The 57,671-nt window shown below is 59.6% G+C and carries 45 protein-coding genes and 5 pseudogenes (2 of these 50 cut by a window edge); 27 read left to right on the forward strand and 23 right to left on the reverse strand.

The window, feature by feature from the left end:
- A protein-coding gene (locus FJ423_RS15630; RefSeq protein WP_064993323.1) for a CapA family protein crosses the window boundary here: on the reverse strand, window positions 1-218 show its 5' end (the start). It extends 1,054 nt beyond the left edge of the window; only the first 218 of its 1,272 coding nucleotides appear in the window; the start codon lies at window positions 216-218; its stop codon lies beyond the left edge, outside the window.
- 489 nt (window positions 219-707) lie between these two features.
- Between FJ423_RS15630 and FJ423_RS15635 the strand changes: the two genes are divergently transcribed.
- The 3 genes from FJ423_RS15635 to FJ423_RS15645 all read left to right on the forward strand — a co-directional run bounded on the left by FJ423_RS15635 (window position 708) and on the right by FJ423_RS15645 (window position 2,791).
- Window positions 708-1,673: a LysR family transcriptional regulator gene (locus FJ423_RS15635; RefSeq protein WP_064993322.1), complete on the forward strand. Its 966-nt coding sequence runs from the start codon at window positions 708-710 to the stop codon at window positions 1,671-1,673.
- Window positions 1,674-1,878: 205 nt separating this feature from the next.
- On the forward strand, window positions 1,879-2,223 hold the full coding sequence (locus FJ423_RS15640; RefSeq protein WP_064993321.1) for a hypothetical protein: 345 nt from the start codon (window positions 1,879-1,881) through the stop codon (window positions 2,221-2,223).
- 1 nt (window position 2,224) lies between these two features.
- On the forward strand, window positions 2,225-2,791 hold the full coding sequence (locus FJ423_RS15645; RefSeq protein ID WP_064993320.1) for a DNA-binding protein: 567 nt from the start codon (window positions 2,225-2,227) through the stop codon (window positions 2,789-2,791).
- A 518-nt stretch (window positions 2,792-3,309) separates the two neighbouring features.
- Here FJ423_RS15645 and FJ423_RS34165 read toward each other — a convergent pair.
- Window positions 3,310-4,107 carry a 2Fe-2S iron-sulfur cluster-binding protein gene (locus FJ423_RS34165; RefSeq protein ID WP_140725118.1) on the reverse strand — a complete coding sequence of 266 codons (798 nt, stop codon included), beginning with the start codon at window positions 4,105-4,107 and terminating at the stop codon, window positions 3,310-3,312.
- A gap of 2,118 nt (window positions 4,108-6,225) precedes the next feature.
- Here FJ423_RS34165 and FJ423_RS15655 point away from each other — a divergent pair.
- From FJ423_RS15655 to FJ423_RS34180, 7 genes and pseudogenes are all read left to right on the forward strand, one after another.
- Window positions 6,226-6,543, forward strand: coding sequence for a hypothetical protein (locus FJ423_RS15655; protein WP_064993319.1), 318 nt, complete (start codon window positions 6,226-6,228; stop codon window positions 6,541-6,543).
- Between the two features lie 73 nt (window positions 6,544-6,616).
- Window positions 6,617-7,483, forward strand: a complete 867-nt coding sequence (locus FJ423_RS15660) for a hypothetical protein (RefSeq protein WP_064993318.1) — start codon at window positions 6,617-6,619, stop codon at window positions 7,481-7,483.
- A gap of 233 nt (window positions 7,484-7,716) precedes the next feature.
- Entirely contained in the window at window positions 7,717-9,462 is a 1,746-nt protein-coding gene (gene virD4 / locus FJ423_RS15665; RefSeq protein ID WP_064993317.1) for a type IV secretion system ATPase VirD4, read from the forward strand.
- 105 nt (window positions 9,463-9,567) lie between these two features.
- On the forward strand, window positions 9,568-12,744 hold the full coding sequence (locus FJ423_RS15670) for a Ulp1 family isopeptidase (RefSeq protein ID WP_224655958.1): 3,177 nt from the start codon (window positions 9,568-9,570) through the stop codon (window positions 12,742-12,744).
- Between the two features lie 258 nt (window positions 12,745-13,002).
- Entirely contained in the window at window positions 13,003-13,716 is a 714-nt protein-coding gene (locus FJ423_RS34170; protein ID WP_224655957.1) for an IS66 family transposase zinc-finger binding domain-containing protein, read from the forward strand.
- Window positions 13,607-14,389: a transposase gene (locus FJ423_RS34175; RefSeq protein WP_224655956.1), complete on the forward strand. Its 783-nt coding sequence runs from the start codon at window positions 13,607-13,609 to the stop codon at window positions 14,387-14,389. The genes FJ423_RS34170 and FJ423_RS34175 overlap by 110 nt, the downstream gene beginning before the upstream one ends.
- 30 nt (window positions 14,390-14,419) lie before the next feature.
- Window positions 14,420-14,689, forward strand: a pseudogene (locus FJ423_RS34180) (transposase); the annotation flags it as partial.
- Between the two features lie 102 nt (window positions 14,690-14,791).
- Here the strand turns inward: FJ423_RS34180 and FJ423_RS15685 are convergent.
- Window positions 14,792-15,517 (reverse strand): response regulator, encoded by a 726-nt coding sequence (locus FJ423_RS15685; RefSeq protein WP_013533346.1) that lies wholly within the window; start codon window positions 15,515-15,517, stop codon window positions 14,792-14,794.
- A gap of 1,222 nt (window positions 15,518-16,739) precedes the next feature.
- Between FJ423_RS15685 and FJ423_RS15695 the strand changes: the two genes are divergently transcribed.
- From FJ423_RS15695 to virB11, 11 genes are read left to right on the forward strand one after another with little or no spacing between them, the layout of a single operon-like run.
- Window positions 16,740-17,513, forward strand: coding sequence for a type IV secretion system lytic transglycosylase VirB1 (locus tag FJ423_RS15695; protein ID WP_064993315.1), 774 nt, complete (start codon window positions 16,740-16,742; stop codon window positions 17,511-17,513).
- Between the two features lie 14 nt (window positions 17,514-17,527).
- Window positions 17,528-17,893 carry a pilin major subunit VirB2 gene (gene virB2 / locus FJ423_RS15700; protein WP_013533343.1) on the forward strand — a complete coding sequence of 122 codons (366 nt, stop codon included), beginning with the start codon at window positions 17,528-17,530 and terminating at the stop codon, window positions 17,891-17,893.
- Window positions 17,893-18,219, forward strand: coding sequence for a type IV secretion system protein VirB3 (locus tag FJ423_RS15705; RefSeq protein WP_013533342.1), 327 nt, complete (start codon window positions 17,893-17,895; stop codon window positions 18,217-18,219). Before virB2 ends, FJ423_RS15705 begins: the two co-directional genes overlap by 1 nt.
- Window positions 18,219-20,588 (forward strand): VirB4 family type IV secretion/conjugal transfer ATPase, encoded by a 2,370-nt coding sequence (locus FJ423_RS15710; RefSeq protein ID WP_064993314.1) that lies wholly within the window; start codon window positions 18,219-18,221, stop codon window positions 20,586-20,588. The genes FJ423_RS15705 and FJ423_RS15710 overlap by 1 nt, the downstream gene beginning before the upstream one ends.
- A gap of 13 nt (window positions 20,589-20,601) precedes the next feature.
- On the forward strand, window positions 20,602-21,285 hold the full coding sequence (locus FJ423_RS15715; RefSeq protein WP_064993313.1) for a type IV secretion system protein VirB5: 684 nt from the start codon (window positions 20,602-20,604) through the stop codon (window positions 21,283-21,285).
- 58 nt (window positions 21,286-21,343) lie between these two features.
- Window positions 21,344-22,231 carry a type IV secretion system protein gene (locus tag FJ423_RS15720; RefSeq protein ID WP_064993312.1) on the forward strand — a complete coding sequence of 296 codons (888 nt, stop codon included), beginning with the start codon at window positions 21,344-21,346 and terminating at the stop codon, window positions 22,229-22,231.
- Window positions 22,232-22,253: 22 nt separating this feature from the next.
- A complete protein-coding gene (locus FJ423_RS15725; protein WP_013533338.1) occupies window positions 22,254-22,412 on the forward strand; it encodes a type IV secretion system lipoprotein VirB7 in 159 nt (52 codons plus the stop codon).
- Window positions 22,409-23,122, forward strand: a complete 714-nt coding sequence (locus FJ423_RS15730; protein ID WP_013533337.1) for a type IV secretion system protein VirB8 — start codon at window positions 22,409-22,411, stop codon at window positions 23,120-23,122. The genes FJ423_RS15725 and FJ423_RS15730 overlap by 4 nt, the downstream gene beginning before the upstream one ends.
- On the forward strand, window positions 23,119-24,000 hold the full coding sequence (locus FJ423_RS15735) for a TrbG/VirB9 family P-type conjugative transfer protein (protein ID WP_064993311.1): 882 nt from the start codon (window positions 23,119-23,121) through the stop codon (window positions 23,998-24,000). The genes FJ423_RS15730 and FJ423_RS15735 overlap by 4 nt, the downstream gene beginning before the upstream one ends.
- Window positions 23,997-25,139: a type IV secretion system protein VirB10 gene (virB10, locus tag FJ423_RS15740; RefSeq protein WP_064993310.1), complete on the forward strand. Its 1,143-nt coding sequence runs from the start codon at window positions 23,997-23,999 to the stop codon at window positions 25,137-25,139. Before FJ423_RS15735 ends, virB10 begins: the two co-directional genes overlap by 4 nt.
- Window positions 25,123-26,163, forward strand: a complete 1,041-nt coding sequence (virB11, locus tag FJ423_RS15745) for a P-type DNA transfer ATPase VirB11 (RefSeq protein ID WP_013533334.1) — start codon at window positions 25,123-25,125, stop codon at window positions 26,161-26,163. The genes virB10 and virB11 overlap by 17 nt, the downstream gene beginning before the upstream one ends.
- A gap of 118 nt (window positions 26,164-26,281) precedes the next feature.
- Here the strand turns inward: virB11 and FJ423_RS15750 are convergent, their stop codons facing one another.
- The 3 genes and pseudogenes from FJ423_RS15750 to FJ423_RS15760 all read right to left on the reverse strand — a co-directional run.
- Window positions 26,282-28,717, reverse strand: a complete 2,436-nt coding sequence (locus FJ423_RS15750; protein ID WP_064993308.1) for an ATP-binding protein — start codon at window positions 28,715-28,717, stop codon at window positions 26,282-26,284.
- A 167-nt stretch (window positions 28,718-28,884) separates the two neighbouring features.
- A complete protein-coding gene (locus FJ423_RS15755) occupies window positions 28,885-29,637 on the reverse strand; it encodes a carbonic anhydrase (protein ID WP_064993307.1) in 753 nt (250 codons plus the stop codon).
- Window positions 29,638-30,610: 973 nt separating this feature from the next.
- A pseudogene (locus tag FJ423_RS15760) lies at window positions 30,611-31,316 on the reverse strand (porin); the annotation flags it as partial.
- Between FJ423_RS15760 and FJ423_RS34185 the strand changes: the two are divergent.
- A complete protein-coding gene (locus tag FJ423_RS34185; RefSeq protein ID WP_064993306.1) occupies window positions 31,231-31,716 on the forward strand; it encodes a hypothetical protein in 486 nt (161 codons plus the stop codon). The pseudogene FJ423_RS15760 and the gene FJ423_RS34185 sit on opposite strands and share 86 nt — an antisense overlap.
- 29 nt (window positions 31,717-31,745) lie before the next feature.
- Here FJ423_RS34185 and FJ423_RS15770 read toward each other — a convergent pair whose 3' ends face one another.
- Window positions 31,746-32,345 (reverse strand): type IV toxin-antitoxin system AbiEi family antitoxin domain-containing protein, encoded by a 600-nt coding sequence (locus tag FJ423_RS15770; protein ID WP_084015684.1) that lies wholly within the window; start codon window positions 32,343-32,345, stop codon window positions 31,746-31,748.
- A gap of 104 nt (window positions 32,346-32,449) precedes the next feature.
- On the opposite strand from FJ423_RS15770, the gene FJ423_RS15775 reads away from it, so the two are divergent.
- Entirely contained in the window at window positions 32,450-36,508 is a 4,059-nt protein-coding gene (locus FJ423_RS15775) for a helix-turn-helix transcriptional regulator (protein WP_064993355.1), read from the forward strand.
- Between the two features lie 171 nt (window positions 36,509-36,679).
- Here the strand turns inward: FJ423_RS15775 and FJ423_RS15780 are convergent, their stop codons facing one another.
- The 10 genes from FJ423_RS15780 to FJ423_RS15830 form a co-directional block, all read right to left on the reverse strand.
- Window positions 36,680-38,326, reverse strand: coding sequence for an MFS transporter (locus FJ423_RS15780; RefSeq protein ID WP_064993354.1), 1,647 nt, complete (start codon window positions 38,324-38,326; stop codon window positions 36,680-36,682).
- A gap of 340 nt (window positions 38,327-38,666) precedes the next feature.
- Window positions 38,667-39,650 carry a beta-ketoacyl-ACP synthase III gene (locus FJ423_RS15790; protein WP_064993303.1) on the reverse strand — a complete coding sequence of 328 codons (984 nt, stop codon included), beginning with the start codon at window positions 39,648-39,650 and terminating at the stop codon, window positions 38,667-38,669.
- Window positions 39,647-40,912, reverse strand: a complete 1,266-nt coding sequence (locus tag FJ423_RS15795) for an adenosylmethionine--8-amino-7-oxononanoate transaminase (protein ID WP_064993302.1) — start codon at window positions 40,910-40,912, stop codon at window positions 39,647-39,649. The genes FJ423_RS15790 and FJ423_RS15795 overlap by 4 nt, the downstream gene beginning before the upstream one ends.
- Complete coding sequence (bioD, locus tag FJ423_RS15800) at window positions 40,912-41,547, reverse strand: dethiobiotin synthase (RefSeq protein WP_064993301.1); 636 nt, start codon at window positions 41,545-41,547, stop codon at window positions 40,912-40,914. The genes FJ423_RS15795 and bioD overlap by 1 nt, the downstream gene beginning before the upstream one ends.
- A complete protein-coding gene (locus tag FJ423_RS15805) occupies window positions 41,544-42,686 on the reverse strand; it encodes an 8-amino-7-oxononanoate synthase (RefSeq protein ID WP_064993300.1) in 1,143 nt (380 codons plus the stop codon). Before FJ423_RS15805 ends, bioD begins: the two co-directional genes overlap by 4 nt.
- Window positions 42,683-43,693 carry a biotin synthase BioB gene (bioB, locus tag FJ423_RS15810; RefSeq protein WP_064993299.1) on the reverse strand — a complete coding sequence of 337 codons (1,011 nt, stop codon included), beginning with the start codon at window positions 43,691-43,693 and terminating at the stop codon, window positions 42,683-42,685. Before bioB ends, FJ423_RS15805 begins: the two co-directional genes overlap by 4 nt.
- Before the next feature lie 190 nt (window positions 43,694-43,883).
- Window positions 43,884-44,762, reverse strand: a complete 879-nt coding sequence (nadC, locus tag FJ423_RS15815) for a carboxylating nicotinate-nucleotide diphosphorylase (protein WP_064993298.1) — start codon at window positions 44,760-44,762, stop codon at window positions 43,884-43,886.
- Window positions 44,759-46,306 carry an L-aspartate oxidase gene (locus FJ423_RS15820; protein WP_064993297.1) on the reverse strand — a complete coding sequence of 516 codons (1,548 nt, stop codon included), beginning with the start codon at window positions 46,304-46,306 and terminating at the stop codon, window positions 44,759-44,761. The genes nadC and FJ423_RS15820 overlap by 4 nt, the downstream gene beginning before the upstream one ends.
- The gene (gene nadA / locus FJ423_RS15825; RefSeq protein WP_064993296.1) at window positions 46,303-47,277 is read right to left on the reverse strand and encodes a quinolinate synthase NadA; all 975 of its coding nucleotides are present in this window, start codon (window positions 47,275-47,277) and stop codon (window positions 46,303-46,305) included. Before nadA ends, FJ423_RS15820 begins: the two co-directional genes overlap by 4 nt.
- A 64-nt stretch (window positions 47,278-47,341) precedes the next feature.
- Complete coding sequence (locus tag FJ423_RS15830; RefSeq protein WP_064993295.1) at window positions 47,342-48,304, reverse strand: hypothetical protein; 963 nt, start codon at window positions 48,302-48,304, stop codon at window positions 47,342-47,344.
- Between the two features lie 173 nt (window positions 48,305-48,477).
- On the opposite strand from FJ423_RS15830, the gene panB reads away from it, so the two are divergent.
- The 4 genes from panB to FJ423_RS15850 all read left to right on the forward strand — a co-directional run bounded on the left by panB (window position 48,478) and on the right by FJ423_RS15850 (window position 51,789).
- Window positions 48,478-49,314, forward strand: a complete 837-nt coding sequence (gene panB, locus FJ423_RS15835) for a 3-methyl-2-oxobutanoate hydroxymethyltransferase (RefSeq protein ID WP_064993294.1) — start codon at window positions 48,478-48,480, stop codon at window positions 49,312-49,314.
- Window positions 49,311-50,174 (forward strand): pantoate--beta-alanine ligase, encoded by an 864-nt coding sequence (gene panC / locus FJ423_RS15840; protein WP_064993293.1) that lies wholly within the window; start codon window positions 49,311-49,313, stop codon window positions 50,172-50,174. The genes panB and panC overlap by 4 nt, the downstream gene beginning before the upstream one ends.
- Before the next feature lie 159 nt (window positions 50,175-50,333).
- Window positions 50,334-51,059, forward strand: coding sequence for a LuxR family transcriptional regulator (locus tag FJ423_RS15845; protein ID WP_064993292.1), 726 nt, complete (start codon window positions 50,334-50,336; stop codon window positions 51,057-51,059).
- A 94-nt stretch (window positions 51,060-51,153) separates the two neighbouring features.
- Entirely contained in the window at window positions 51,154-51,789 is a 636-nt protein-coding gene (locus FJ423_RS15850) for an acyl-homoserine-lactone synthase (RefSeq protein WP_064993291.1), read from the forward strand.
- Between the two features lie 557 nt (window positions 51,790-52,346).
- On the opposite strand, the gene FJ423_RS34190 is transcribed toward FJ423_RS15850, so the two are convergent.
- From FJ423_RS34190 to FJ423_RS15885, 6 genes and pseudogenes are all read right to left on the reverse strand, one after another.
- A complete protein-coding gene (locus FJ423_RS34190) occupies window positions 52,347-53,570 on the reverse strand; it encodes a hypothetical protein (protein WP_224655955.1) in 1,224 nt (407 codons plus the stop codon).
- Window positions 53,571-54,227: 657 nt separating this feature from the next.
- Window positions 54,228-55,037, reverse strand: coding sequence for a galactosyl transferase (locus FJ423_RS15865; RefSeq protein WP_064993289.1), 810 nt, complete (start codon window positions 55,035-55,037; stop codon window positions 54,228-54,230).
- Window positions 55,034-56,046: pseudogene (locus tag FJ423_RS15870) on the reverse strand (polysaccharide pyruvyl transferase family protein). Before FJ423_RS15870 ends, FJ423_RS15865 begins: the two are co-directional and overlap by 4 nt.
- A gap of 32 nt (window positions 56,047-56,078) precedes the next feature.
- Window positions 56,079-56,501, reverse strand: a complete 423-nt coding sequence (locus FJ423_RS15875) for a hypothetical protein (protein ID WP_224713362.1) — start codon at window positions 56,499-56,501, stop codon at window positions 56,079-56,081.
- A gap of 405 nt (window positions 56,502-56,906) precedes the next feature.
- Window positions 56,907-57,088, reverse strand: a pseudogene (locus tag FJ423_RS15880) (polysaccharide pyruvyl transferase family protein); the annotation flags it as partial.
- Window positions 57,085-57,671 (reverse strand): annotated as a pseudogene (locus FJ423_RS15885) (glycosyltransferase family A protein) (it continues 379 nt past the right edge of the window). The pseudogenes FJ423_RS15885 and FJ423_RS15880, both read right to left, overlap by 4 nt.

A 57,671-nucleotide genomic window follows, 5' to 3' on the forward strand; every position in this document is an offset into this window, starting at 1 on the left:
AAATTATCCAACACGACAGGTGGAGAGCACTGGAAATAGGTGCCTTTCATCGGCCACCCACCATGCCGGCCGAGAATCGTGGTTTCTAAATTCGTGAATGAGGCATCGGCTTGCCGGATCAGTTCTTTGATCGTGGCGAAGCCGTCGTCCGATACATGCCGAATATCGTGGTAGATGAGGGACTGTCCGGTGAGGGCGAGGGTGAACGGCGAAGGCATGATTGAGTATCAACCCCTGTATGGGCAAATGTCATTAGCGGCCACTTTTTGTGGCAACCGATCGACTGCGGAGAAAGTGTTGGCTAGTTCCTTGATCCGGTAAGGATCGGCCGTGCGGATTTACGACAAGCGCGGGTAGTTGGTTGCGGGTGCGCAACGTCCGAGCTGGGGTCGGAACAGTTCCTGCCAGAGGCACGGAAATACGAATGCCGCATATGTGCTTTTCTAACGTTATAGTCCGCAATTTTTAGAGCTGTGTCCCCTGTGTTCGATTGTGAACTATCCGCTCTGCCAGGGGATGGGTGTTGCTGCATGCGTCATGTCAGCGTTCTCTCTGATGCGTCTGATCCACTGGTTTTGTTACGCCAGACGATGGGGAGAATCGGGAAAATGGTCAATTTATTAAGTTTTTGTGACACCCTATTAATTTTACTGATATAGCGGCCAAACGGAGCTCTGGCCCTGCGGCCACCAATTCGGACAAAGGCAATGGAAGAGATTTCCGGCCGAAACAGCAAGGCTGGGTTCAGGTCCGCTCAGATTTTTCGGGAGATCATGAGGACCGGTTCTACGAGGCGGGCCGCCCGAGAACTCGGGATTACCCAGTCGGCCGTAAGCCAGCATCTCAAGTTGTTTGAAGAAGCTGTTGGTGAGAAGCTTTTTGCGCGAGATCCCCGCGGCCTTGTTCCAACCACGCGCGCCATCGAAATTTACAACCGCATAGACAGATACTTTGAGACCCTCGGCCACATCGAGAGGGAAATCACCGATTCTTTCAGCGCCAAGCGAAACCTCCTGACGATTGCCGCACCGCATATATTCTCGTTGAGACTCATCCCCAAAATAATTCTTGCGCTAAATAATCTAGATTCGACTCTAGAATTTCATTATAGGGCCCAGCGATACGACGAGATAGCACAAAGCGTTGTGACGGGAGAGGCCGATATCGGGATTTCCCGACTGCCGTTAGATGAACGCTTCTTTGAGTGGAAGATAGTCGCCGAAAGCAAGAGTGTCTGCGTGTTGCAACCCGACCATCGCCTTGCTGAAAAGGACATCATAACTGTTGACGACCTCTCAGGGGAGCCCCTTATCGTTCTAGAGAGAGAATACACTTCTAACAAATTGGGCCTATTGACATACGGGCGGAGAGAACTTCCTTTATTGCCGAAGGTTCATTCGGACACAATAGGCTTGGATGCTTCCTTTGTCGCATATGGTATAGGTATTGCAATAGATAATGAATTTGTTGCACAGCAATATCAAATGTTTGATGTGAAAATCGTTCCTTTTGAGCCGTCAGCGAGATACGACTACGTGGTATTTTGGCGCCGCGGCAGCGATAATATTTCGCAAACGTCGCCAATTGTGGATACTTTCGTGGAGGTGATCCACCGTGAACAATCGTTCGGGCGTGAGGGGCCCAAAGCGGCTTTCCACCCCCATAGCATCTAATGCCGGAAAAATTGTACCTGAGTGGCTGTTTCGGTCGATTGCAGCGGTGACATCCCTACTTCGTGACATCCCTCCTTTTGGAGAGCTTCAGCACGCAATTCCGGGTGCCAACAACCGCCCTTTGTCTTGGTGCATTTGAAAAATTCACCTTGCCTGCTATGTTGTCTAGAATCCATTTTTGTTAAACGGACCTGAGGGAACCCCTATGACGAAGACAGCTGTACGGATGCGTCGCGGCCAAGGGCCAGTGGGCAAGCGGACGAGAACCCATCCCAAGCTGGCTGAGAAATTGCAGATGCGTCGATTGGCCAGGATTAACGCGGTCCTGCAGAGGGCGGAAGAATCTGGCCTGCGCGCTGAGAAGGACGGCAGGATTGCGGGGCGGGTGAGTGCTAATCTAATCAAGAAAGCCAAGGCTCGAACCGGATTGACGTCTGATACCGAGCTCGTCGAATTTGCATTGGCCAATGTGGCTCTGGAAGACAACTTCGCCGAGACCTTCAGGAAAACACGGGGGACTGTGGATCCGACGCTGAAGCTCGGATTCTGAATTGGCCGATTTCGACTTTGGTGCGGCCTTAAGGTGGTCGCGATTTGATCCTCAAAAAACCTTGAGCCGCCGCCCCGACACGGAGCTGCCGATCATCGGCAACCTCGGCGGGGCGGGGCAAGAACTGCTGCTGGACACCTGCGTCTATATCGACGGTTTGCAAGGCCGGGCGCCTGACGCAGTTGCCGACCTCCTCGATGTCAGGCAGGTCAACCATAGCACCGTAGCGATCCAGGAGCTGATGCACACTGTAGGCGTGCTTGATCCGAAACACTCGGGCACGAGTAAAGCTGTCAAGCAGATCGGGAGCATGATCAAGGACATGCCGTCCCATCGGGTTTTTGCACCAGATCCCGATGTCTTGGGCCGAGCCGCCCTTCTCTCAGGAATGCTGTGTCGCCTCCAGGGCTACAAGCATGATTCCAAGCTTCGGGCGCTTCAAGACTGCGTGCTGTTCCTGCATGCGCAGAAAATGGGATTTTCCGTTCTAACGGGCAACGTCAGTGATTTCGACTATTTGCTGCAGTTAATTCCGAAGGGTCGGGTTTTGATGTATCGGCCAATCTGAGTATAGCCGCCTTCCGCGCTTCTGGGCGAAGGCGGCAATGACTTGGCCACCTTCCGCAGTCGCCTGACCCGGGACTCCCATTCGCCCATGCAGGACGGCTCGAAGACCTGCGGCAGCCCTGGTCCGTTCCAAAAGCTCAATGCCAGACTTTCGTTATCGACAGGCAGGCCGCAGCATAATTTGGATGGGTCAAAGCGTCCAGATTGTCCATAGCCGATCTTAACTGTTCTTCCCAATCAATGTGACGAGAGACAATTCGGTCAGAAACTCCAATCCTCTCGCTGACAGGAGCTAGTGCCATCGAACGGGTCACACAGGCGGTTCAAGTGCGTACGAACTGAGCCAAGGAAGAGCTTTGCTCACTTCGAGGGAATTCGTTGACTCTGCAAACCGTGCGGCAGCCGATCAGGCGCTGCAAGTCGACCAGATGCGTGCCGCAGGCCAATCGAGGAACGCTTCATCGCCGGATTTCAGTCTGTACCAGGCCGGGCGTGCTCAGGATCACGTGACGGACCGCCTCATGGTAACGGACCTAACCAGTGCAACGACAACGGCGCAAGCGCCTGCTCGATCGTGCTTTCGACATCCGCCCTGTGGACCGGCTTCTCTTTGAGACGCTCAACCAGCACGGTTGCACCGGTGACAAAGCCCGGAGTGCAATAGCCGCACTGGAATGAAAAACGTTCGACGAAGGCCTTATCGCGGAGAGCCGGACGACATCGCCATTCGCGTCGCGTTCGGCATGCCCTTCTTATGTGCGGACGGACTTGCCATCGAAGAAATGCGCTGCGGTGATGCAGCTGCGGATCTGACGGTAACGTCCTTCCGGGTCCTCGAGAATGATCGCGCACGCGTGGCAGATGCCTTGGCCGCAGCCAAGCCGCGATCCCGTAAGGTTGAGATATTCGTGCAGGAAGTCGCACCTCCGATGTCTGTGTCCAGACCCCGACATCCCTGGCATGCGGCAGGCAATACCGGTTCCAGTTCCGGTCGGGTCCGTCCTCATAGAGCGGCAAAGCCTCGAGCAGGGCGTGGCCGACGCCCATGGCCAGGCTGCCTTGGAGCTGACACGAGACGAGTTCCGGCACGATTTGGTGCCGCCTTCGAGGATGGAATGATGCGAAAGGAGCTTCACGTCCCCCTGAGGCGGTGTCCACTGCGACTGCTGCGATCGTCGCCACGCCCGCGTAACAGGTGCCGGCGGCGTTCTGGCGCTGTACCGGCGGATAGAAGACTTGGCTGTTGGCGCCGCTTTCCGAACTGGTCAAAGCGCGCCAGCTGGTTTGAAGGCACTGATGACCTGCGGCGGCTTCCATTTTCTCGAGCGGCGCTCGCCTCACCTAGTACTCCCGACATTCCGGCATCGCTGACAAACGGCGCGGCCTTGCCCGGTCATGAAAGCGGCCTTGCCCGGTCATGAAAATCGCGGGCGTCTCTAACGCCGCAAGATTGAAGCGCATGACTTCTGCTTCGGATCCGCATGTCCTGACTGATCTGTCCTCTGTTGAGCCTTCAGAAGGAGATGGCCGAACTCCTCGCAGCCGAGCCGCGCCTGCTGGCTTGCGATTGTGTGTCGCCCCGCGTCCCGCCGAATTGACTTTGCGCGCTTTTCCCTTCCTGAAATCCGGCCACACTGACCGGGCGACTAATTTTCACAGCCAGGATAGCCTCCCATCTGCACAGCTCCCGCCAAACCCAGCAGCGCTAGGCGCTTTCCGAAACGTCCAGTCACGTTTTCAACGCGCGTGTTGGAAACGGTGAATCGTCGACACATTTCCGCCACGGTTTAGCCGCGCCGAAGCCACAATTTCCCACGACATAGCCGGCGTTGCCCTAGACGGTTCGGTCCGGCACCGGCTCAACAAGCCCCCCGCCCTAGGGTCAGTGCCGGATCGAACCACCCTCTTCTTGCGGGACACAGGTCCGAGCCTGAATGTGCTCAGCAGAAGTAAGCTGGTCCACTTCATGGCGAGGCGGTCTCCCAATCGCACAGGGCTGCAAACACCTGCACAGCAATAATGGTTTGCGGCGCGCATCGGCTTGAGGCGACTTAGGCCAGCTCTACGATGCTTTAGTGTGCGACTCATTCAAAGTAGCAAACTGACGCTAGTCAGAAAGCAAGCCTGCATACCGGTCGGCGCTGTCGATGCTCCTATAATAGTTGGTGTCTTCAACCGTGCCTGATTATCCTACGATCTCATCGACTTGCAGTGATCCTGTTAGATCTCGGTCGCTGCGCCTCGGCTCTGGCTGCAGATCGGCTCACTATTCCCATAGGCCGAAATAAGTTGGAACCGCGTCCCGGACTTCCCCACGTGAAAACACGCTGACCGTCGATGTTGCTCTCCACGTGCGGTCGCCCGCCCAGGATGTGAAATGCAGCTTTGCAGGATCGAAGGCGCGGGCCACGCAATGTATCCCTCTCATGTTCGTCCCTGCGATTGCTCTCCTTGTATCGCGGATCCATGCAGCGTTTGTGGATCATCTGCCGCACTAAGTGTGCCAAGAGAAAAAGCCTCTGACTAAACCGTTGTGGGCCGCCCATGCCATCCGAACCCGACATTGTTCCACAGCCGACACTGACGTCCTGGCTGGCCTAGGGCGTGGGACCTGAAGTTGCGACCACGAGCACAGAGCCGGCTCGGCGACGAGGCGAGGGCCATCGGCAAAAAGAGTAACAAACACCGTGTTGCACATGCACGCTGGAGAATACTTGATGGCGGTCGGATTCACTCCGTCAGGCGTGACAGTTAGCGTATCGTTTGCCTTCGCATCGCGCGGAAGTGTGCGTGCTCAGAGCGTAATAGCGCCGCGATCGCGACGGTAACCTGAAAACTCCTTGAGCCTTGATAAGGCGCTCAATTCGAGCTTGTGCCCAAGAACAGGCCTGTCGGCCAGGACGGCTGCGTGCGCGAGTCATGCCATCGCGTCTGCGCTTCGGCGCCACTTGAACCCTCCTTTATCCCCTTGCATCCGATCGAGGTGCAGCTGAAGAAACTGACCGTCTTTGCGTAACTGAAGTTTTCCTGAGTCCTGCATCGTCGTGGGGCGGGGAAGGAGAGGGGATGTTGCAGCCAAAGCAAGTAATGTCGATGGTGCGCCTGCATCAATGCGGTTGGAGCGCAAGGCTGCGTGGCCATTGCAGCTGGTCATGTTGCTGCGGAGCTGGCGCTGAATAGGCCGTCCGTTCCGGGGTGACTGCGCCAGGCGACCTCCCGTTGAGAAAACCCCGGGCACGAAGGCGTTGAACATGTCGCTGTCGCCCAGCTGACGGTTGACTCGCCAGCGGCTGGGGCTAACGCCGGGCACTCATAGGCGACAGGCGGCCGGGCCGAGAAGGGGCGGCATTGTGCGATGCCGCGCTGCCCGCCAGCGCGATTTTTCCCGCCCGTCCTTTGCACCTCGCCTGTCACCGGCCCCGTCGCGAGATTGCCATGAGCCTGCAGCAGGAAGGCCGGATGGTGGCAAAGCGCGGTGGTGCTATTGGCGGCCGCGCAAATTGCCGGGCCGCGGCTGATCAGCCGGAGCGGGCGGTGGTCGTTGTAGCAACGCTCGATCATCCACCCTGCGCTCAAAGGAGAAGCTGCCGCGAGGATATCACCCCGGGCTCTTGCAACGACCGGAAGGAGGAGGCGACAGAGCCGGGGCGTACCATTCATGCGCTTTGGCAGAAGTCACTCACGGCATTTGATGCCAGCCTCGTCATCTTGGCTGGGACGAGACTGGAACCTTCTGCCAGACTACAACTGTAACACCATATCGGTTCAGCAGGTCAGGCTTGGGTGATAACCTCATGCGTAGAATAACGACTTTGGAGACCGAGCAATGGATCGCGATAACAAACGGGCACGCGCAGCTGCAAGTTCATCCCAAGCCAGGGAACAAGCCAGGGAACCCTCTACCATCCTGTCCCTTACAGAGGGGCCATTAACGCAGGTAGCAGAACGGCTGGTAACCGCTAACCCGCGCGATACAGCGCGAAACCTTGCAGGCTTCAAAGGCCTCGGGAAGGAAGCGCGAACAGCCATTCGGGGTACTCAACCCGGGCAAGAAACTGAACTCGCAAAATTTGAAAGGCGGGGCAATCAGCTCGGACGATCAGCCGTCGAGCTGACTTGGAAGCTGACATCCGAATTGGGGTACCGGCCGGACAACGTTGCATTGGAGCAAGTCAGAGCGGTCAGCAATATAGCCAATTACCTAACGCCACACATGCAAGATGCTGTTGTCAATCGCATTGGCAACATGGATCCGGCCTCGCAAGCTCTCGGAGCTCTTAACGTTGCGCCCAACTTCGGCAAGTTCAATAACGAAAACCAATCTCGCATTCTTGATCAAGCCGTTGAATTGATGTCTGATCCGAACGGCAACATCAGGATGGTGGCACAGAATGCAATTATCCAGGCGTATCACCAGATGGATCCAAATCAGCAGGCCCAAGCTCACGCAGTTCCCGGCCTGGAACCCCTCTTGCGGCAAATGCCTCCGCCGCAGCATGCAGAGGAACGGCATGCGGATCTGGACGCCCACATAGCAGGCCTTGAGGCTGCGGTTCATGCGACAGGCACGCAAATCTCCTATGAACAGCTGCAGCGGGGTGGTCTAGTAGGGCAGGCCATAAACCGCAGCTACAGTCAGGCCCGAGCGGACCTGCAGGAGTCCACCAGGAACAGGGATCGCGGGGGCCGTTGAGATCTCGGCAACAGTAGACGCTTTCTCTCCCGAATTGCGTTCACGGCCTGGCTGTTTCCAAGTCGCTGGCCGTTGACGCACTAACTTGTGTAACTTTCAAAAAACCACGTCTGCCGGGTGGTGCGATGCAACCATTGCGCCACCCGCCTCGGCATCGATCTGTCGAGCGGCGACATCACGACGTCGGTTCGGTGTCTGAAGCCGCACCATGAGCTGCGGCAGGCAATGGAACAATGCCTTCAACCAAAACGACGACCCCCAACATAGCCGTTAGCATCGCCTGCTCGCTCGCCGTGGGGTTCTGTGCGGCAAGTCTGTACGCAACCTTCCTCCACGGCGGTGGCGGCGAGGCCTTGATGGCGTTTGATGTCCGTGCCTTTTGGTTTGAGACGCCCTTCTATCTGGGTTTCGCAACCCCCGTCTTCTATCGGGGCGCGGCTATCGTGCTCTCGACATCCGCGGTCGTCTTGCTGATTCAGCAGGTCGTATTGCGCCGCAAGCTCGAACACCACGGGACGGCTCGTTGGGCTCGAGTGGATGAAATGCGACGCACCGGATATCTGCGACGATACCGTGGCGTGAAAGGACCGGTATTTGGGAAGACGAGTGGCCCTTTCTGGCCTGGTTACTACCTGACCAATGGCGAGCAGCCTCACAGCCTCATCGTTGCACCGACCCGCGCTGGCAAGGGCGTCGGCGTAGTCATTCCAACGCTACTTACATTCAAAGGCTCAGTGATAGCTCTGGACGTCAAGGGGGAGCTCTTCGAGCTCACCTCGAGGGCGCGCAAAGCCGCAGGCGATGACGTGTTCAAATTCGCGCCGCTGGATTCGGAGCGGCGCACGAACTGCTACAATCCACTGTTGGACCTTATTGCGCTGCCTCCACAGCTCCAATTCACCGAAGCCCGCCGCTTGGCCGCAAACCTGATTACGGCCAAGGGGGAAGGCGCGGAAGGTTTCGTCAGCGGCGCGCGAGATATCTTTGTCGCGGGGATCCTTGCCTGCATCGAGCGGGGCACGCCGACAATCGGCGCCGTCTATGATCTCTTCGCCCAGCCGGGGGAAAAGTTTAAGCTCTTCGCGCAACTCGCCATGGAGACGCGAAACAAAGAGGCTCAACGCATCTTCGACGACATGGCCGGGAACGACACAAAAATCCTGACCTCCTACACTTCCGTGCTCGGCGATGGCGGGCTCAATCTCTGGGCGGATCCCGCTGTTAAGGCGGCCACAAGTCGCTCGGACTTTTCGGTCTATGATCTTCGCCGTCGCCGAACGTGCATCTATCTTTGTGTTGGTCCAAACGACCTTGAGGTGATCGCGCCTCTGATACGCTTGTTTTTTCAGCAAATCGTTTCAATTCTACAGCGGTCGCTGCCCCGCCCGGAGGAAAAGCACGAGGTTCTCTTCCTGCTCGATGAGTTCAAGCACTTGGGTAAGCTGGAGGCGATCGAGACCGCAATTACGACTATCGCGGGCTACAAGGGGCGTTTCATGCTCATCATCCAAAGCCTTTCGGCACTGACAGGGGCTTATGGAGAGGCTGGCAAGCAGAATTTTCTCAGCAATACCGGCCTGCAAGTGTTCATGGCAACGGCCGATGATGAGACCCCGAACTACATTTCCAAAGCCATCGGTGAATACACGTTTGAAGCCAAATCGATTTCCTACAGCCAGGCGCGAAGATTCGACTGGAACATTCAGAATTCGCATCAAGGTGCACCGCTGTTGCGTCCCGAACAGGTTCGGCTGCTCGACGACGACTACGAGATCGTTCTCATCAAAGGTCTGCCACCATTGCAATTGAGGAAGGTGCGATATTTTTCGGACCGCATTCTGAAACGCATCTTTGAAGGCCAGACAGGCGCCCTCCCGGAGCCGGCACCGTTGACGGAAGCAGAGGAGGAACTCTCCACAGACTTTCGACTCGATGAGCCGCCGCGTGGATTGGCGCAGGAATTTAACGATACCGTTTGATGTGAGGCTAGTGTGGACCCGCGAAAAAATCCATCCCGTGCAACAGCTTTGCCGCAGGACGCCGGCTTGGAAGGGCGGCAAGCGGGCGAGGCCCGGCGAGTGAGCGTGGCGCAGCAAGTGGCCGAGGCGTTCCGGCCGATGTTCGATGATCGAGCCGACGAGGCGCACAATGAAGGGGCCGTTCTGCGAGTGGAACAGGGGCTCCGCGACGTGCTTCACCAAGAGCAGGATGATCAAGCCGCTCAGCCAATCGTAACAGCCAGCCAACAGCAGATCCGACCCTTGTCGGATGCGCTTGACCAGGGCAACCACCGGCCACAGTTGGTCATCGTCAATGGTGAACATTTCACAGCGCTGTGGCCAGCGGAGAGGCTGGCGGCCCTGAATGCGCGGCAAGCCGTCGCCCTTCACCAGCAGCCGAGCCAAATCGGCCATTCGGGCGGCCGCGTGCCGATGCAGCCCCTCATGCAGCGGTTGGCTGAATTGCCATTGGCAGGGCTACCCGTTCAAGGCGCAAGGGCCGAACACATCAGAAGGATGCATGTGCAGGCCGCGCCCTCCGCAAAATTTGAAGCGCCCTCCGCTGCGATCGGGAGCTCCATAACCGTCTCGTTCGCCCTCCCCAAAGGCGTCTCCCATGGAACTCAACGCGTCCCACAGGCGATGCTCTCTTCCTCGGACCGCGATGGCCGCTTGCCTGATGCGGGTCCGGCCCGGCAAGTGGGCATTGAGCAGCACGTGGCCGCGCCGCGCCGCTCCAATCCGGCTCCTGTCGCGCCTCGAGTACGTCGTGACCCCAGCTATCGCCATGTGTCCGACGAACACTGGAACGTTATTGATAAGGCGATCGCCCAGGCTGCGGCTTCTCAGCAAGGCTATAGCAAGAGTAGGCTTCAAGCTCACGCTTATTCGCTTCGCCGATTAGCGAATCATTTCGGCGAGCGCGGCCAAGCGAATGATCTAACAAATCACCAATCCCTGGTCGACCACCTCGATACTTTCTTTCCGGACTACCCTGATATGAAGACGGCGTTGAACGTCCTGCGTGCGTATCATGAGCCGGACTATTCAGTTGCTGACCGGCCGGTGCCCGCAAAGGCGGACGCGCACCTCCTGGAAAAAGCGGCCGGTGACAGCGGGTTGGCTTCAAGCACCCGTGTTATCTATAGTCGTAGTCTTCGCAAATTTTCTGCGGCGCTTAACAAACAGGGTCAGACGATCACTGGGCTGGATCACAATGAGCGGGCGAAAATCGCCGAGAGCTTGTACCCAAACGATCGCTATCTCAGCCACGCGCTAGAGCGGATTCGCAAAGCGGACTCATACGCGCTTGCCAAGGCGAACCTATCGCTGTTCGATGATCGAGCCGACGTGGTGCCAACCAATACAGAGGCGCTTGTGCGAATCGAGCAGGGGTTGCACGGCGCGCTCCAGGAAGGGCAGAATGATCAAGCCGCCTCGTCTTTTTTCAACAACCCAAGCACGCCCGCTGGACGGGATAACCTCAACACAAGCATGTCGGACGCTTTCGCAAACTCTGGATGGGCCGGAGTTCAGGCCGCCGCTCCGCCAGTCCTAGCTGCCAGCCAACAGCAGATACAGCCCTTGCCGGATGCGCTTGATCAGGGCGCCCACCGGCCACCCCGGTGGGTCGCCACCAACAATGAACATTCCACAGCGCTGTGGCCAGCGGAGAGGCTGACGGCCCTGAATACGCCGCAAGTCGTCGCCTTTCAGCAGCAGCCGAGCCAAATCGGCAATTCAGGCGGCCGCGTGCCAATGCAGCCCCCCATGCAGCAGTTCGGTGAATTGCCCTTGGCTGGGATACCCGTTCCAGGCACAGGGGCCGAGCCCATCAGAAGGACGCAGCGGGCCGCGCCCTCCGCAAGGTCTGAGGCGCCCCCCGCGGCGATCGAGGACTTTATAGACCTTTCGTCCGCAGTCCCCGACGGCTTCTCCCATGGGACTCAACGCCTCCCAGAGGCGATGCTCCCTTTGCTGAATCACCATGGCCTCTTGCCGGATGCCGACAAGCCGGAATGGAACTTCGATATCAAAGGTCACGGCTACACCGCCCTGACGCCGGAGGGCGGCAACGCCGTTTGGCTCGTCCATCGCGGTGCGATGAGGGAAGCTGCAGCGGCAGCAGTACCGGCAAGGGCTCCAGAACCCGCCTTGCCAGCGACGCAGTCGGACACCTATCGCGGTGTTCCGTTGGTCGATCTGACCACCTCCTCCGAGGCACACATCGCAGCCCTTCCGTCAGGCTCGTTCAACCTCCCCGAAGGGGCGGTGCTCGGCCCCGACCTGCTGGGTGACGCCCATATCAGCAGGGATTACCAGTTGCTGGCGCAGAGCCTGCAGATGCACCACCCAGCACTCGCCGCCCGAACGCGGCTTGTGGATTCCTTGGTCTCCCAGCAACTGCGCCGTCACGACCGGGACCCGGACCCCATAGTGCTGTCCATCTATCATCAAAACGACGTCGCAGCCGACTTCGTGTTCCTGCCTGTGAACAGTGGCGATCCCATGGCTGCGGCGGGGAATGATGGACGCAACGAGCATTGGTCGCTGCTGCTCGTAGATCGCAGCGACCGGGATAAAGCGGTTGCCTATCACTACGACTCCATCCGTCGTCGCGATGGACTGCCATACAATGACGCGCCTGCACGAGAGCTCGCAGCCAGACTGGACGTGACCACCGTGGTGACACCCGCCATGGCCCTGCAGAACAACGGTGTTGATTGCGGCGTGTTCGTGGTGGACGGCACGCGCTCCCTGGTTGAGAGATTGGCGAACCAGGACTTGCCAGACCCGCAGCGGCCGCTGCACCTCGAGGCCCTCGTCCCCGATCGGCAGGCGCTGCAAAACCGACTGTGGCAGGGGCGCTTGCCCCACGAGGTTGCAAGCCCCGCGGAAGTGTTTGGAGCAGCCGGGTCGCAGGTGCGACACGCGGTGTTGCAAGCGCAGCAAGCCCGACAAGTCGCGCCAGCCTCGTTTGAACGGCACGTGAGCAGGACTCGCCACGTCCAGGCCGAGCTGACGAGTGCACTTGAAAGGAGCAACCGCGTGAACAGCGGGGGAGTCATCATAAACAATGAACACTACACAGCGCTGTTGACACCGGCGAAGAGGCAGAGGACTGAAAATCCGCAAATCCTCAGCACGGAGCGGCAAGCGCGTGCAGCAAACACGTCGTCCATCAGGCAAGACCCCGATCAAGCCCGAGCGGACCTCATGACTTCCTACAGAAGCAGAGAGCGCTCCGACGCGGGGCGTTGAGCTCGATGGCCGCGATGAAGCAGAACAGCTCTTTTGGCGACCACGTCCCAACAGCTGGCTGCGCAGGCCGGCTCGAGGTTCTGGACGGTCGGACGGGACGGCGGGTGCGCTCGGAGGCCGACAGAGCCCGGATTGCCGCCGAGAGCCTGATGCCGGAGGTGCAGGTGGCGGCGGTCGCCCGCAAGCATGGCGCGACCCACCGATTGGCGGCGTCGCCTTCGTCAGGGACAACTGGCACTGCCAGAAAGCATGGCGCCGATGTTCGCGCCGCTGATGGTGGATGAATCGTCGGCGCCTCAGCGGACGATGAGGCCACCGAAATCGGCGCAAGCGACCCTGGCCGAGCGCCAGGCTGCCTTGGCTAAATCCGAAGAGGCGCGGCGTCGCCTGGAGACCATCGTCGGTCAGCTCAATCACGAGAAGTTCGGCGCCAGGTCCGAGAAGCTGCATCCCGATCAATACCACCTGCCGCTCGAAGACGTGGAGATCGCGCAGGGCGTGCTCGACGCCGCGCAGGAAAGGGCGCAGCGGGTCATCCAGGGTCGTTCGGACGGCGCGTCCGGTTCACGCCCGCGCAACCGTGGTCACTTGCCGGCTCATCTGCCGCGAGTGGAACGGATCATCGAGCCCAGAGCACGCTGTGCCCCTGCGGCTGCGGCGAGATGGCTAAGGATCGGCGAGGATGTCAGCGAGCGGCTCGACGCGATCCCGGCGCAGTTGCGCGTGCTGGTCAGGCGCCGCCCGAAATACGCTTGCCGGCGCTGCTCGAGCGCGGTCGTGCAGGCGCATGCGCCCGAGCATATCGTGTCCGGCGGCCTGCCGACCGAGGCGCTAATCGCCCAGGTCATCGTCGCCAAGTTCGGTGGTCATTTGCCGTTCTACCGGCAGGCCGAAATCTACGCCCGCCAGGGGCATCCAACTGGATCGCGCCACACTGGGCAATTGGGCAGGCCGGGCCTGCTTCCATCTTAAGCCGAAGCCCAGGCATCTGTCTGACGCGGATCGCCTGTTCATTGACGCCTATGAGGGCTATGACCGGCTGAGATGCCTGGAACGGCCGCAACGACCGTGGCTGCTCGTCCATTGCTGGAGCCGCCTGCGCCGACGGTTTGTGAAGCTGGCGCGTAACACCAAGTCCCCGATCGCCGAAGCGGCGATACGCCAGATCGCGGCGCTCTACGCCATCGAGCCACCAGTGCGCGGCATCGCCTCAAGTCCGGCTTGCCGCTCGACAGGATTATTCCGCGCCGATCATCGCCGCCCTGAAACATGGTTCGAAAAGCAACTGTCGATGATCTCCTCCGGCTCCAGGTTGGCGGAAGACACCCGCTATGGGCTCGCTCACTGGGAGGGGCTCACCCGCTTCCTCGACGACGGCCGGCTCCAGCCCGACACCAACCCAGTCGAAAACGCCATCCGTCCAGTATGCGCGACCAGAAAAAATGCTCTGTTTGCTGGCCATGAAGTTGCGGCCGAAAACTGGGCACAGCTCTCATCCGTCGTGGCCACCTGCAGGCTCAACGACGTCAATCCCGTTGCCTACCTCGCCGAAACTCTCGACGCCATCATCAACGGCCATCCGCAGAGCCAGATCGAGGAACTCATGCCCTGGCGATTCCGGAAAACGTCAAGCCCAAATCCATAGGCGATCGGCGAGGCGCTTACGCTCGACAGGCGATACACACTTCTCAAATTGGGTCTCTCGCGCTTCGTTGGGAGGGTCGCATCGCGATCGACAGCAACACCGTCGAGCGCTCAATCCGTGCGATCGGGCTCAAACGACAAGAACGCGCGCTTCGCTGGCTCGAACTGCGGTGCCGAAATAAGGGGCGGTGATTGCATCGCTGAGACCCGCAAGCTCAATGGTGTCCAGCCACTCGGCTATCTCGCCGCCGTCCTCACCAGCATCGTCAACAGCCATCCCAACAGCCAGATCGACGACCTACGCCTTTGGCCTGTACCCCGGCGCCGAGCTAAAGGCCGTGGCCTGAGAACACCGCTTTGGCTTGATCAGCCTCCTTGTCAGCAATCGCCAGAATCGCCCCTGTCACGCGGCCAAGGTGCCTCCGTAGCTAACGTCCACGTCAGCGTTGAAGAAGTACCCCGCACCACGACTCGTCTTGACCAGGCGAGGATTGGCCGCATCAGCCTCGAGCTTCCGGCGCAAGCGCAAGATCAGGACATCGATACTTCGATCGTAGACCTCTTCACCACGCACACGGCTCGCGAGCAAAAGCCGTTCTCTGGATAGTACGCTGCGGGGGTTCTCCAGGAACGCGATCAGGAGATTGAACTCACATGCGGTAAGCTTGACCTCGCCACGCTCTGCACAGATCAGCCGCCGCTGTTTGACGCTGAGCTTCCAAGCTCCAAACCGGAATGAGCGATGATCTTTCGTTCGCGGACTGGAAATGCGCTGGCGTAGCGCTACGCGAATGCGGGCCAGGAACTCGCGCAGGCCGAAAGGCTTGGGAATGAAATCGGTTGCGCCGAGCTCCAGTGCAACGACTTTTTCGGCCTCATCGAGCCGGTCGCCGCTGATCACTATGATAGGCAAATCCGATTTTGTCGCCAGCTTGCGGACGATCGCAAGCCCATCCTCACGGCCCAGGTTGAGGTCAACGACCACAAGGTCGACCGGCTCATGAGATAGGACGTGGTTGAACTGCTTGCTATCGTTGACTGCAGTCACCTTCAAGGCATGCATCATGAGATACTCGGCGATGAGGCGTCGCATTGCGGCATCATCGTCAATGACAAGAACATGTTTCAACGGCTCACCTTCAATCTTGAATCCCCTTGATTCCAAAGCTGTTGCCCGGCAACCTTCTGGATCGACCCACCACAGCTGCCCCCGCTGCCACGCGCCGTTGCGTGCGGCCAATGTGAGGCCGTTGCTCGTCATGGTCTTTCATCCACAGCCAAATGACCGCATCAAGTCAGTCCGTGACCAGGAGACCAGGTCCAGTCGCCGGCATGACCCTGCCGTGGGATCCTTCAGCTCAAGCTCGAGCTCACCTGCAGGCCCGGCAACAGCACTCGACTTCGACGGCACGGACGCCCAGTTTCCTGACGTGTCCTTGAGTCGCCGCGGTTCTGGCGACGGCGGAGCTGCATCAACTCGAAATCCTGCCGCTCGTGCGTCCGGGCTCCGAAGCGGTGGCGGAGCGCGGCGTTTGATTGATCGCAGAGGCGGTGGCGCAAGAGCGGCCGTGTCGCTGCTGTAGCCTTGGGCCATGGTATGTCTCCTTCCAAGCGAGTTCTTCCGGGGGGAGGGGCCCGGCGTTCCAAACCCTGGTCCGCGCGACCGGCAGGTCGGTTGCGGTTACGGTTCCGAGCTAGCATTTATCAGTTGAACGCGACACCTCCCTTTGAGCTGGTCACTATTCTCGGCAGCGGCCTCGGACGCCGCCAAATGGGGTGCGGCTCGCCGAACAGCTGAATCAGGCTCGCACCAAGATGGGCTGCGCTGCTGCGTTTCCGCGCCCCGCGGACAGCCCCATCCAGCCAGCGCAGACGAGCTCGCGCGATGGACCTGCCCGTGCGGGGCCGCGCATGGCTGTCTCTTAAAGAGCTGGCAGCATACCGCAACGTGGGCACCGGCGCCTTCTTCGGTCCTCTCGCTGGACCGACCCACGGCATCCGCAGCCTGGACTAGCCTCCATTTTCTCCTTGATTCGACCTTGGCAGAAGATTCCATCACCATCCTGCCGCCGAAGCCGCGGATTACAGTCCAAAAGCAACAGGCGACCGGGACGGGCAATCCCGCACAGGACTCGTCGTACCAAGATCCTTTGCATGTCGCTGCTGGCTAATCGGATCCGCCAACCCGTGCTTGCGCAAGATGCTCACCCACACTGCCACGATCAAGGTCTTTGTTTCAGTTGAAGCCGAAAAGCTGAACTTGAACATCACACAGTAACAAACCGCCCCGATAAGCGTGTTCCGGACAGGGCCAGAACCCGTCGGGCGGCTTGGAAAGGTAGGTGATAGGAATGTTTATTGCAGTTTGGCCGCTGGCCATCGTTCTGTTGACATCCATGTCACTCCCAGCCGAGCCCGCGCCACTTTCGCCCCGTGAGTTCCACCGCCTGTCGCGCAAATGCGCTCCCTGGGTCGCGCCGTCCACCCTTGCCGCGATTGCCAAGATTGAAAGTGGCTTTGAAACGCTGGTGGCTCATGACAACACCACAGGTGAGCAGCTTCGCTGGATAGACCACCTGCAAGCCACGCGGGGCATCAAGGACCGACTCGAAGCACAACATTCCGTCGATGTTGGATTGATGCAAATAAACAGCAACAACTTTCCCACGCTCAATCTCACGCCGGAAAAGGCATTCGAGCCCTGCGCCTCGCTTTCGGCCGCCGCCCACTTGCTTGAAAGCCGGTATGCCGGCGGCACGACTGCCCCAGCGCAGCAACTGGCGCTTCGCCGTGCCATCTCGGCCTATAACACGGGTGACGTCACGCGTGGCTTTGCCAACGGTTATGTACGCAAGGTCGAGTTGGCCGCAAAGGACATGTCAGAGACAACGCAGGAGCCGACCGCCCAAGATGCGCCACACCTTGAGGCACCGGGTCGGAAAGCAGTGCCGCCTCTGCTCCAGCTGAACCAAAAGGCCAACCAAAAGCAGCCCCGCCAAAATTCCTGGGCCATCTGGGGCTCCTATCAGACAAACCGCTCCGGGGCCGATCCCTCCGGTCCGACAGACAGCCGGGCTGCCGATGAGCGGGAACCCTCGAACCCGAACAAACTCGTATTCGATTGAAACATGGAGATACAATGATCAAGCCACTCAAAATACTTCGTGCGCTTAAAACGCGTGTTCCTTCGCCTTTTTCCATGCTGCGAATGGCGGCTGAATACGCGCCGGCCGCTGCTGCGGGCGTGGCGTGGACGGTCTTCTCCAGCGGGCCGGCCGCGGCACAGGTGACCGGAGGGACGGATCCCGCCAAGATGGTCCAGAATATCTGCACCTTCATACTTGGTCCCTTCGGACAATCACTGGCCGTGCTCGGACTCGTGGCCATCGGGATCTCCTGGATGTTCGGTCGTGCTTCACTTGGCCTGGTTGCGGGTGTCGTTGGAGGAATCGTCATCATGTTTGGCGCCAGCTTCCTGGGCAAGGCGCTGATAGGCGCCGGCTGATGAGCGACCGGCTGGAAGTGAGCACCCTCTATGTGGCGGCGACACGCCCCGCACTGTTTTTGGGGGTGCCGCTGACGCTGGCCGGAGCGCTCATGATGTTGGCGGGACTCGTCATCATCATCCTTAAGAACCCGCTCTATGAAGTCGTGCTCGTGCCACTCTGGTTCGGAGCACGGCTGATTGTTGAGCGTGACTATAACGCCGCAAGCGTGGCGTTTCTCTATTTGCAGACCGCCGGCAGAAGCGTGGATGGGTCGGTCTGGGGCGGGGCGAGCGTCAGCGCGAATCCGATCAGAGTGCCGAAGCGCGGAAGAGGAATGGTGTGATGTTTGGCGCCAGTGGCAGGACCGAGAGATCTGGCGAGATCTATCTTCCGTATGTCGGTCATCTGAGCGACCAGGTTGTCCTTCTGGAAGACGGATCGATTATGGCCATGGCACATCTGAACGGGCTGCCATTTGATTTGGAAGACGCTGAGATGCGCAACTCGCGCTGCCGCGCGTTCAACACTCTCTTGCGCAACATCGCCGACGACAATGTCACGCTGTACGCCCATCTTGTGCGAAACAACGATGTGCCGGAGCCGGCATCGCGCCAGTTTCAAAGTGCATTCGCTGGCAGTCTGAGCGAGGCGTATGAGAGCCGTGTCCTGTCGGGCAAGCTCTTTCGCAACGACCATTTCCTCACTGTCGTCGTGTTCCCCCGCACCGCAATCGGCAAGATCGGCTGGCGTAGCGCAAAATCGTCCAGACGCAATGACAACGATCTGGCCACACAAATGCGAAGCCTGGAAGACCTCTGGCAGATCATTGCTGGCTCACTGGGCGGTTACGGTCTGCGCCGGTTGGGTGTTCGTGAGAAAGGCGACGTGCTCTTCACGGAAATCGGTGAGGCGCTTCGGTTGATAATGACGTGCCGGTTTCTTCCGGTTCCGATGGTTAGCGGCTCACTCGGCGCCTCGATCTACACTGACCAGGTCATCTGCGGGAAGCGGGCGCTTGAGATTCGACGGCCCGGGGGCAGCTCGGTGGGGTCATTGTTTTCGTTCCGTGAATATCCGGCGACGACGCGGCCCGGCATGCTAAATCCCTTGCTGTCGGCCAACTTCCCGCTTGTGCTCAGCCAGAGCTTTTCCTTCCTCACTCGGCCCCAAGCTCATGCGAAGCTTAGCCTTAAGTCCAGCCAGATGACGAGCGCCGGCGACAAGGCTCTCACCCAGATCAATGAACTTGCCGAAGCAGAGGACGCACTGGCAAGCAACGAGTTCGTCATGGGTTCGCATCATCTGAGCCTGTGCGTCTATGCCGAGAGCCTCAACAGCCTTGCAGATCGCGCAGCAAATGCCCGCGGAAGGCTGGCCGATGCGGGCGCCGTCATCGTCCAAGAGGGTATCGGTATGGAGGCCGCGTACTGGTCCCAACTTCCGGGGAACAACAGGTGGCGCACACGCCCCGGGGCCATCACCTCGCACAATTTTGCCGGGCTTGTGTCATTTGAGAACTTCCCAAACGGTTCCGCATCCGGCCACTGGGGCAAAGCTGTTGCGCGCTTCCGCACGAACGGTGGAACTTCTTTCGACTACATCCCCCATGAGAATGACGTGGGCATGACGGCGATATTCGGGCCAGTCGGCAAAGGCAAGACGACGCTGATGACCTTTATCCTCGCGATGCTTGAGCAAAGCGTGGTCGATCGCGATGGTGCCATCGTCTTTTTCGATAAGGACCGGGGTGGTGAACTGCTGGTGCGGGCCACGGGGGGGACATATCTAGCCTTGCGCAGAGGCGCTCCGAGCGGCTTGGCCCCTCTGCGTGGACTGGACAACACCTCCGCCTCGTTGGACTTTCTGCGCGAATGGTTGATGGCCCTTATCGAGAGTGACGGCCGCGGTCCGATCTCGCCGGAGGAAAGCCGTCGACTAGAACGTGGCATTGTTCGTCAACTTTCGTTCGAACCCGTGATGCGCTCAATTGCGGGCCTGCGCGAATTCCTGCTGCACGGCCCCTCCGAGGGCGCAGGAGCACGGCTGCAGCGGTGGTGTAGAGGGAATGCGCTTGGATGGGCCTTTGACGGCGATGTCGACGAAGTAAGGCTTGATGCCTCCATCACCGGCTTCGACATGACGCAGCTCCTGGAATATGAGGAGGTCTGTGCGCCGGCCGCCGCATATCTTCTGCACCGCGTGGGCGCCGTTGTCGATGGCCGTCGGTTCGTCATGAGCTGCGACGAATTTCGCTTCTATCTGCTCAACCCGCAGTTCTCGGCTGTTATCGACAAGTTCTTGCTCACCGTCCGCAAGAACAACGGGATGTTGATACTTGCAACGCAGCAGCCCGAACACGTGCTGGAATCGCCGCTGGGAGCCAGTCTCGTTGCGCAATGCATGACGAAGATTTTCTACCCGTCACCGACGGCGGACCGGGCTGCGTATGTCGATGGTTTGAAGTGCACCACGCAGGAGTTCGAGGCGATCCGCCACGGAATGGCAATTGGCAGCCGCAAGTTTTTGCTCAAGCGCGACAGCGGGAGTGTTGTTTGCGAATTCGACCTTGGCCAGATGCGCGAGTACGTAGCCGTACTCTCGGGGCGGGCCAACACCGTGCGCTTTGCCGACCAGCTTCGTGACCAGCACGGAGATGCCCCAAGCGGGTGGCTCGACGAGTTCATGGCTCGTTACCACGAAGTTCAAGACTGAAGGAGGAATATTCATGAGATTTGCCAAGCTTGCAGTGACGACGCTTGCTGTTTCCTTTCTGCTTAGCACACAGGCCAGGTCGCAATTTATCGTCAGCGACCCGGCATTGACAGTACAAGCGGGACTAACAGCGGGTTCCACTGCGGCGATGCTTATAAAATCGGCTCAGACGCTCGCTACCACGATCGAAATGGTAGAGATACTGAAGTCGTCATTTGCTGTCACGGGACTGCTGGGCGCACTGAACCAGGGAAACCACTACCCATCGAGCAATAAGCTGGACGGGCAGATGTTTGATGCTCGGGCGCCGGTTTCGACCATGGCGCGTACCATTGTGCAAGACCCAACCCGGAGAGTCACCGGCACCGATTCAGAAGCGAAACTGTTAGAGGAGCAAATCACTGGTGCCGCCAATGCGGCAGCTCTTGCAGCCGACACTCTGGACGTAATGGACAAGCGCCTTAAGGCTAACGACAACACGCCTGGTCAGCTTTCGCGCTCGCGAAATATTGTGCAGGCCACCGTGACCAACGGTCTGGTCCTCAAGCAGATTCACGATGCGGTCATCCAAAATGTCGAGGCCACGAGTCTGCTGACGATGACCACTGCACAAGGCAGCCTTCACGCCGTGGAGGAGGCCGCCACGCAGCGTCGCGAGCGCCAGGACACCGCCAAGATGTTTGGCACACTGCCGTGAACCACGCAAAGTTCGTCCGGCTCAACTGGGCTGATCAGGGACAAATCAGGCTCAGGCCATGAATTTCAAGATTGCCGCGCCATTCACGGCCATACACACGATCTTTGATCTGGCCTTTACCTCAGGGCTGCACAACGTGCTTGAAAAGATCCAAGAGGCGGTCAGCGCACCTCTGGTCGCGTGTGTAACGCTTTGGATAATAATACAAGGCTGTCTGGTCATGCGCGGTCAAGTCGATGCGCGCGGGAGTATCTCGCGCGTAATCATGGTGTCGATTGTCGTTGCCCTGATCTTGGACCAGTCCAACTACCAGCAGTACATTGAAACGTTCTTCGACGACACGATTCCAAGGTTTGCTCACCATATAAGTAGCAGCGACTTGCCATTCGTCGATATTCCTCGGAAGCTAGACTTTATGTTTGCTGCAAGTCAGTATGCTTTTCAGATGATTGCTTCCGAAATTGGGACAATGAATGGCCAGGACATACTTGCCTTCCAGGGAGCGCAATGGATTTTCTACGGCTCGCTGTGGACGGCGTTCGAGATCTACGATGCCGTTGGAATTCTGACGAAGCTGCTCTTGGCGATCGGACCCCTGGTCCTTGTCGGCTACCTTTTTGATCGCACGCGAGACATGGCCACCAGATGGATCGGCCAACTGCTCTCGTACGGGCTGCTGCTTCTCCTTCTCAACATCGTTGCGACGATAGTTATTGCGGCCGAAGCAGTCTCGCTGACAGCAATGCTTATCATAATCAAAATGTCGGGCACGACAGCAGCCAAGATCATCGGGCTTTACGAGCTCGACATGCTCTTCCTCGCTGGCGACGCTCTGATCATCGCGCTTCCGACGATCGCCAGCAGCATCGCCGGCGGCTCTTTGGCAGGCGAGAACCGACCTCTTAGCAACCTCAACCGCTACTTTGCCAAAACGGCGGGTGGTTAATCAATCAACCGGTGCCAAAAACATGAAACGCTATCTACTGTTGCTAATCCTCGCTTTGGCGGCCTGCAAGACAACCGATCGGCTTGCGACCTGCACGGGTACGCCATTCCAACTGAACGCGGGACAATGGGAAACCACTCCTGAGGATCTTCAGGTCGAGTGCGCGGAAGAGCCCAAGTGAAATTTCCTGAACATGCCCTTCTGGTGGAGAGAGAAACGCTAGCCGCTCACTACAAGAAGGTGGAAGCGTTTCAAACTTCACGAGCGAAGTCTGCGCGGCGCTTGTCAAAGGCGCTTATAGCCTTTGCCGCAGCGGCGGTCCTGGGAAATGTCGCCCAGGCATTTACCATCGCTGCCATGGTCCCGTTGGCCAAGCTCGTACCTGTGTTCCTCTGGGTGCGGCCGGACGGTACCGTTGACAGCGAAGTGTCAATCTCTCGACTGCCGGCAACCCAAGACCGAGCCGTCATAAACGCTTCGCTGTGGGAATATGTACGCCTGCGCGAGGGCTACACGGCAGATACAGCCCAATACGCCTATGACCTCGTCTCCAGTTTCAGCGCACCTTCTGTGCAACAGCAATATCAAGATTTCTTCAACTATCCCAACCCCACCTCGCCGCAGGTCACGGTTGGGAAGCGCGGCAAGCTCGAGGTCGGGCATATTTCATCAAATGACATCAGTCCCGACGTTCAGCAGATCCGATACAAACGTACGCTTGTTATCGATGGGCAGACGCCGATAGTGACCTCCTGGACTGCTACCATCCGCTACGAGCGCTTGACGGGTCTGCCTGGGCAATCGAGGCTCACCAATCCGGGAGGTCTACTCGTCACATCCTACCAAGCCTCGCAAGACACCGTATCGAACCTGGGCTTCGTGCAGCCATGACAAAAAGAGCATTTCTGGCGCTGGCCTGTTCACTCTTCCTAACGATGGAAGCGTGCGCCGAAGACACGCCACTTGCCGGCAAGCATGATGCGCGGATGCGCTACCTGGCTTACCGCCCCGACGAAGTGGTGCGCCTATCGACCGCAGTTGGGGCAACGCTGGTTGTCACATTCGCGGCAAACGAGACCGTCGCAGCCGTGGCTGTTTCCAATAGCAAAGACCTGGCTGCGCTCCCGCGCGCCAATTATCTCTTTTTCAAGGCTAGCCGGATGCTGTCGCCGCAGCCGGTCGTCGTGCTGGCCGAGAGCGAGTCCGGTACACGCAGATACGTCTTCAGTATTTCAACGAAAGCGATGCCCAAACTCGATGAGGAGCAACCAGACCTATACTACAGTGTGCAGTTCACCTATCCTGCTGATGAGGCTGCTGCTCAGAGAAAGGAAGCGGAAAGGCGCTCGATTCTTGGCCAGGCCCGGGCGAGAGTGCTGCAAGACGAGAGAGTTCGGGATTTGTTGAATCGGCCCGCCGCAGCTGCCAGTCCGGACGAAAGCAATTTTCACTACGTCGCAAAGGGCGATCGGTCGCTGGCGCCGCTGGAAGTCTTCGATAATGGCTTTACGACCGTATTTGGATTCGCAAGCAATTCCCGCATACCCTCCCTCTACGTTATCAATCCCGACGGCAAGGAAGCCGCTGCCAATTACACGGTCAAAGGCGACTATGTTGAAGTATCCGCCGTCGCCCGGGAATGGCGTCTGAGAGATGGCAACACGGTCTTGTCCATTTTCAACAGAGCTTATGACCCTGTGGGACGAGCGCCAGCGACCGGTACAGTGACACCCGACGTGTGGCGCGTTTTGAAAGGCTCGGGACGATGAATGAAACCGGCCCACAGGCGGGACATGATGTCCATGCATCCGGATCGATGGTCTCGGAGCCGGCCCGCCGGCATGTTTCGGGATCGCAGAAGTTGGCCGTCGCTGCTCTTGTTCTCATCTCGTCTCTATCGCTCATCTGGCTCGGAGGTCGTTCCAGCACACAAGACGAACCATCTCAGCCAAAGCCGCCAATTGTCGCCAACGTCGAGCCATTCCGTCCCGTGCCAATCGAGGTTGCTCCAGAACCTCCAGCACCCGCAGAGGCGGCCAAGGCGGCAGAGCCTGCGCCATCCACGCCGCCCCCACCAGCGGCAGATGATCCGCCGCCGGAGGAATCACCAATTTTCGCCTACAGCGGCAGCGGTCAAATGCCCAATGCCGATCAGCGGAGCGAAGACAAGCAAAATGATGCTCCGGGGACAGCGGATGAGATTTCAAACGGTGGCGATCTGTCAGGCCGATTGAAGCCAGATATACAGGAGCCGAGCCGGGCCACACTTTTGCCGCACCCTGATCTCGTGATTACTCAAGGAACGATCATTCCCTGCATTTTGCAAACTGCGGTCGACACAAATTTACCCGGCTATGTGAAGTGCGTCTTACCTAAAGCCGTCCGAGGCGCCACCAACAACGTCGTGCTCTTGGATCGCGGGACAACCGTGATTGGCGAGATCCAGCGCGGTCTCCAGCAGGGGGATGCGCGTGTATTCGTGCTGTGGACGCGCATCGAAACACCTGACCATGCCCTCGTTTCGATAGCATCGCCGGGCGCTGACGAGCTCGGCCGCTCCGGAATGCCTGGCACGGTGGACAATCACTTCCGGGAACGCTTTGGCGGAGCGATTCTCATGAGCGTCATCCAAGGCGCGTTTCAGGCGGCTGGTCAATATGCGGCCAGCTCTGGCGGAGGAAGCGGCACCAACAGCTTCCAGAGCAATGGTGGACAAGCCGTCGAGACGACATTGAGAGCGACGATCAACCTTCCCCCAACCCTGAAGAAAAACCAAGGAGACGCCGTATCCATCTTTGTGGCTCGGGACCTCGACTTCTCGGATGTATACGATCTTAGAGCGACTGCCGCAGCGCCATCCCCCCAACATCGCGAACGCCGGAGAAACAACAATGCAATCGGAGGCTGATCCTCAATTGCGTTTGCTTCTCGATCCCGTTCTGAAATGGCTTGAGGAGCCAAGAACCGAAGAGGTCGCTATCAACCGGCCTGGGGAAGCCTTTGTCCGACAGGCCGGCGTTTTCACGAAACATCCACTGCCGCTGTCTTATGACGATCTGGAGGACATCGCGATCCTCGCCGGAGCGCTGCGCAAGCAAGATGTCGGACCGCAAAGCCCCCTCTGTGCGACTGAGTTGCCGAACGGAGAGCGGCTGCAGATCTGTTTGCCCCCCGCAGTACCCTCAGGAACAATAAGCCTGACGATACGGCGTCCCTCAAGTCGTGTGACCGAACTCAAGGAAGTTTCTTCTCGCTACGAATATTCGCGTTGGAATCAATGGCGGTCACGAAAAGAGCGCCAAGAGCGGCAGGACGAAACGATTCTTCAGCACTACGACCATGGTGACTTGGAGCAATTTTTGCGAGCCTGCGTCTGCGGGCGGCTCACAATGCTGCTTTGCGGACCGACTGGAAGCGGCAAAACGACAATGAGCAAGACTTTGATCAACGCTATACCCCCGCATGAGAGGTTGATCAGCATCGAGGACACGCTCGAACTTGCAATCCCGCACGAGAACCATGTCCGCTTACTCTATCCAAAGGACCGAGCAGGCGCAGGTGCGGTGACGGCCGAGCAACTGTTGCAAGCCAGTTTGCGCATGCGGCCTGATCGAATATTGCTTGGCGAGATGCGCGATGACGCCGCTTGGGCCTACCTTAGTGAAGTCGTCTCCGGCCATGCGGGATCGATATCAACGATTCATGGGGCTGATCCGGTACAAGGTTTCAAAAAGCTCTTTTCACTCGTCAAGAGCAGCGCGCAAGGAGCCGCTGTCGAAGACCGCACGCTTCTTGACATGCTGTCGGCTGCCATTGACGTCATCATACCGTTCCGTACCCAAGGCGACGTGTATGAGGTAGGAGAGGTATGGCTCGCCGCCGATGCCCGGCGGCGGGGAGAGACAGTAGCCGACCTTCTCAACAAGCACTAAGGCTGGAACAACGTCTCGGGATCGGTAAGCCGGTGTCGACGCGTTATTCTGTTCTGCTTCGATATCTTTTTGACGGGCCTTCTCGCAGTGGTTGGATAGGCTGAGCGATTCGGCGGTATCATGCCATCATCATTGTACGAACCGCATGCGCCATTGTCCGGGATGAGACCGGCTTCGCTAGCCAAAGGACGAGGGCCTGATTAGCGGATATGACCGGCATGGAGTCGGTTTGGCCGACGACTATGACAGGCACCGTCATGAGGGTGGGGCATACGGATTCGGCCTGTCCTCGCTCCAGGAAAGGCGTTCTACCTAAAATCACCAGGTCTGCTGCCTTCCCGCTTTCGGTCCACTCGCAAAGACCTTCAAGGTTCGCGAAGCCGACCGGCTCATAACCCAGCGCGGCGATCTGGTCCCTGTAGATCTCCAACTCTGCTGGATCGGGCTCCACGACTGCAACGATTTCTCCGTTGCCAAGTGGTCCGTCGTACCGACCGAAAGCGATGTCAGCGGTGACTGGCTCCTCGTCGGAGGCCGGTAGGTAGATATCAAACCGCGTCCCTCGGCCAACAGCCGAGGTGACATCAAGGCATCCTGCGAGCGCGCTCACGTGCCTGTCAACCGCAGCAAGACCCAGCCCGGTCCCGCCGACGACAGAGCGCGTGGTAAAAAAGGGCTCAAAGACATGCGGAAGTATCGAACTTGCGATTCCCGGGCCATCGTCGCTGATGGAGAGGAGAACGTAATCTCCAGGTCTCAAGGTGCCCTGAGCCAGCGGCTTGGTTTGGCGCACCTGAGCGCGAGAAACGCTGACCTCGACACGGCCCTCGTTCAAGACAGCCTCCGACGCGTTCTTGCATAGATTCATGAGGATCTGCTGTATCTCGGTTGGGCTGCCCTCGACCACCGTTTGCCACTCGTTGATCTTGAAGTTCAACTGAACATCCGACCGAACTGTGACCCGCAGCAATGGCGCAAGATCCATGACAATTTCGGAGACGTTGAATGGCACTGCCACGCGCTGTCGGTTTCGGCTTAGTGACAGGATCTGGTCGACGATCAGCTTGGCTCGGTGTCCAGCTAAAATGATCTGGTCGATGTGATTACGGATTCTGGAGGGGCGACGCACAAGGCTTTGGGCAATCTCTGAATAGCCGATTATTGCCCCTAAAATGTTGTTGAACTCATGTGTAACGCCGCTTGCGATCGTGCCCACGGTCCTCAGCCTTTCCACATGCTCCCATCGACTCACCAGAAGGTCGCGTTCCGTATTTATACGTTGCAGTTCAAGATGGTTGCTCAAACGCACAATGGCGCTGGCAAGAACCCGCAGGTCGTCTGCCGAGGGGAGTGAGCGATCTCCTTCAAAAACAAGGATGCAAACCACAACCTGCTGATCGGAAGCCCTGCAGGCAACAATTTGACAAACACCGGAAAGCCCTAAGGCGGTCCGAACGACGCGAAACACTGGCCGTCCGGCGCGGACAAGTGAAACGACTTCATCAATAAGCGGCACGTTCCAGACGGGTGTGTACGTGTTCGCCACAAAGCACTCGGTATGCCTGCTGAGACTCGGATCCACTAGGGCGAGCGCGCATTGATCCGCATCGAAAACGCGTTGAACGACTCTGAGCGCTTCTTCGGTGGAAAAGCGCGCCGAGGCGTCCTTTGCTTTACTTTCGTTGAGGCGAGTTTCGATCTCACTCATTGCCTCTTCAAGCTCCAACCGCCTTTTCAGCCGGTTCGTCCGCAGAGGCTGCCTGGAGGGCGGAATCATCGCAAACAAGCAGAGGCATATGGACACCAAACCGAGGAAAAGTCGCATGCGCTGCGCGTGCGCGCTGGCCAAGCTGTAGCCCTCCAGATGCTCTCGCTCCAGTTCGGCGGCCTTGGAGAACGTGTCCGGAGATGCGATCTGATCGGCAGCTTCGTCCAACCTCCATGAAGAAGATAAGGCAGCTCCAGCCTTGCTCAGAACGAGCCTCGGTTCAGCCGAAAGCACGATCAGCATCGAAAGTTCAACCATGCCCGACGGTGCTCCCCCAAGGCGGCCAATCGAGCGAGCTAGCTGTGCAAGACAGCTTTGCATGAGCTGATTTTGTTCGACCAAGACTGAGACGGCAGCCTTTTTGCTTTCGATCGAATCTATGAGCTGCGCGAGCAATCTGGATTGCTCTGATCTCTCATCGGACGAAATCTCGAAAGAACGTTGCAAGTTTACACGAGTCTTTTGCAACGCTTGCCCGATAGAAGCAACCGAACGGTAGTCCAATGTCATATCCATCCCAGCGCGGGCGACGTCGCGCCGGAGCAATGCGTCATTGATCTGAATCGTTCGCAGCTGGCTTAGGATCGCGTGATCGATCTGCGGGGGCTGGCCCTGCGTCCCGACCAAGAGCGCAATCGAGGTGGCTAGGGCGATCATAATTGCTTTGTCGGAACTGAGCCAAGGAAACGGCGTTTGATCCGCGATGGACCCCTTGCGAAGGTCCGACATGAATTCCAGTTCATGGGCTCGGTATGCGGCCGGATGCTGCTGGAACAGGAAAGCCACGCCTACCTCTCCCCCTTATGAGAATGGCTTAACACCGTTACCGAACTTGGTCCTGGTGCGCTTCCAGCGCGAAATGAGCTCCCAAAGCGCCTACGCGACGCGGAGCACATCCTTACGATTCTGAAAGCAGATCAACATGACGCGCAGGCGGTTTTTACGCCGGGGCGTCAGCTTAGGCCCAGGATGAAGCGCCGATTGGGCGCGCGGATAGGGCGCGCGTTTTCGGGATATAGCGAGGTAAATCGCTCTATGTCTGCTGGGTCGACATCAACCGGTTCCGTCGCCACCATCCAGTCGACGTTTTCCGTGCATGGCGGCGTCGTCAAAGATCCTTCATATGTCCAGTAGCCAAGCGAAGCCGGCAGAAGCTCGTTCGGGTCGACTTCATCGACGGCTGCCTCTTCGCCTGACGTTGCAGGAAATGCGGCAGCAAGCCGGGCAAAGCTGGCATTTGTGGCGCCTGGCGTCAGAAACACGCTCAGAACACCCACAGTATCGCTGTTGCGGCCCTTATGGACAAAATGCGCTTCCATCGGGAAACTCTTACCTGCGACGTGGTGCTCGCTTGGTGCATGGAAATGGAACTGTAGCAGCTCATAGACACGATCCCCCCGAGTGAGCGTGCTGCCTTGCGGCAGGTTGATCTGAATGGTGTGGCCGTTGTTCACCATTCTGCCGCCGCCCCTGTGCCAACCTATGGCGATGTGCGGAATATCCGCTTTGACCGCGCCCCTGATATCGACCGGCGATTGCTGCATGCCCGCCGAGCAGACCAAATTCGTCTTGTCCAGATGCCCCCATTGTTCGGGGCCGACCGGCCCGGCATATCCCCATTCGGTGCTGGCCGCCCGCGCGGCTTCAGCGCAAATGGGACAAGCGCCGAGTGCAACGAAACCTTTGATCAGATTACGACGGTGCATGTTGCTGTGGCTCCTACTGAACACTTCAATTTGGCGTGGCATGGGAACTGCGGGCGCAGCTGTGATGTGGGCGACAGGGGCCGAACAGTTCGGCACGCCACCATCGCGGCCTCAGGGCGACCGACGGTCCCGCGCACGGCCGTGCTCGCCGGCCACATGCGGTTGTGACAGCTATTTTCCCCCGGTAGAGGATAGTCCCAGCTAGCCGGCTGTATCCATGCTCATTGTCTCCACGACCGCCGTTTGCCGTTCGGCTGCAGATCACATTGGCAACTCCACCGAAGATGGCGGCACCCGGGCCGCACTGGGTAAGCGATTCCACGCAACAACTCCGATGGCCCCACCAGGCCAACTGACGCTTCATATTCATCATCGGACAGCCGGAGAAATCGATTGCTTAGATAAAGAAGCATCCATGACGTGGATGCATACATTGCCATTGCCCAATTTGCGGTGCTGCTTGGGACGCCGGCTACGGATAGGAGGGTCGGCCATTTCCCGGCGACAACAACGCGGCTGAGAACTGGGCGAGGCGGCACGAAATTTGGCTAGACCTTATGCTGTCACGGCTTCCGGGACCAAAGGCTTGCGAGCCTGGGCAGTCGGCTGCGATTCAGATTGAGTTGCCCTGAAGACGGCCCAGCAGAACAAAATTCTCACTGATGTTGCGACGACGCCCGCCGAAACTCATCCTGAACCACTGAAGAAGGTTCAAGTGCCTGGACGAAGTGTCTAGGTGTTCTCAGCCCTTGCGTGCTCTCGATTCGGCAGCTTCATCGCCAGGTAGTAGCCCAACAGAGATGCAGATCGACCGGCGATGTCGCGGACCAGCTGTTGAGTTACCGAGCTTGGGAGTCTCGCTGAGCAGGTTCTGAAGCCCAGCAACGGAGTCCGGGCATGATCATGCGGGACGACATCTTGAAAGGCCAGACAGCGAGGCACCCGTCGGGCGCCGCCGTTCAAATTCATTCCGTTAGAACGAGCTTTGGAATCGCAGAACGCCGCCGAGCCTGTCCGCTTTGCCGACGTTAGCCGGGTTCGAGGCGACGGGAGTGAGCTTGGCGTAGTGGGCATAATCGACTTCGGCCCTGATTGTGAACCCTGGAATGGCCATATAGGCGAATTGCAGCCAGTCCGCAGTTGCTGAGCTGATCGCCTGAGACCTGGAGGTTCAACGACGTTTTCTCGTCGAAACCTGTAAGTGGCCCCTACCCACAAAGCCCAGTCGCCGCTCCATTCTTGTAGAAGCCGCGACCCTGAGCGGCGATCGCCCTGCTTGGGTCGTCGTTGGGATTGCCAAGGGAGCCGTAGCCGAACATACCGAATAACGACAATCATCTGTGACGTTGAGGTCGATGCGGACCTTGCCAGCCAAAGCGTTGTAGTTGCTGTCACGAGCGATGACGCCGGTGATCGCTCCGCCAGCCTGTGTCTGTCTCACGCCTAAGACGACGTGGGGAACATGGCCGTCAAGAGAACCGACCTCACCCGCCCCTTATTCAAGTGAAACCAGAGCTGAAAACCCATTGTCGGAATCCAGATAGTACTGAGCTACGTTGGTGTCGAAATCGCCAATACGCAACGAGTGCATTATTGAAGACGTTCCCGGAGTATCCGGCAAACGTGTCGAAGGCCGAGTCGTCCTTCCCGACACGCAGGCCACCAAGCTGGATCCAGGCGGAAGTCAACTTGGCGCCGCTGTTGAAGGCTGTTCGGCCAACCCTTCAGGTTCAGGCGAACGCCTTGGTATTTTCCTTCGCGCACGGGATCGACTGTCAGGGAGGCCGCATCGAAGACGATGCCTTCGTCGGGAGCTTCGACCTGGCAAATCCGGGTGAAGAGGTCGTGAATGGCGCCGGGGTCAGGGTCGCCTTGGCCGAGCAGGTCAAGATCGCCGGTTGGCCTGAAGACGTATTCGGGCCAGGTCACGAACAGCATTGCGCCCTTGAGTACATAGCGCTCGGACGCTTCGGTCATACTGAGGCGGAAAAGCAAGCGTTCGATCGCATACCGCGTCAGGATGCGCTGATAGTCGTCACCCTGTTGCCTAGAGTGCTGAAGAAGGCGGTCTCTTATTGAGGCGGCAGGATTCTTGAGAACCTTAGCCATCATTGTACGGCCTTGATATAGGGCTCGATCCGGGCGGTCACTCGATCAATGACCGCGTACTTCATCAGCTCACTCGCTATGGTCTTTCGTTGTTGCAGAGCGTCGCGGAGCGCCTCGACTGCGACGTCTTCGCCAACATGACGGCGATGCTTGAAGCAATCGGCAACCGTTTTTGCGACGCCATAGATCGCTACATCGACGCCTTCGACGCGGATGAACTCGACTCCGGATGCCAGGACTTCGCAGGTCGCCCGAACAATCTCCAGACGCAGGCCTGGAGTGTGCGGCGTCCTTGCCTTGTGTGGTATCGTCATCCACACCGCGTGCGGAAGCTGGGTCGTCAAACCGTGGTGACGAAGCGCGCTGATGAGGCTGACCACGCCGTTCGGCACAATACGTGCCGCTTCTGCCAGATCATGATCGGTGTCTTCGCCCATTCGCTCGGGATGCTGGTATAGACCGCGCCTGAGACGTACGATATCACCGGCCTCGGTAAGGCGCCTGAGATAGACCAGCGGGATGCCGGCCGCCGTAAAGTCGCGCGCACGCACGATGCCGCGATCTCGAACGAGATTCAGGGCGGTCTCACGGTGGGTCATACGATTTCGAGGCATTTGTTATCTATTGTCGGCAAAAATTTAGATTTGTCGACAGAAAAGAACAGTTGGGAAAACTCAACTGATGTCATATATTTCATATGACCATGGCGCAACAGGTTTCCCCGCTTGATCTTACCCCAAAGCACGTCCGGGCCGCCCGGGCTCTTTTGGCGTGGTCCCAGCACGACTTGGCCAAGCAAGCCGGCGTGGCGACCTCTACCGTTGCGGATTTCGAGCGGGGTCAACGTATCCCCGTCGCCAACAATGCCCAAGCAATTCGTACGGCGCTCGAAAATGCCGGCATCCGTTTCCTGCCGACGGGTGCGGTAATCGGACCAGCTATCCCGAATATCACCCCGTCCGAGCGAGCAGGCGCACCTATCCGCTGGGTGGATGCGGAAGATCTTTCGGTCTGGGCAAACCGAACAGAAGGCGTGCTGAGCATGCCAACCCTTGTTTCACATCTGATACGCGCTACCGCCGGCACCGCAGTTCACCTCCGCTTTCCAGCTGACGAAGGGGTCCAGCATCCGGGCTGGGACGGACAGACCTACACGGACACAGGAAACTCTTACGTGCCGAAAGGTGAGGCTGGTTGGGAGATCGGAAGCCAGCGTCGCGACATCGAAAGAAAGGTGACCGAGGATTACCGGAAGCGAACCGACGAGCCGGCGCCGTTCGATCCAGCCAATGCTAGCTTTGTGTTCGTCACTCCCCGCCACTGGCCCGGCAAGGATAAATGGGCAAAGGCCCGAGAGGCGGAAGGGCCTTGGGCAAACGTTCGTGTTTATGACGCCGACGACCTTGTCCACTGGATCGAACAAACACCGGTGGTTGGGCTGTGGTTGGCGGTTCGCCTGGGGAAGCGACCGGAGGACACTCGAGAGCTCGAGGAAGTCTGGGAAGAGTGGTCGCTCGCTGCGAAGTGGCCCCTGACCGAGGAGTTGGTCCTAAGTGATCGTGACGAGGAAGCAGCTGACCTTCTCCGCTGGCTTCGCAGCAAGCCATCCGTTTTCTCGCTCCAAGCTACGACCACAGATGAGGTCGTGTCGTTCTTTTACGCAACACTTGCGATGCTCCCGGACGAAGTGAAGGCCGCTTACAAGGCCCGATGCCTGGTGGCGACGACCGCTGCGGCGGCGCGAGCATTGGCAAACGCGCCAGGTCCTCTGATTGTCGTCATGACTGAACCAGACCCCGGCATCGCGCACGCGCTGGCGGGACGCGGCCACTATGTCCTGCAAGCCTATGACGAGCGGCCGATCTCCCGAGGTGACGTCCGTGCCCTACCGCGACCGTCGCGCGAGGGGATCGCTAGCGCTCTGGTTGCCGCTGGCATTGCGCAACCTCGTGCCGAGGCATACGCGCGCGACAGCGCACGCAATTTGGCTGTCCTGCGTCGCCTTATTCCCAGCGCGCCGGGGCGACGGCCACAGTGGGCGGAGGTTAGGCCGCCTCAAGCATTGTTGGCAGCACTTCTCGCGGGCGGCTGGGATGAGGACGCAGAGGCGGATAAGGCACGCCTTGCAGAGCTCGCTGACGAACCATATGACGCAATCGCCCGCGATCTGATGCCTTACGTCGGAAGATTTGACAGCCCACTGCAAAAGATCGGCTCGACCTGGCGTATCGCTTCGCCGCAAGATGCATGGTTCCTGCTTGCGCGGCATTTGACAGGGGTCGACATCAAGCGCTTCGAGGCTGCAGCCCATGCTGTCCTCGGCTCCGTAGATCCGCGGTTCGAGATGGACCCAGACGAGCGCTGGATGGCGAGTGTTCGCGGCGTCCAGCGCGACTATTCGGGAATGTTGCGCCATGGGATCGGACAAGTACTGATCCTGCTTGCTCTGTGGGGCGAGGAGATTAAGACGATACCGGACGCCGCACGCCGTGCTGATCATATTGTCGCGAAGCTGCTGGCGAATGCCACCAAACAGAGATGGTGGTCCCTATCTCGAGACTTCCGATTGTTGGCCGAGGCCTCACCGAGCGCCTTTCTTCGGGCCATCGAGGATAGCCTTGATCTGAACGACCCGCCAATCCGCGCCCTATTCGGCAGAGACGGGGAAGGTGTCTTTGGGGCAGAGCATTTGTCGGATCTTTTGTGGGCGCTCGAGTCCCTGGCCTGGTCGCCAGAGCTCATGCCGAAAGTGACCCATGTCCTGGCTCGGCTGGACGCCATCGACAACCCGCCCGGGCAATACGCGAACCGACCGGCCAACAGTCTCCGCGCGATTCATCTTCTCTGGCTGCCCCAAACCTATGCGACGCTCGACCTGCGGCTTCGGGCGCTCGACCTCATTCGCAAGCACGAGCGAGACGCCGCCTGGAAACTCATGTTGAGCCTGCTACCGCAGGGGCACGACACCTCCATCCCGTCGCCGATGCCGCTGTGGCGTGATTTTACCGTCGATGAAGTCGAGGTGGCTACATGGGCCACCATCGGGCGCGGAGCTGTGGCGATCACGGAGCGTGTGCTCGTCGACGTCGGCCTCGATGCCGCCAGGTGGACCGCGCTGCTCGACCGATTCGCTGACCTTTCACCGGACACGGAAGGTGGGTTCTCTACACTGGAGGCGGCTGAGCCGAGGATTACTAAGCAGATTGACCGCGCAGCAATATGGGCCGCCATGCGCCGTGTCCTCCATCACCATCGGCAATTTCCAGACGCCGAATGGTCCATGCCGAGTCAAGTGCTCGACCGACTTGAGGCGATTTACGAGCGCTTCGCACCCGCTGATCCAATAGAGCGCGTGGCATGGCTCTTTGAACAAGATGCGGGCTTGCCACGGCCTTCGGCCGAAGGTTGGAAGACGAATGAGCGTGAGGTCGATCTAGCGAGGAAAGATGCCGCACACGCCCTGTTCTCCAAAGACGGCATTCCAGCCATCCTCGCGCTCTCCCGCAAGGTTGGCACAGCGGGATACATCGGCAAGGCGCTCTTTGCTGGCGGTCTCTCCGAACCCGATCTCGAAGCGCTGTTGGAGTCGGCAATTCGAAGCGAAGATGCGCATGAGCGTGCTCTTGCCCACGGCCTGATCGTCTCTGCCTTTGCAGAGCGAAAGGAGCCATGGGCAGCTGAGTTGATCGCTAAGGCAACCAGTCGCTCTTGGGGCGACACCGCATTGCTTACGATCCTGCGCGCGCTTCCTGGGCGGCGTTGGACTTGGGACCAGGCTACCAGCGCTGGCGCTGAAATCGAAGAAACGTATTGGCGTCAGACGCCGGTGTTCTGGATGAGCGACGACCGTGACGAGGTCGGTTTCGCGATCCGCAAACTCATCTCCGTTGGTCGCGCGCGTCACGCTCTGCCGCTCGCGGCACGCGACAGCCGAACTGATCTGCTCTCAGATCTTCTCATCGAGGTGCTACTTGAGGCCGTCCGACAGCCGTTCGAGAGCGAGGGCGACAGGAACGAAGCGACGATGTTCCAGCACTACGTCGCCGAAATCCTCCAGGTGCTTGACAAACGTGATGACGTCGACAGCAATGCATTGGTCAAGGTCGAGTGGGCCTATCTACCGATTTTGACTCGCTCGCGCCGTCCGCCCAAGGTGCTTATGAAGGCGCTGTCGGAGCAGCCATCCTTCTTTGTCCAAATACTCAGCGCGGTATTCAAGGCGAGCGAGGAAAGCGGTGTCGTCGACGTTGAGCCGCAGGATCCCGAGCGAGCACGCGCCATCGCCACCCAGGCCTACCGACTTCTTGAGGAATGGGATCGGCTTCCCGGTACAAAAGATGATGGGACGATCGATAACGTTGCTCTTGAGGGGTGGATCAAGGAAGCTCGATCGCTCGCTAAGACCGCCGGCCGAGAAGATATCGCCGACAGTCGCATTGGCAACGTTTTGGCTGCCTCTCCTTTTGGAGCAGACGGCAACTGGCCGGCCGAAGCGGTCCGCGACGCAATCGATCTTTTCCGCAGCAAACCAATGATCAATGGCTTTTTGACCGGTAAGATGAACCGACGTGGCGTAACAATGCGATCGCCGCGCGACGGTGGGGAGCTGGAACGGAAGGAAGCCGCTAAATACCGCGGATGGTCGAATGCGATCTCTTTCGACCATCCGCATACGGCCAAGGCTCTCGACACGCTAGCGGACAATTATGAGGCTCAAGCACATCGCCACGATCAGAGTTCCGAGCGACTGGACTGGGAATGACTGCTGGGTTTCGGGCCTGGGATCGTGTGGCCAATGCTGTTTCACACGCGAACTGCTGTATGCCGAGCTTCTGGTTGGCCGCGCGGAATTCGGAGCTTTTGCAGCAAAGTAGGTCTCTCGGTCCGCCAGAAGCGCCAAAGGCCAGACCCCAATGCTCGACGCGTGGTCACGTCACCTCGGAGGGCGAGAAAAGAGTGTTGGGGAACGGGTACGCGCGGCCTCAGTCGTGCGTTCAATGGAAAGCACTGTGTGAGGAGGATCCTCCCCATCGTGCAGTGACAGGAGATGGTCACCGATTTCCTTATCCGCTGCCGTGAGCCGATGATTCAGGCGAAGAAAGTCCATCCAGGTCGGCGTGCGGAATGTCTCTGTCCAAATCGAAGGCGTTTGAAGATTTCGCTGCAGTGTCCAGTTTCGCGCACCGGCACGGCTCTGAACATGCCGCCTGGCGCGCATGTAGCCCAGAAAGGTCTCGATGTTCTCTTCGGGTATCCGATACTCCACCTTGACCACTATGGGTCCACTTCTGGGCTTCAAGTCGAGTGCCAGCTCCGGCGGGCGAAAATCCGAACTTTCCTGATCCGTTTCCTCCCATGGACCGACCGGTAACAGCATTCCCGCAGCCGCAACCAGCAACAGAGCGCCGGCGGCGCCCTCCAAAGCCCAGCCTAAGGAGTAGTTCTGTGCGACAGTACCCCAGATCCAGCTGCCAGCCGCCATCCCGCCTGCGCTCAAGGCGTAGTAGATCGACAGTGTCCGGCCGACCACCCATCTGGGGCTTGCCAGTTGCACCGACACGTCGATCCCAGTCCAGGTGATGAGCCAACCCGCGCCGCCGAGTGCCAGCGAAACGACCGCCACGGGGACCGATGATGTGAGTGCAAGCGAAAGGCAACATGCCGCACAAGCGACAGAGGCGAAGGACACCAGCCTGTTTTGAGACGTCATCCGCCTTAGAAAGCTATTGCTCATGCCCGCAATGAAAGCACCCATCCCGAAGCCGGCCAGCAAGATGCCGTAGATGATCGGGCCGCTCTTCAGCTGGTCCCGGACAAATAGAGGCAGCAATGCAAGGATGGAGATGCTTGCCAGGCCGAAAAGGGTTGCACGGGCAATCGCTGCCCTGATCTCCAGGGACATCACAGTGAAGCGCACTCCGTCATGAATTGCCATCGTCATGCGTTCACGAGGGAGAGGGGAAGTGCGAACCTTCCATCGTGTGCGCCATATCGCGGTTAGCGGCGCCAGATCACTCAGCGCTGCCAAGGCGAAAGCGGCAAGCGGTCCAAGAAATGCCAGGACCACGCCCCCCAAAGCCGGACCAACGCTGCGTACAATGTTGTATCCTACGGACATGAGGGTGACCGCGGCCGGGATGTCCCTTTTGTGAAGGATATCGCCAACAGATGCGTGCCAGGCCGGATCATTCAAGGCAAAGCCGCAGCCAGCCAGGAAACCCAATGCAAGAATTAGCCATGGACCGGCAAATCCCAGACCCACGGATATCATCAGCGTCGTTGAAGCCAATGCTATCAGGCAGTGCCCCGCAAACATCACCCATCGGCGGCTGAAGTTGTCGGCAATGGCTCCGGCAACGATTGAGAGGAGGAACACCGGCAAGGTGGATGCAGCCTGCACCAGCGCAACCATCAGGTCCGAAGCGGAAATCGTGGCCATCAGCCAGCTGATGGCCACCGTTTGCACGAGCCAACCGAGGCTGGATATTTGTGTGGCGGTCCAGATCGAGCGAAACACCGGGTTTCGAAAGGGAGCGAGCGTTGCTGAGGCAGGCAGATGGGTATTGTTTTCGGACTGCATGATCATTTGATGCCTTCGAGGGGCCGCTTGTTCAATTCTCGGCTGCCGGTGCTGCCGCTACAATATTGATCTATGGACCAGAAGGGCCGGACTTATCGACCAGGACGACTTCGTCGAGGTGAGGAGGGGTGATGAACTCTGTTGGCTCCGCTCTCCCATGCTGGCGCCGACAACCTTCGAAAGACAGCATTGCCGATCGTGCTGATCGACAGAATCATCTGCAACTTTGATCGCTCTGGCCTGACCACGCCAGCGCCCATGAAGCTTGTCGGCGACCATTTTTTCGTGCGCCCGTTCGTTCGTGTCATCGGTGACGGATCCTGTGCATGACCGCGTACGGCTAAATTCCTATGACGAGTGCGCCTCCGCTGAGACCGGCACCGGCCGCGGCAAGAAGAATCTTTTCGCCTGGCCGAAACGGCTGCGCCCGATGCGAAAGCGAGAGCGAGAGTGGGATCGTCGCGGCCGAAGAGTTGCCGTAATCGGCAATCGTCTTGACAATTGCTTCATCCGCTATGCCCAGATTCCTGCCGACCGCATCGAAGATCCGGGCATTGGCCTGGTGCGGCACGAAACGATCGATGTGTTGCGGCGGCATTCGGGCGGCCGTGAGCGCACCTCTCGAGCAGTCAGTCATCATCTCTACAGCCCTGGCGAACACTTCACGCCCGTCACTGATGGTCATACGGGTTTGCTCGAGGTCCAGCTCGCCATGAAACGGCGTGTTGCTGCCGCCGGCGGGAATCTGAATCAGCCCGTAGCGCGAGCCGTCCGAGGCCATCGCCGCGCCGAGAATGCCTCCGTCCGGCTCTTTGCACGGGGCAACCACCACCGCGCCGGCGGCATCCGCAAACAACACCGCGCTTGCGCGCTCGGCCGGATTGATGCGGCGGCTGAGGATATTGGCGGCAATCACCAGGCTCGCTTTGCCATGGAGGCGGGTGAACCCATCCGCCAACATCAAGGCATAGATGAAGCCGGCGCAGGCACCCGTCAGGTCAATCGCACCGGCGCGGTCGAGCCCGAGCCGGTGGGCCACCAGCGGCGCGCTCGGTGGCAGGAGATGGTCGGGCGTGGACGTGGCCAGCAACAGCAGGCCGATATCGTCACGGTCGACACCGGCATTCGCCAGCGCCATGTCGCCGGCGCGCGTGGCAAGGCCCGATAATGTGTCTTCGCCCGTTGCCCAGAAGCGCGACCGTATCCCGGTGCGCCGCTCGATCCAGCCGGGTTCGAGCCCGAGACGACCTTCGATTTCCGCGTTATTGACCTTGCGCGCCGGCGCGTGATGACCGAAACCGACGATGCGCGACGACCGGATCATGATCGCGAACCGAAGCGTTCGCCGGCCTCCTCTATGGCGTCATAGAGCCCGTCCAGTTCGTCGCCGGTGATGCAATAGGGCGGCAAAAGATAGAGGACATTTCCGAGCGGGCGCACCAGCATGCCACGTTCGAGGAAAAAAGCGCGCAGTTTCGGCCCGATCTCCGCCAGATATCCGGCCGAGCCGGTGCGCAGATCGAGGGCTAGGATCGTGCCGTTTGCTCGGCCCTCGGCGAAGAAGGGATTGTTTTGGAAGCGTTGCAGGCCATCGGCCTGTCTCGCACTTAAGGCCGCAATCCGCTTGGCGACCGGCTCGCACCGCCAGACCTCGACATTGGCAAGCGCGGCCGCGCAGGCGATCGGATTGGCGGTGTAGGAACTTGAGTGGAAAAAGGTCTTCTTTCGGTCCACGCAGTAGTGGGCCTCGAAGATGGCATCGCTGGCGAGCGTGGCTGCCAGCGGGACGGCGCCGCCAGTCAAGCCCTTCGAGGTGCACAATATGTCCGGTGAGATCGATGCCTGCTCGCAGGCGAACATGGTTCCGGTGCGCCCCCAGCCGGTCATCACTTCGTCGGCGATCAAGAGCGTGCCGGACGCTTCAGCGATCCGCTTCAATTCCGCCAGCACCCAGGCCGGATACATCAGCATGCCGCCGGCGCCAAGCACGAGCGGCTCGATGATCAGCGCGGCGGCGCGGCGGTCAAGAGACAGGGTCTCGAAACGATCCAGCGTTTCCTGCTCCCGCCCCGCGGCCGGAAAAGGAATGGTGTCGACCTCGAACAACAGCGGTTCGTAGGCGGCATTGAACACGCCCCGGGCGCCGACGCTCATCGTGCCGATCGTGTCGCCATGATAGCTGTGTTCCATGGCGACGATGCGCGAGCGCGGCGCGCCTGTGTTGCGGAAATAGCCGAGCGCCATCTTCAGTGCGACTTCAACGCTCGTGGAGCCGCTGTCGGAATAAAAGACCCAGTCGAGGCCTGGCGGCACCATTTCGATCAGCGCCGACGCCAATTGCTCTGCCGGCTCATGGGTGAGGCCGGCGAAGATCACCTGGTCAAGCATCTCGGTCGCAATCCGGATCGCTTCCATGATCCGTGGCTGGCGGTGCCCGTGAGTGACCACCCACCAGGAGGAGATTGCGTCGAGGATACGCCTTCCGTCATTCGTCTCCAGCCAAGCTCCGTCGGTGCGGACGACGGACAGCATGGGCGGCTCGATCGCGTGCTGGGTGAAGGGATGCCAGACGCGCGACCGCGGCATCACTCGCCTCCAGCCATCTGCGCAAGGTCGAAGCTTGCAAACATCGCCTTTCTCAGAGTTTCGCTCGTGAGCGGAGCGAGGTGTGGCAGTCTGCCGAGCTGACGCACCGCGCCCAACTCGGTGATTGTCTTTTGCGTATCGGCCGCCTCTTCACCGATGAAGACAACGCCGATCAGCGGGATCGAGCGAGCCCGCAGGGCTTCGATCGACAGCAGGCTGTGGTTGATCGTGCCGAGTTCAGTGCGGGCGCACAGGATCACCGGCAGCCGCCATTCAGCGAAGATGTCAATGAATCTTGTCTGTCGATTGATCGGCACCATCAGTCCGCCAGCGCCTTCGATGACGAGCGGTGTGGGCAGGACCGGAAATGAAAGATCGGCAGGCTCGATCGAGACACCGTCGATTTCGGCTGAACGGTGCGGCGACAAGGGGCTCCTCAAGCGGTGGGCCTCCGGCAGCACCCGCCCCGATGGCAGGCCAGCGAGCCGTTCGACCACCTCACTGTCGGTCTCACCTTCGAGACCCGATTGGACCGGCTTCCAGTAGAAGCCGTCGAGCAGACCTGCGAGCCCCGCGGCGAAAACGGTTTTGCCAATTCCCGTATCGGTTCCCGTGACGACGATGCGCTTGCTCATGCCGTGGTGGCCAATACTTCGGCAAGCGTCTCGACCATGACGCGAATGTCAGCCTTGCCCACGTTGAGCGTCAGCGAAATGCGCAGCCGCGAGGTACCCTCCGGCACCGCCGGCGGACGAATGCCGCGTAAGTCGAAGCCGCGAGCCTGCAGAGCCGCCGCGACAGCCATGGTGCGCGCCACGTCCCCAATGACAAATGGGTGGATCTGCGAACCGCTGGGCTTGGCTCCGCAATGCTCGGCCAGTTGCCGGCTTGCGAAGGCAACGTGCTCGTGCAAATCAACGCGGCGCATCGGCTCGTCGACCAGCATTGCGAGCGCTTCGCGCGCAGCCACTGCCATCAGCGGCGATGGTGCGGTGGCGTAGATAAACGGACGGCAGCGATTGACAATATAGTCGCACAGCACTCGCGGCCCGGTGACGAGCGCGCCCGATGCGCCGAGTGCCTTGCCGCATGTATGGAGAGCCACGATGTTGTCGCGGCCCTCGAACGCGGCGGCCAGCCCGCGGCCCCCCGGTCCCCAGACACCTGTGGCATGTGCCTCGTCGACCAGTATGAAGGCCTCGTGCCGATCGGCAAGCTCAACCAGGCTCTCCATCGGCGCGCAGTCGCCATCCATGCTGTAGAGGCTTTCAACGCCGATCCAGATGCGGCCAATGCCGCCTTCGGCGCGCCAGCGCCTGATCGCGTCCTCAAAAGCATCAATGTCATTGTGTGCCACCAGCCTGAACTCGGCGCGTCCTGCCCGGGCCCCTTCATGCATGCTGGCATGGGCGAGTTCATCGAGGATCAACAGGTCGCCCTTCTTCACCAGGGTGCTCAGGAGGGCGAAGTTGGCCATGTAGCCGCTGCCGAAGAACAGCGCCCGTTCGGCCCCGAAGAACGCGGCAGCATCTGACTCCAGCGCCTCATGCTCCGGCGCGTTGCCGCGCAGAAGCCGCGATCCGGTAGCGCCCACAGGGGTGCCCCGCTCGATTGCCGCCGCGACTGCATCGCCAAGTCTCTTGAAGGCAGCAAGCCCGAGATAATCGTTGGACGAGAAGTCGAGCCCGACCCGCGGCGCCAGTGCGCGCAGCCGGTCCTTGCGTGCCAACCCCTGCAAGGTTGCTTCAAAGCGGGCGAGCGGTGGCTCGTTCATTTCGCCTCGCCTCGCATCGGTTCGATGCCCAGACGTCTAAATAGACGAGTATCCTTGTCCTCTCCGGGATTGTCCGCAGTCAGCAGCGTGTCGCCGACAAAAATGGAATTGGCGCCGGCAAAGAAGCACAGCGCCTGGGTCTCGTCGCTCATCGCCGTCCTGCCGGCGGAGAGCCTTACATCAGACTTCGGCATCATGATCCGGGCGAGCGCAATGGTGCGGATGAAATCGATCGGATCGATGGGTTCGGCATCGGCGAGCGGCGTCCCCCTGATGGGGATCAGCATGTTGATCGGCACGCTTTCGGGCGGCTCGGGCAGGTTCGCCAGCGTCACCAGCATGTCCATGCGATCGGCCTTTTCCTCTCCCATCCCGACAATGCCGCCGCAGCAGACCTTGATCCCAGCCTCGCGCACGCGCCCAAGCGTTTCCAGCCGGTCGGCAAAGGTCCTGGTCGAAACGACCTTGCCGTAATAGCGCGCAGAGGTGTCGATGTTGTGGTTGTAGTAGTCGAGACCGGCCGCCTTCAGGCGCTGCGCCTGGCTGAGGTCGAGCATGCCGAGAGTCATGCAGGTCTCCAGGCCGAGCGCCTTCACGCCTTCGATCATGGCGAGCACGGCGTCCATGTCGCGCTCCTTCGGACTGCGCCAGGCAGCGCCCATGCAATAGCGGGTTGCGCCAGCATCTCGTGCCTTGGTCGCCTCCTCGACGACATGTTTGACCTCCATCAGCTTCGAGGCCTTCAGGCCGGTTTGGTGATGCGCAGACTGGCTGCAATAGCCGCAATCCTCCGGGCATCCGCCGGTCTTGATGCTGAGAAGCCGCGACAGCTGCACCCGGTTGCGATCGAAGTTCTGGCGATGGACCGTCTGCGCCAAGAAGAGCAGATCGTTGAACGGCATTCCGTATATAGCCTCGGCCTCTTTGCGGCTCCATCGGGCTAGTGCTGCCTCCATCGACTGCGTGGCAAAGTCCGAGTCGCACTCCTCGTTCATTTCCGTTGTCATCGTCAAAGCCTCTATTGCCGATCAGCGAGCGCACTCACCAGTCCGTCGAGTGGGAGCCCCTTCCGATTGGCTCGTCGGTGGGCGCAATATTGGGATCCGGAAGTAATGAAGGGTGAGCCGCATGAAGCGTGCTCTTTCGCGCCTTTTGGTGCGCGCAGCCCGAGCACGTTGCTCCCCATTGTGTTTCCCGTTAGTTCAAATGAGTGCTGATGTTCCCGCGAGTTGGCATGTCCAGGCCGATGTCGAGAATGGGCGCGCTGTGTGTCAGCCATCCGACCGAGATGAGATCAACACCCGTCGCAGCAATCGCCGGTGCCATTTTCGGTGTCACCCGGCCGGAAGCCTCCGTGACGGCGCGGCCCCCAACCATTGCCACGGCGCGGGCAAGGTCCTCAACCGACATGTTGTCGAGCAACACCGCGTCGACCCCCAGCGTGAGCGCTGTATCGAGCTGCTCGAGGGTCTCGACCTCGACCTCGATCTTCACCATGTGCCCCGCGGCAGCGCGCGCCCGCTCTATTGTCGTGCGAATGTCGCCGGCGATCGCGATGTGGTTGTCCTTGATCAGGAAGGCGTCGTCGAGCCCGAAGCGGTGATTGGCGCCGCCGCCGACGCGTACCGCATATTTCTCCAGCGCGCGCAGGCCGGGCGTCGTCTTTCGCGTGCACACGATCCTCGCCTTGTGGCCACGCACGGCTTCGACCATCGCTGCCGTGGCAGTGGCAATGCCGCTTAGATGACACAGAAAATTGAGCGCCGTGCGCTCGGCGGTGAGCAGGCCCCGCGCCGGTCCGCACAGCATGGCGATGATTTCGCCCCCCGCGACATCGCTGCCGTCAACTCTCCAGATTTGCATGTCGATCGCAGGTTCGACGAGCATGAAGGCGAAGGCGGCCAGATCGAGCCCGGCAACGATCCCCGTTTGTCGCGACTTCAGCACCAACGTGGCGGTGCGATCGCGCGGGATCACGGCCTCGCTGGTCAGATCGCCGCATCTGCCCAGGTCTTCGAGAAGAGCACCGCGCACGATCGGTTCGATCAGGGTTGAGGGAAGCGGTGAGAATTTCATGTCAGGGTACTCCGCATCGGCGCTCGCCAGCTGAGTGCGACGGCGGTCTGTATTGCGCTGCGCAGTGTCAGTCGTGACTGGCGCGCATCTGCATCGCGTCCGGCGAAATCGGAACGATAGTGCGAGCCGCGGCTCTCTTCGCGCCGCAGAGCCGCAATGGCGATCATCAGCGCGACCATGGCGGGGTCAGACGCCGCGCTGTCGTGAGCTGCAACCGGCAACAGGGTAGCCACCCCGTCGCGTAGCGTCTCGCCGTCGCGGACGATGCCGAGCGCGGCGGAGACGATTGGACGGATGCCGGAGGCGTCCGGCCGTTGAGGCACGAATGCCGAACACACGCGTGGTCGCCGGGTGTGTGATGCGTCGGCGACGCTTTCAGCAACCCAGCTCGCCGTCACCACTGCTTCGATAAGCGAGTTGCTGGCGAGCCGGTTCGCGCCGTGCAGACCCGTGCAAGCGACCTCGCCGCATGCCCACAGTCCCTCGATGGAGCTGCGGCCCGCAGCGTCTACTGCAACACCGCCCATGTGATAATGTGCGGCCGGGCGCACCGGGATCAGGTCGGTCGCCGGATCGATGCCGGCCTGGCGGCACAAATCGGCGATCGCCGGAAAGCGCTTGTCAAATCTGGGACCCAGACATTGCCTGGCGTCAAGAAACACACGGCGTCCGAGAGCGAGTTGGCGCCAAACCGCGCGCGCAACCACGTCGCGAGGCGCAAGCTCGCCCCCTGGGGTATCACCCAGGAAACGCTCTCCCTGCTCGTCGACGAGCACAGCACCCTCGCCACGCACCGCCTCGCTCACCAGCGGCATCGGCCGCCGCGGGCCCTCGAGGGCGGTCGGGTGGAATTGCACGAATTCCAGGTCGGCGAACTCCGCCCCGGCACAAGCGGCGAGCGCGAGCCCCTGTCCACATGAGCCAGGCGGGTTTGTCGTCTCGCTGAACAAGGCGCCGATGCCGCCGGTCGCCAGCACCGCGCGGCGCGTTGGCAAGGCGATTGCGCCCGTGCACCCGGCCGCGACCACGGCGATGATCGCCCCGTCTTCCACGACAAGCCGGCGGGCCTCGACGTTTTCCAGGACAGTGATGGAGGCTGTGCGCCGTGCTGCCGCGACCAGCGCGCGCACCAGTTCGCGACCGGTGGCATCGCCCGCCGCATGCACGATCCGCCGCTGCGAGTGCGCCGCCTCGAGCCCCAGCCGCAAGGCGCCATCAGCGCGTCGGTCGAATGCGACTCCAAACCGCTCTAGAGTCCTGATCGCTTCAGGTGCAGCTCGGACCACTCGCCGCACCGTTGCCTCGTCGCAGAGGCCGTCGCCGGCCGCCAGGGTGTCACAAAGATGAAGTTCGGGACTGTCTTCGCCGCCGACACTTGCAGCAAGACCGCCTTGGGCGAGCTCGCTGCAGGCTCCGGTTCCCAGCCCCGCATTAGATAGAAGCACAACCGGTTCCGGCGCCAGATGGAGCGCGGTCATCAGGCCTGCCAAACCAGAGCCGATGATCACCGGTGCCCCGCCAATGTCATGAACGTCGAGGCTCATATGGAAAGCATTCGCTCGACTGAGTGGCGCGCGCGCTCTGCAATCCCGGCGGCGATCCGAACCTCATGCCGGTTCTCTTCGAGCGCGGCGCGGATGTTGGCCAAGGTGATGCGCTTCATGTGCGGGCAGAGATTGCAAGGGCGGATGAACTCGATTTCGGGATGCGCGACCGCGACATTGTCGCTCATCGAACATTCGGTCAGCAGGACGACGCGCGCTGGTTTCTCCCGCTCGACATAATCCAACATGGCCGCAGTCGAGCCGGAGAATTCCGCTTGTGTGACAATCTCGGGCGGGCATTCTGGATGGGCGAGCACGATGACCCCAGGATGTGCATCGCGCAATTCCCGGATGTCGGTCGACGTGAAGCGCTCATGCACTTCGCAGTGGCCCTTCCAGGCGATGATCTCGACATCCGTGTCCGCCGCAACGTTTATCGCCAGGTATTGATCGGGCACCATGATCACGCGCGGCACGCCGAGAGATTCCACCACCGCGCGGGCATTGCCCGAGGTGCAGCAGATGTCCGACTCCGCTTTTACCGCTGCCGAAGTGTTGACGTAGGTGACAACCGGGACCCCCGGATAGCGCTGCCGTAGCTGCCGCACGTCCTCTGCCGTGATGGATTCGGCCAGCGAGCAACCGGCGCGGAGGTCCGGAATGAGGACCATCTTGTTAGGATTGAGCAGCTTGGCCGTCTCGGCCATGAAATGCACGCCGGCAACCACGATGACCTGCGCCTCGACCGTGGCCGCCTTGCGGGCCAGTGCGAGGCTGTCGCCGACGATGTCGGCCACGCAATGGAAGATCTCCGGCGTTTGGTAGTTGTGCGCAAGGATGACCGCGTTTCGATCGCGCTTCAGCGCAAGGATGGCTTCAAGGTCGTCGGTAAACGCCGGCCATTCGACTGGCGGAATCACCCGCCGGACGCGCTCGTACAGGGACGCAGCCGTAGGTAACGCCCCAGTCATCAGCGCCTCCGCTTATATTCGATCTGACAATAAGGGGAATATGTCTACCTTGACTATAAGTATGTCAAGCCCGCGCGAGCGGCAATTTTGTCCCGGCCCCAGCCCTGTCGTCGAGGACGGCATGCCGGAACCGATAGAGCTTTGCCGGTCGCCCGCCCGTCTCGAGGGAGGTCTCGCCAGTTTCCTCGACCAACTCTTGCTGCTCAACAAGCCTGCGGAAATTCGGCTTGTTGATGAGCCTCCCGGCGAGGGCCTCCACGGTCCGCTGCAGCTGAAGCAGCGTGAAGGACGGCCTCATGAGCTCGAAAACCACCGGCCGGTATTTGATCTTGGAGCGTAGCCGCGCAATGCCCGTCGCCAGGATTCGTCGATGGTCAGCGACCATTGCCTTGCCAGATGTCACCGCAGGCGTTGCGTCCCGCCCGCGGCCAGCCTCTTCGATCAGGGCAGATTCATAGAGCAACTCATAACGCTGTAGGGTGAGTTCCTCATTCCAATTGCGGTGGTCGAAACCGAAGGCAATCGCGGCGCGCTGCAGGCGTTCGCGTCGCGTGGTGGCGTCGCTGGCGCCCTCAGCCCACTCACTCAGGCGTGGTCGTAAGATATCGAGCACCACCGGCGTGCCGGAGCGATGATCTTCCCAGGGCAAATACTCGTACCAACTGCGCCACCCACAACTAGCGGAGCCCGCTGCCTGTTCCTTGCGAGTGAGTGCGAGATAGCTGATTGAGATGGCGCGTTCCTGGGGCTCGGCACCTATGCGGTCCCGATCGGCGAAGGTGTAGAGCTGCTCGATATAGCCGAGCGGGTGGCCGGTCTGTTGCTCGACCCAACCCCTCAGACCTGATTGCAGCGATCGATGCTCCAGCGCATAGGGGCCGGACGGAAGGGTATCCGCGTTCCCGATGGTGAGAAGACAGGGATCACTGTCAGTTACGGCGACGACAACGGCGATCAGGTCCACTTTTGCTTCGTCGGCCTTGACCGCGGCTCTGCCTTTTCTGGTTCCTTTTGCCTGATGGTTCATGTTCGCGAAGGTGAGTTGTTCCCGAATTCGGGGTTATCAATCGATTGAATTTAAGCGTTGCTGCACGAACGTCAACACCGCACAGCTGGACGATCTTTTTTGCACTTCGCACTCGCACAAAAATATGCCAAACGCGACACCCGCGGGGGGTAACGCTAGGGAAGGATGCATCGTTGAGTGCAACGGGTGAGACAAAGGCGATCACACCGCCGGATATCAGCGCGCGGAAAGGCCAGGCTCCACTCGTCTGCCTGACGGCATACACCACGCCGATAGCCAGATTGGTTGATCCACACTGCGACGTCGTTCTCGTTGGCGACAGCGTTGGCATGGTATTGCACGGCCTCTCATCGACGCTGGGCGTCACTCTCGACATGATGATCATGCACGGCCAGGCGGTGCGCCGCGGTCTGGTGCGATCATTGATGGTCGTTGACCTGCCATTCGGCTCCTATGAAGAGAGCCCCGTGCAGGCCTTCGGCAACGCTGCGCGCCTGATGGCGCAGACCGGTTGTGCGGCTGTGAAGCTCGAAGGCGGTGAGAAAATGGCCGAGACCATCCGCTTCCTCTGCGCCCGCGGCATCCCTGTCATGGCGCATGTCGGTTTAACGCCTCAGGCGGTCAATACGCTCGGTGGCTACCGCGTCCAGGGGCGGGGAGAAGATGCCGAGCGCATCAGGCGCGATGCCAATGCGGTTACGGAGGCCGGCGCATTCTCCGTGGTGCTGGAGAAGGTGCCCGAACCCCTCGCAAAACGCATCACTGCGGAGATCGCCGTCCCCACCATCGGCATCGGCGCCTCACTCGCCTGCGACGGCCAGATTCTGGTGAGCGACGATATGCTCGGGCTTTTCAGCTCCTTCCGGCCGAAATTCGTCAAGCGCTACGCCGAACTTGGCGAACAGGCCGATGCAGCGATTGCGGCTTATGCCGCTGACGTCAGGAGACGGTGCTTTCCGGCGGCGGAACATCTCTACACACACGAGGCGAGGGCCGGAGACGTCACATGAGCGTGCCGATCGTTCGAAGCACTGCCGAGCTCCGCGCTGTTACCGCGCGATGGCGTCGCTCAGGCGCCAAGGTCGCCCTTGTACCGACCATGGGGGCCTTGCATGAAGGTCATCTCAGTCTCGTGCGTGCTGCGCTTCAGAAGGCCGATCGGGTAGTCGTGACGCTGTTCGTCAACCCCAAGCAATTCAACAGTGCCACCGATCTTGATGCCTATCCTCGCACGGAAAACCAAGATGCTGCAAGGCTTGCGCCGCTCGGCGTGCATTTGCTCTATCTGCCGGATGCAGAAGAGATGTATCCGCCAGGCTTCGCCACGAGCATTTCGGTGTCCGGCATCAGCGAGGGCCTGTGCGGCAGCTTTCGGCCGGGCCATTTCGACGGCGTGGCGACAGTCGTTTCCAAGCTCTTCCTGCAGACCGGCGCTGACTTGGCCTGTTTTGGCGAAAAGGACTTTCAGCAGCTTCAGCTGGTCAGGCGCATGGTCGGCGACCTGGACATTCCAATCACCATCCTGGCCTGTCCGACAATCCGCGAAGCCGACGGTCTTGCACTGTCCTCGCGCAATCTTCGGCTCTCGCCAGCACAGCGCGCCATTGCCCCAAAGTTGGCAGCGGTCTTGCTGGGGGTGGCCGATCGGCTTGCGCGCGGCGCTCCTGTCCTTCCCACTCTTGCGGAAGCGCGCGCAGCAATCCTGGCTGCCGGCTATCGCGAAGTCGAGTACCTGGAACTTCGCCGCGAGGCAGATCTGCAACCGCTGACGAGCCTTGACCAACCGGCACGCTTGCTTGTCGCGGCATGGCTAGGCGACATACGGCTTATCGACAACATAGGAATGTCACCAATTGGTGCAACAAATTAGAGGCTCGCGGCGCTGCATCGCCGCACAACAGGCTCATTGACCAGGAGCAGAGCAATGCCCGCGATTAAGCCGACCAGCTCGCAAACGTCGAATGGATCGCCAATCATTTAGACGAAGGTCTGCGCCGAGCAACGGCACGGAGGTTTATGCAAAGCGCAGATGCATCGCGTGTTTGAAAATTTCCTCGAGCAACTCTCCGAAAGCGTCGATGCTGTCGATCTGTGTGAGACAATGGCGTCTGCCGCAGCCGCGTTAGACTTTCCGCTCTTTGCCTATTTCAGTTGCCCGTCAGCTTCCGGCCGGAAGCCGCGCTTGATTTCGAATTATCCCCCATCCTGGACATCGCGCTATATGCAATTGCGCTACCACAGGCATGATCCGGTGATCCTGCGCGGGCTTCAAGGCTGGGACACCTTTGATTGGGGTGTGGATTTAGCTCGGCAACATCTCCCGGCTTCACAGCAACGGATTCTGGAAGAAGCAGCTCGATTTGGCATTCGTTCCGGGTTGACCATGTCGATACATGACCATCGCGGCCGCTTTGCTGCGCTGACCTTGGCTTCCGACCAGCCCCGTCCGCCTCTCTTGCGGTCACTGACACGGTACGAGCAAGCATTGCAGCTGGTCGCGATCAGCTTTCATATATTTGCCCGGCGCAGGCTCGCCGAAGATTGCGTGGTCAATGGCGTAATCCTGACCCCGCGAGAATTCGAATGCTTGAAATGGGCGGCGGACGGCAAGTCGGCCTGGGATATCAGCCAGATTCTCAGCGTCTCGAAACGAACCGTGACCTTCCATCTGGAAAACGCCAAGGCAAAACTTGGCGTGCGAACCATCAACCAAGCCGTAGCACGGCTGGCTTCTTCCCGACATTCGAGATCCTGATTCCTTTCTGCGGATACCTGTAAAGGTCTACAGGCTGCATGATTGTCGGCTTTGCTCTTCGATGGCGGGACCACATCCTGCACGGAGGCGACAAATGATGCAGCTAATCACACCTGAGCTCTACGATGAGTTTTCAAGCGAGCTCAAAGAAATGTACGGACTGAGGCATCGCGTTTTCAAGGAAAGGCTGGATTGGGATGTTCAGACCGAAGAGGAACTGGAAACAGACGCATATGACGGGCTGAGGCCCGTCTATCTCCTTCTCAAAGGATCCGACTGGCGCATTCGCGGTTGCGTCCGTTTTTTGCCGACGACGGGACCGACAATGTTGCGCGACACGTTTCCGATGCTGCTTGGCGAGACCGCGGCGCCAGCGAGTGCCCGCATTTGGGAGAGCAGTCGTTTCGCACTCGATCTCCCTGCATCAACGCCCAAGGCTGGAGGGCTGGCCCAAGCAACCTACGAGCTATTCGCGGGCATGATCGAATTCGGCTTGTCGAACGAACTCACTCGGATCGTGACAGTGACCGATACGCGCATGGAACGGATCCTGCGTCTTGCAACTTGGCCGTTGGCGCGCATCGGGCATCCCAAGGCGGTGGGCAACACGGAGGCGGTCGCCGGCTTTCTCGAGGTTTCGCACGCTAGCCTCATGCGCATCCGCTGGAGGGGACGTTTGAACGGACCTGTATTATGGCAGCCGGTTCTCGGCCTGTCGGCATACGCTTAAGATCTTCCCACGCTTGAAGGCGTCATCGCGCTGCCGTTGGCCAAAGGCGTTTCAGAAGCTCACATGAGGCCTCTATCGACGGTCCGGGGGGTCCATATTGCGGCGAAGGCTGGCGGCTCCAGCAAGGGAGCGGTGCGCAACAGGAAGCTGACCTCAATCACCGCCCGCGCGCTTTCCAACGGAGCTACTAAAGGAATCAGCCTTACGGCTTTGATACCTACGTGAAGCGATGCAGCGCGCCACTGCGCGATGACGAGGAGGGGGCATCGCCGGCCGGGCCGGTCAAGCGGCCCGTGAAGGTGGAAAATCTTCTGCCCAGTCCGCGAGCGGACCGAGAAGGTCCCCCACCTTCCGCACCACGCCACTTGACAGTCCCGCCCGCCGCAGTGGGGCGGGCTCTCGCCATCCCCCCGGAAAGACCGGGGAGGCTTCGCTCGAAAGGGCTTTCCCGTCGGGAAACACACACTCAGGACACAGACCATGACCGAACTCGCAAACTTCATCCCCCTCAACGAGGACGGCACCTATCTCGATGGCGTCGTGCGCTGGCGTCTGTGCTAATCGAAACCACGTTCTTCCACAGGTGCAATCTTGCTTCTGTGAAATAAAATCACCTCGTACGAGCTTCCATATTCCGTCTTCACTCCATCCAAGCCGTATCTCTGCGCCAAGGGAGCCCATGCGCCTAGTTCATCGGGGAACACTTGATTACCCTGCTCGTCCATGACCGCTAATTTCAGGGGCTCTTTCGCCTCGACAACAAAGTACTTTCCAGAACTACCTGCATAGCCGCGTGCCGTGTTTACATCGTTTTCTGAGGTCATCCAAATTGCGTCGCCCGTGTGCCCGCTTTGCCCGCGACCGCCCCACACCCCATCCCTGTTAGCGTGGTTGAACTTTGTTCCCGCCGGAAGTTCTTCCATCTTCTTCCTCTCCCAACCAACTGAGGCTGCCTGATCTATGTGGTGAACGGTTTGTCCCTTGCCCTTAGCCGAAACCTGACTACTCGGTACGAGGACGATCACGGTCGCAGCAAGGATCATCCCCTTCCAGAAAGACGGGGGATGCACTCGATGAATCGGGATGGCCGCGGTGGCGGTCTCTTTCGGTGAGGATCTCATGTAAGGATTTCCTTGTGCTCGTTTGTGAATTGTCCGCCATCGCATCCATTTCGCGATCGTCAAGTCGAATGGAGTTGCCGTCAGGTCTGATGACCCGGCGGCGGTCTTCGCTGGCGGGTATGCCATGAGCGCGGCGAAGATCAGGCCGCCGGCCAGTTGTATCCAGTCAATGCTGGCGCCTGAAATAGCGATAGCAGGTTCCTGCGGCACCGGGCTGGCGGCCGGCCAAGCCAGTCCATCCGTAAAGCTCTGAGTAGCGGCAAGTTCCTTATGCAGATCAACCCGCTTGGGCCATTCGGGGTCATGCAGGCAGGCGAAATTCACGATCGAAGAGGCCTCGGGCATTCGGAAGGCAAGTGCATGTGACAGATGACGTATCCCGAGATAATTCACGCGTGCGACAATGTCCCGATCCAGCGTGCCCGAGACGCCTGCGGCATTGACGAGGCCGTCGATGCGTTCGGGGAACTGGGTAAGCGCTGCATCAATTTCTTCGGGAGAATCCTGATCGATGCGAAAGAACGCGTCCAGCATCACGACGGGATCCTCCAGATCGACTCCAATAAGACGCACGCCTTCGCACCGGGCGAGACGGGCGACTTCGGCGCCGACCCCGGAGCAGACACCGGTTACGACAACGGTTTTACCGGCAAGCTTCAACGGCTTCTCCATCTTTTCGCAAAGGACGGCGCTCTCGAATGTCTGATCAGGTCGCGGCGTCCTTGACCGCCGACGCCGATTGGTTGAACTCCTCGATGCCGCCTCAGACTCCCGGGCGTGCCGTTGCCCGACTCGGACGTTTCGTGCCTCAGCGATTGAAGCAGCGATACGGGCCGATGCACCGCAGGTGCTGTCGCTTATGTCGGTTCGGGTACGATCGACAAAACTGATTCTATGCATGGTGTTCATCCATACCGTAGATGCAAAGCGCCCGTCGGCTTGGACGGTTCAAGCGCAAAAGCCATGCCAACTGACAGAGCGCTTCGGCCTGGCTTGCTAAGGTATGGTTTGGCGCAGCCGGTGCCACCGAGAGACCTTCGGCCCTCGATCGCGAATGCGATACCCTCCTTTGCGGATGTCAGAAGCTGGAGAATAGAGTCCCCGCCTAATGGCCGCTCATGCTGAAGCGGTGGCCAAGATTCTCCTGAATTGCCCCTGACCGATAGTGAGTCGATTCCCTTACCTGGGCTGACAATGGGTTACGCAATTCAGGCCAGGCAACCAATCAGGCATGTCGAACTCGCGCGTTAAGGCCGTAGAGCGCAGCCGCAAACGCCAATATTGCTCAAGCCCTGCTACAACTTTGCAGCCGCCCGTCTATTCCGGTCGTCCGAAGAACTCTTTCCTGTGGCGAGCTGACAACAGACGCAACCCGGCGAGATTTCTCGCGACACGGAAGGGGCGCTTCAGAGCGCTTCTGCTTACGAAATACATCTGCATGAGGCTCGGAGTCTTATTGTGCGACCCCTGGTGTGCAACACGGTACACAGCGGCCCGGAACGGGAGGCAATTCAAGGGAGTTCCGCGCTTGGCCAGAGCTGGTGCTATACGGACGTGGCTGCCAAGCGTATCTTTGATCCATTCGATGGGGGCATCTTCGATTTTTGCCGGCAGCCCGTACAGATCCGAACGAATGATCAGCGATGTTCCGCAATAGTGACTGAACTGGTCACGACAGAGCAGAACATTGCCGCCATCGTCCCAGCGATACCCCTTGTCAATCCTCCAGCCGTTTTCGTTCGGATGCTTAGAAGCATACTGCACGATACGAGAGCTTACCAAATCGTCGTCGTCAACGATCATGAAGAAGCGGCTGCCAGCGGCATTGAGCATGCCGGCAAGAACACGGCGGCCTTTGTCGGCGCGGAATGAATCCAGAAAGTCGTTCTCAGTTGCATCGCCTCGCTCATGAATGTCGTTCGGTGGAAAGCTCACCCGGACCACCGAGAACTTATCGGGCATGACAGGAAGATCGGCCCCGTCATTGGCAACCACTATGCCTCGCCAATCGGGGTTGGTTTGATTGGCAATGGATGTGACGGTTTGGGCGAGGTTCCTCTTCAGGAGGCCCCAATCACGCGCGTTATCCTGATGCCTGACAGGAACAATGAACGTTACGGCAGTCATGACAGTCTCCAGTCTTTGACTGTGCCAACCGCCTGTTCTCTTGCCCATCTAATGCCGTCGTCATTCGACATTGCCTTGTAGGATAGATCGGTACCCCCTGAAAAAGCGTTCATGAACCGGCGAATTTTTCCGTAGTTGTTGTCCAGCACCGCGTGGGGGCGCCCTATGAGAATCGAACAGATGTGCACATGCAGGCGATCCGTAAGGATGGCCTTGCCACGGGAAATCTGCCGGATGCCGCGTCGAAAGCGGTTGTTGGCCGCGGCATTCAGTTTGCGCAACCGCACTTCTGAGGGGCTGAGGTGCAGCAACGCAGATGCCGCACCGAGCGCTTTTGCAACGCCCACCCTCGAGTGGCGCTCGGTGATCCAGTCCTCCCTTGGGATATGGGGATAGACAGAGAAATCGACCGCTCCGACCTGCTCCTTGTCCTGGCGAAGCATCGCGAGCACCGGGAAGCGGGGCGCATCAGGCTGCACACTGCCGATGCAAAAAGCCATGTCGGGGCAGAGATGCACCTGGCAATCGAACTTTTCCCGGGCGAACAGAAGGGATTCCTCGTCGCGCACCAGCAGCACGAAGTTCTTATGTCGGCCAATGGCGCGTCTGCTTTGCTCAAGCCGTTCCGGAGAGCTGTAATGGATCGATTGCGGAAACTGGACGATCTGCCGGTCGGGAAACAACTCCAGTATATGTTCCCGGAAGTCCTGGTGAGATACCCATAAGTCGCCGAAATTGCCGCCCCCATGGATAAATATGGGCCCACTCGGAGCCGTCCCCTTGAGTTCATCATGGGAAAAATCGTCCGTCGTGCAGACATAGGAAGGCCGCTTTGCGTAACGATCCTTCAAATAGGCAATCCCAGCCATATTGCCGAGTCGCCACAGTTCTTGATGTCGGGAAAATCCAGTATCGCTATCGGCTCATCGGGCCTGACGAACATCTTTAGGCAATCATGCGTTATGTCCTGCAGCGCAGCAATCAGTTCTAGTTCCTGAGCACCTGGCATCGTACCTCTCTTTTGAATTGACGAGCTGGAGATCACGCGTGGCTGACTTTGGACAGCACCTTGAAAGCGAGCTTTCTCACTTCGGTTTCCGGCCCATCCGGACGGCCCATAACGATCCAGAGAAAGAGACTGAAACCGCAATAGAGAGTTCCGCCGAGGCAGATGAGGACGGCGAGTTGGAGAACCAAGCCGGTCTGCGTGGTCTGAGCGCCAATGCAATGATCGGCGAGCGTTACACCTGCGGCCAGAACGGCCGAGCTGGCGAGCGCCCTGAAATTCGCCAACAACTGCGCCCTGACCGAGACATTGATGAGCCGCTCCACCACCACCATGTTGACGACAGCGCTGAACAGACCGGTGAGCACCCGGCTGAATATCAGCCCCGGAAGCCCCCAGCACCCCAAACCGATCGAAATCACCGGTATGCGGACAAGAAGCATCTGTGTATCACGCACGAACAGGGTCCGGGTCTGCCCCAGGCTGCAGCCCCATTCTGTCGGTGTCCTCTATGCCCAACTGCTCGGCACCGCGCCTGTCTCGCCATGGATGCGATCAAAGCTTCCTCGCGCTAGAACGGCGTGACTTGCGTGGGACCCGCCAACGCACCTCTCGCCAAGTCTCAGCACCACGGAGTTCCGGAATTTCCGGCCCGAGTCGCTGCTCGCGGACTTTGTCATCGCGTGTCTTCAATCGCGCGACCTCGTCTGGCCGCGAGCAGCACGCCACGCTGATTTTCGACATTTGCTGGAGCGTCCCGTTGCTTAAAGATAATCTTTGCGGATTCCGTTCAGCACCTCACCAAAGCGACTTTTCAAGCCGTCGAGCGAGCCATCGGGACTAAGCTGCGGTTCCCCGCGGCTGCTTCCCACAACCAGCTTGTGCACACCGCGCGGAAGCAGGCCCGAATTCAGGACCGTGCCGACGCCCACGAGCATTGTTTGTTGGTGCACCTCCCGGAATCCAGGCAACAGAAAGTCCCATAGCCAGAGATTGAGGTCGTCACCAAATTGCCGTGGCTCGATTCCCAATGATATGGAGTCATTTCGCCTCCGCAAACTTAGCTGTCCCGAGTTCCCTCAGTGTCAGCAGCAACTCAGGGTCACGCCACGCCCAACGCGCGAGCAGGCCGACGTTTGGCACTTTGCCGCGACGAAGAAGTCCGGCCTGGCTCCAAAGCGCCTGGCGACGCGCTCTGCCCTTGGAGGGTGGCGATTGACTCAACTTCCTCTGGCCGTCAGGCAAAGCAAGCTTCGAGCGCGTCGAGCGCTGCCCAGGTGTTGAATTGCTGCTGCAGGAAGCGGCGCGATGTGCGGTCGATGCGGTGAAAGATATTGACGCCCAAGCCGCGCACGACGCCCGGATCACCGCAGAGCAGGCTGCGCCGAGAGGCGAGGATTGTATCGCAGAAGAAAAGCACGTCCTCTGCGGCGCGCCGAAGAGTGGCGTCGAAACGGATTTTTTTGAAGATGGTACGGCCGATCACCATTCCAGAAAGATGGAGAAAGCTCCAGTCCTTCAGCATTGCGCTTGCAAGGTCAGGAACTTCGATGACAAGCGGCTGCTCCCCCAATCGAATCACCCGTCCGCCCCTGCAAGTTCGGATATTGCGAGGTGGTAATAGAACT

The organism is Mesorhizobium sp. B2-8-9 (assembly GCF_006439475.1).
Taxonomy (GTDB): domain Bacteria; phylum Pseudomonadota; class Alphaproteobacteria; order Rhizobiales; family Rhizobiaceae; genus Mesorhizobium.

What these genes read in the sequence shown, in the direction of transcription:
- FJ423_RS15635 (WP_064993322.1), top strand. Translation starts at nt 708, where the DNA reads ATGGAAGAGATTTCCGGCCGAAACAGCAAGGCTGGGTTCAGGTCCGCT.
- FJ423_RS15640 (WP_064993321.1), top strand. Translation starts at nt 1,879, where the DNA reads ATGACGAAGACAGCTGTACGGATGCGTCGCGGCCAAGGGCCAGTGGGC.
- FJ423_RS34165 (WP_140725118.1), bottom strand. Translation starts at nt 4,107, where the DNA reads ATGGAAGCCGCCGCAGGTCATCAGTGCCTTCAAACCAGCTGGCGCGCT.
- FJ423_RS15655 (WP_064993319.1), top strand. Translation starts at nt 6,226, where the DNA reads ATGAGCCTGCAGCAGGAAGGCCGGATGGTGGCAAAGCGCGGTGGTGCT.
- FJ423_RS15660 (WP_064993318.1), top strand. Translation starts at nt 6,617, where the DNA reads ATGGATCGCGATAACAAACGGGCACGCGCAGCTGCAAGTTCATCCCAA.
- virD4 (WP_064993317.1), top strand. Translation starts at nt 7,717, where the DNA reads ATGCCTTCAACCAAAACGACGACCCCCAACATAGCCGTTAGCATCGCC.
- FJ423_RS34170 (WP_224655957.1), top strand. Translation starts at nt 13,003, where the DNA reads ATGTTCGCGCCGCTGATGGTGGATGAATCGTCGGCGCCTCAGCGGACG.
- FJ423_RS15695 (WP_064993315.1), top strand. Translation starts at nt 16,740, where the DNA reads ATGTTTATTGCAGTTTGGCCGCTGGCCATCGTTCTGTTGACATCCATG.
- virB2 (WP_013533343.1), top strand. Translation starts at nt 17,528, where the DNA reads ATGATCAAGCCACTCAAAATACTTCGTGCGCTTAAAACGCGTGTTCCT.
- FJ423_RS15705 (WP_013533342.1), top strand. Translation starts at nt 17,893, where the DNA reads ATGAGCGACCGGCTGGAAGTGAGCACCCTCTATGTGGCGGCGACACGC.
- FJ423_RS15710 (WP_064993314.1), top strand. Translation starts at nt 18,219, where the DNA reads ATGTTTGGCGCCAGTGGCAGGACCGAGAGATCTGGCGAGATCTATCTT.
- FJ423_RS15715 (WP_064993313.1), top strand. Translation starts at nt 20,602, where the DNA reads ATGAGATTTGCCAAGCTTGCAGTGACGACGCTTGCTGTTTCCTTTCTG.
- FJ423_RS15720 (WP_064993312.1), top strand. Translation starts at nt 21,344, where the DNA reads ATGAATTTCAAGATTGCCGCGCCATTCACGGCCATACACACGATCTTT.
- FJ423_RS15725 (WP_013533338.1), top strand. Translation starts at nt 22,254, where the DNA reads ATGAAACGCTATCTACTGTTGCTAATCCTCGCTTTGGCGGCCTGCAAG.
- FJ423_RS15735 (WP_064993311.1), top strand. Translation starts at nt 23,119, where the DNA reads ATGACAAAAAGAGCATTTCTGGCGCTGGCCTGTTCACTCTTCCTAACG.
- virB10 (WP_064993310.1), top strand. Translation starts at nt 23,997, where the DNA reads ATGAATGAAACCGGCCCACAGGCGGGACATGATGTCCATGCATCCGGA.
- virB11 (WP_013533334.1), top strand. Translation starts at nt 25,123, where the DNA reads ATGCAATCGGAGGCTGATCCTCAATTGCGTTTGCTTCTCGATCCCGTT.
- FJ423_RS15755 (WP_064993307.1), bottom strand. Translation starts at nt 29,637, where the DNA reads ATGCACCGTCGTAATCTGATCAAAGGTTTCGTTGCACTCGGCGCTTGT.
- FJ423_RS15770 (WP_084015684.1), bottom strand. Translation starts at nt 32,345, where the DNA reads ATGACCCACCGTGAGACCGCCCTGAATCTCGTTCGAGATCGCGGCATC.
- FJ423_RS15775 (WP_064993355.1), top strand. Translation starts at nt 32,450, where the DNA reads ATGGCGCAACAGGTTTCCCCGCTTGATCTTACCCCAAAGCACGTCCGG.
- FJ423_RS15780 (WP_064993354.1), bottom strand. Translation starts at nt 38,326, where the DNA reads ATGCAGTCCGAAAACAATACCCATCTGCCTGCCTCAGCAACGCTCGCT.
- FJ423_RS15790 (WP_064993303.1), bottom strand. Translation starts at nt 39,650, where the DNA reads ATGATCCGGTCGTCGCGCATCGTCGGTTTCGGTCATCACGCGCCGGCG.
- FJ423_RS15795 (WP_064993302.1), bottom strand. Translation starts at nt 40,912, where the DNA reads ATGCCGCGGTCGCGCGTCTGGCATCCCTTCACCCAGCACGCGATCGAG.
- bioD (WP_064993301.1), bottom strand. Translation starts at nt 41,547, where the DNA reads ATGAGCAAGCGCATCGTCGTCACGGGAACCGATACGGGAATTGGCAAA.
- FJ423_RS15805 (WP_064993300.1), bottom strand. Translation starts at nt 42,686, where the DNA reads ATGAACGAGCCACCGCTCGCCCGCTTTGAAGCAACCTTGCAGGGGTTG.
- bioB (WP_064993299.1), bottom strand. Translation starts at nt 43,693, where the DNA reads ATGACAACGGAAATGAACGAGGAGTGCGACTCGGACTTTGCCACGCAG.
- nadC (WP_064993298.1), bottom strand. Translation starts at nt 44,762, where the DNA reads ATGAAATTCTCACCGCTTCCCTCAACCCTGATCGAACCGATCGTGCGC.
- FJ423_RS15820 (WP_064993297.1), bottom strand. Translation starts at nt 46,306, where the DNA reads ATGAGCCTCGACGTTCATGACATTGGCGGGGCACCGGTGATCATCGGC.
- nadA (WP_064993296.1), bottom strand. Translation starts at nt 47,277, where the DNA reads ATGACTGGGGCGTTACCTACGGCTGCGTCCCTGTACGAGCGCGTCCGG.
- FJ423_RS15830 (WP_064993295.1), bottom strand. Translation starts at nt 48,304, where the DNA reads ATGAACCATCAGGCAAAAGGAACCAGAAAAGGCAGAGCCGCGGTCAAG.
- panC (WP_064993293.1), top strand. Translation starts at nt 49,311, where the DNA reads ATGAGCGTGCCGATCGTTCGAAGCACTGCCGAGCTCCGCGCTGTTACC.
- FJ423_RS15845 (WP_064993292.1), top strand. Translation starts at nt 50,334, where the DNA reads ATGCATCGCGTGTTTGAAAATTTCCTCGAGCAACTCTCCGAAAGCGTC.
- FJ423_RS15850 (WP_064993291.1), top strand. Translation starts at nt 51,154, where the DNA reads ATGATGCAGCTAATCACACCTGAGCTCTACGATGAGTTTTCAAGCGAG.
- FJ423_RS15865 (WP_064993289.1), bottom strand. Translation starts at nt 55,037, where the DNA reads ATGACTGCCGTAACGTTCATTGTTCCTGTCAGGCATCAGGATAACGCG.